Annotated in this window: 51 protein-coding genes and 2 pseudogenes (1 of these 53 running past the window's edge); 29 read left to right on the top strand and 24 right to left on the bottom strand. The window is 64.2% G+C overall.

The window, feature by feature from the left end:
* Positions 1-77: 77 nt before the first annotated feature.
* The 3 genes from AC05QJ_RS26280 to AC05QJ_RS26270 are packed head-to-tail and all read right to left on the bottom strand — an operon-like array spanning position 78 to position 2,632.
* Positions 78-1,127, bottom strand: a complete 1,050-nt coding sequence (locus AC05QJ_RS26280) for an alkene reductase (RefSeq protein WP_476744151.1) — start codon at positions 1,125-1,127, stop codon at positions 78-80.
* Positions 1,128-1,146: 19 nt separating this feature from the next.
* On the bottom strand, positions 1,147-2,316 hold the full coding sequence (locus AC05QJ_RS26275; protein WP_476744150.1) for an MFS transporter: 1,170 nt from the start codon (positions 2,314-2,316) through the stop codon (positions 1,147-1,149).
* A gap of 13 nt (positions 2,317-2,329) precedes the next feature.
* The gene (locus AC05QJ_RS26270; RefSeq protein WP_476744149.1) at positions 2,330-2,632 is read right to left on the bottom strand and encodes an ArsR/SmtB family transcription factor; all 303 of its coding nucleotides are present in this window, start codon (positions 2,630-2,632) and stop codon (positions 2,330-2,332) included.
* Positions 2,633-2,808: 176 nt separating this feature from the next.
* Between AC05QJ_RS26270 and AC05QJ_RS26265 the strand changes: the two genes are divergently transcribed.
* Positions 2,809-3,411: an acyl carrier protein phosphodiesterase gene (locus AC05QJ_RS26265; RefSeq protein ID WP_476744148.1), complete on the top strand. Its 603-nt coding sequence runs from the start codon at positions 2,809-2,811 to the stop codon at positions 3,409-3,411.
* On the opposite strand, the gene AC05QJ_RS26260 is transcribed toward AC05QJ_RS26265, so the two are convergent.
* Both AC05QJ_RS26260 and olsB read right to left on the bottom strand, forming a co-directional pair.
* Positions 3,387-4,172, bottom strand: a complete 786-nt coding sequence (locus AC05QJ_RS26260) for a lysophospholipid acyltransferase family protein (RefSeq protein WP_476744147.1) — start codon at positions 4,170-4,172, stop codon at positions 3,387-3,389. The two genes, AC05QJ_RS26265 and AC05QJ_RS26260, sit on opposite strands and share 25 nt — an antisense overlap.
* A complete protein-coding gene (gene olsB / locus AC05QJ_RS26255) occupies positions 4,172-4,927 on the bottom strand; it encodes an L-ornithine N(alpha)-acyltransferase (RefSeq protein WP_476744146.1) in 756 nt (251 codons plus the stop codon). Before olsB ends, AC05QJ_RS26260 begins: the two co-directional genes overlap by 1 nt.
* A gap of 134 nt (positions 4,928-5,061) precedes the next feature.
* On the opposite strand from olsB, the gene AC05QJ_RS26250 reads away from it, so the two are divergent.
* The 7 genes from AC05QJ_RS26250 (at position 5,062) to AC05QJ_RS26220 (ending at position 10,097) form a co-directional block, all read left to right on the top strand.
* A complete protein-coding gene (locus AC05QJ_RS26250; protein WP_476744145.1) occupies positions 5,062-5,961 on the top strand; it encodes an acyl-CoA dehydrogenase middle domain-containing protein in 900 nt (299 codons plus the stop codon).
* A 42-nt stretch (positions 5,962-6,003) separates the two neighbouring features.
* Positions 6,004-7,038 (top strand): serine hydrolase domain-containing protein, encoded by a 1,035-nt coding sequence (locus AC05QJ_RS26245; RefSeq protein WP_476744144.1) that lies wholly within the window; start codon positions 6,004-6,006, stop codon positions 7,036-7,038.
* Positions 7,035-7,331 (top strand): amidase, encoded by a 297-nt coding sequence (locus tag AC05QJ_RS26240; protein WP_476744143.1) that lies wholly within the window; start codon positions 7,035-7,037, stop codon positions 7,329-7,331. The genes AC05QJ_RS26245 and AC05QJ_RS26240 overlap by 4 nt, the downstream gene beginning before the upstream one ends.
* Before the next feature lie 45 nt (positions 7,332-7,376).
* Complete coding sequence (locus AC05QJ_RS26235) at positions 7,377-7,958, top strand: YceI family protein (protein WP_476744142.1); 582 nt, start codon at positions 7,377-7,379, stop codon at positions 7,956-7,958.
* Between the two features lies 1 nt (position 7,959).
* Positions 7,960-9,117 carry a phospholipase D-like domain-containing protein gene (locus AC05QJ_RS26230; RefSeq protein WP_476744141.1) on the top strand — a complete coding sequence of 386 codons (1,158 nt, stop codon included), beginning with the start codon at positions 7,960-7,962 and terminating at the stop codon, positions 9,115-9,117.
* Positions 9,118-9,204: 87 nt separating this feature from the next.
* On the top strand, positions 9,205-9,786 hold the full coding sequence (locus AC05QJ_RS26225) for a DJ-1/PfpI family protein (protein WP_476744140.1): 582 nt from the start codon (positions 9,205-9,207) through the stop codon (positions 9,784-9,786).
* 11 nt (positions 9,787-9,797) lie between these two features.
* A complete protein-coding gene (locus AC05QJ_RS26220) occupies positions 9,798-10,097 on the top strand; it encodes a ribbon-helix-helix domain-containing protein (RefSeq protein ID WP_476744139.1) in 300 nt (99 codons plus the stop codon).
* Positions 10,098-10,171: 74 nt separating this feature from the next.
* Here AC05QJ_RS26220 and AC05QJ_RS26215 read toward each other — a convergent pair whose 3' ends face one another.
* Complete coding sequence (locus AC05QJ_RS26215; RefSeq protein WP_476744138.1) at positions 10,172-11,695, bottom strand: fumarate hydratase; 1,524 nt, start codon at positions 11,693-11,695, stop codon at positions 10,172-10,174.
* 268 nt (positions 11,696-11,963) lie between these two features.
* Between AC05QJ_RS26215 and AC05QJ_RS26210 the strand changes: the two genes are divergently transcribed.
* Positions 11,964-12,902 carry an iron-sulfur-binding ferredoxin reductase gene (locus AC05QJ_RS26210; protein ID WP_476744137.1) on the top strand — a complete coding sequence of 313 codons (939 nt, stop codon included), beginning with the start codon at positions 11,964-11,966 and terminating at the stop codon, positions 12,900-12,902.
* A gap of 147 nt (positions 12,903-13,049) precedes the next feature.
* Here AC05QJ_RS26210 and pyk read toward each other — a convergent pair whose 3' ends face one another.
* Positions 13,050-14,501, bottom strand: coding sequence for a pyruvate kinase (gene pyk, locus AC05QJ_RS26205; protein ID WP_476744136.1), 1,452 nt, complete (start codon positions 14,499-14,501; stop codon positions 13,050-13,052).
* A gap of 245 nt (positions 14,502-14,746) precedes the next feature.
* On the opposite strand from pyk, the gene AC05QJ_RS26200 reads away from it, so the two are divergent.
* The 3 genes from AC05QJ_RS26200 (at position 14,747) to sbcB (ending at position 17,107) form a co-directional block, all read left to right on the top strand.
* Complete coding sequence (locus AC05QJ_RS26200) at positions 14,747-15,133, top strand: tetratricopeptide repeat protein (RefSeq protein WP_476744135.1); 387 nt, start codon at positions 14,747-14,749, stop codon at positions 15,131-15,133.
* Between the two features lie 146 nt (positions 15,134-15,279).
* Positions 15,280-15,639, top strand: a complete 360-nt coding sequence (locus AC05QJ_RS26195) for a PilZ domain-containing protein (RefSeq protein WP_476744134.1) — start codon at positions 15,280-15,282, stop codon at positions 15,637-15,639.
* Positions 15,640-15,679: 40 nt separating this feature from the next.
* The gene (sbcB, locus tag AC05QJ_RS26190; RefSeq protein ID WP_476744133.1) at positions 15,680-17,107 is read left to right on the top strand and encodes an exodeoxyribonuclease I; all 1,428 of its coding nucleotides are present in this window, start codon (positions 15,680-15,682) and stop codon (positions 17,105-17,107) included.
* 77 nt (positions 17,108-17,184) lie between these two features.
* Here sbcB and mvaT read toward each other — a convergent pair whose 3' ends face one another.
* The gene (gene mvaT / locus AC05QJ_RS26185; protein WP_476744132.1) at positions 17,185-17,565 is read right to left on the bottom strand and encodes a histone-like nucleoid-structuring protein MvaT; all 381 of its coding nucleotides are present in this window, start codon (positions 17,563-17,565) and stop codon (positions 17,185-17,187) included.
* Positions 17,566-17,874: 309 nt separating this feature from the next.
* Here mvaT and purU point away from each other — a divergent pair, with 309 nt between their 5' ends.
* Positions 17,875-18,726: a formyltetrahydrofolate deformylase gene (gene purU / locus AC05QJ_RS26180; RefSeq protein WP_476744131.1), complete on the top strand. Its 852-nt coding sequence runs from the start codon at positions 17,875-17,877 to the stop codon at positions 18,724-18,726.
* Positions 18,727-18,744: 18 nt separating this feature from the next.
* Positions 18,745-19,008 carry a hypothetical protein gene (locus tag AC05QJ_RS26175; RefSeq protein WP_476744130.1) on the top strand — a complete coding sequence of 88 codons (264 nt, stop codon included), beginning with the start codon at positions 18,745-18,747 and terminating at the stop codon, positions 19,006-19,008.
* On the opposite strand, the pseudogene AC05QJ_RS26170 reads toward AC05QJ_RS26175, so the two are convergent.
* From AC05QJ_RS26170 to AC05QJ_RS26150, 5 genes and pseudogenes are all read right to left on the bottom strand, one after another.
* Positions 18,979-19,794: pseudogene (locus AC05QJ_RS26170) on the bottom strand (lysylphosphatidylglycerol synthase transmembrane domain-containing protein); the annotation flags it as partial. The gene AC05QJ_RS26175 and the pseudogene AC05QJ_RS26170 overlap by 30 nt on opposite strands.
* Before the next feature lie 71 nt (positions 19,795-19,865).
* The gene (locus AC05QJ_RS26165; RefSeq protein WP_476744129.1) at positions 19,866-20,639 is read right to left on the bottom strand and encodes a DUF2334 domain-containing protein; all 774 of its coding nucleotides are present in this window, start codon (positions 20,637-20,639) and stop codon (positions 19,866-19,868) included.
* Entirely contained in the window at positions 20,632-21,756 is a 1,125-nt protein-coding gene (locus AC05QJ_RS26160; protein ID WP_476744128.1) for a glycosyltransferase family 4 protein, read from the bottom strand. Before AC05QJ_RS26160 ends, AC05QJ_RS26165 begins: the two co-directional genes overlap by 8 nt.
* A 143-nt stretch (positions 21,757-21,899) precedes the next feature.
* Positions 21,900-22,664: a methyl-accepting chemotaxis protein gene (locus AC05QJ_RS26155; RefSeq protein ID WP_476748010.1), complete on the bottom strand. Its 765-nt coding sequence runs from the start codon at positions 22,662-22,664 to the stop codon at positions 21,900-21,902.
* A 90-nt stretch (positions 22,665-22,754) separates the two neighbouring features.
* Positions 22,755-23,717: pseudogene (locus AC05QJ_RS26150) on the bottom strand (cache domain-containing protein); the annotation flags it as partial.
* A 228-nt stretch (positions 23,718-23,945) separates the two neighbouring features.
* On the opposite strand from AC05QJ_RS26150, the gene AC05QJ_RS26145 reads away from it, so the two are divergent.
* Positions 23,946-25,421 (top strand): helicase HerA-like domain-containing protein, encoded by a 1,476-nt coding sequence (locus AC05QJ_RS26145; RefSeq protein WP_476744127.1) that lies wholly within the window; start codon positions 23,946-23,948, stop codon positions 25,419-25,421.
* A 60-nt stretch (positions 25,422-25,481) separates the two neighbouring features.
* Here AC05QJ_RS26145 and AC05QJ_RS26140 read toward each other — a convergent pair whose 3' ends face one another.
* Both AC05QJ_RS26140 and AC05QJ_RS26135 read right to left on the bottom strand, forming a co-directional pair.
* The gene (locus AC05QJ_RS26140) at positions 25,482-26,954 is read right to left on the bottom strand and encodes an inorganic phosphate transporter (protein WP_476744126.1); all 1,473 of its coding nucleotides are present in this window, start codon (positions 26,952-26,954) and stop codon (positions 25,482-25,484) included.
* 325 nt (positions 26,955-27,279) lie between these two features.
* The gene (locus AC05QJ_RS26135; protein ID WP_476744125.1) at positions 27,280-27,480 is read right to left on the bottom strand and encodes a hypothetical protein; all 201 of its coding nucleotides are present in this window, start codon (positions 27,478-27,480) and stop codon (positions 27,280-27,282) included.
* Positions 27,481-28,030: 550 nt separating this feature from the next.
* On the opposite strand from AC05QJ_RS26135, the gene pcaR reads away from it, so the two are divergent.
* The 9 genes from pcaR (at position 28,031) to pcaC (ending at position 37,705) form a co-directional block, all read left to right on the top strand.
* Positions 28,031-28,906: a pca regulon transcriptional regulator PcaR gene (gene pcaR / locus AC05QJ_RS26130; RefSeq protein ID WP_476744124.1), complete on the top strand. Its 876-nt coding sequence runs from the start codon at positions 28,031-28,033 to the stop codon at positions 28,904-28,906.
* Positions 28,907-29,184: 278 nt separating this feature from the next.
* Positions 29,185-30,531, top strand: coding sequence for a 4-hydroxybenzoate transporter PcaK (gene pcaK / locus AC05QJ_RS26125; protein WP_476744123.1), 1,347 nt, complete (start codon positions 29,185-29,187; stop codon positions 30,529-30,531).
* A 305-nt stretch (positions 30,532-30,836) separates the two neighbouring features.
* Complete coding sequence (locus AC05QJ_RS26120; RefSeq protein ID WP_476744122.1) at positions 30,837-31,697, top strand: CoA transferase subunit A; 861 nt, start codon at positions 30,837-30,839, stop codon at positions 31,695-31,697.
* On the top strand, positions 31,694-32,473 hold the full coding sequence (locus tag AC05QJ_RS26115; RefSeq protein ID WP_476744121.1) for a CoA-transferase subunit beta: 780 nt from the start codon (positions 31,694-31,696) through the stop codon (positions 32,471-32,473). The genes AC05QJ_RS26120 and AC05QJ_RS26115 overlap by 4 nt, the downstream gene beginning before the upstream one ends.
* Positions 32,470-33,675, top strand: a complete 1,206-nt coding sequence (gene pcaF, locus AC05QJ_RS26110; RefSeq protein WP_476744120.1) for a 3-oxoadipyl-CoA thiolase — start codon at positions 32,470-32,472, stop codon at positions 33,673-33,675. Before AC05QJ_RS26115 ends, pcaF begins: the two co-directional genes overlap by 4 nt.
* A 121-nt stretch (positions 33,676-33,796) precedes the next feature.
* A complete protein-coding gene (locus tag AC05QJ_RS26105) occupies positions 33,797-35,086 on the top strand; it encodes an MFS family transporter (RefSeq protein ID WP_476744119.1) in 1,290 nt (429 codons plus the stop codon).
* Between the two features lie 46 nt (positions 35,087-35,132).
* The gene (locus AC05QJ_RS26100; protein ID WP_476744118.1) at positions 35,133-36,497 is read left to right on the top strand and encodes a 3-carboxy-cis,cis-muconate cycloisomerase; all 1,365 of its coding nucleotides are present in this window, start codon (positions 35,133-35,135) and stop codon (positions 36,495-36,497) included.
* 11 nt (positions 36,498-36,508) lie between these two features.
* Entirely contained in the window at positions 36,509-37,300 is a 792-nt protein-coding gene (gene pcaD / locus AC05QJ_RS26095; protein WP_476744117.1) for a 3-oxoadipate enol-lactonase, read from the top strand.
* A 12-nt stretch (positions 37,301-37,312) separates the two neighbouring features.
* Entirely contained in the window at positions 37,313-37,705 is a 393-nt protein-coding gene (pcaC, locus tag AC05QJ_RS26090) for a 4-carboxymuconolactone decarboxylase (RefSeq protein WP_095154770.1), read from the top strand.
* Positions 37,706-37,786: 81 nt separating this feature from the next.
* Here pcaC and AC05QJ_RS26085 read toward each other — a convergent pair whose 3' ends face one another.
* Positions 37,787-38,311 carry an Mpo1 family 2-hydroxy fatty acid dioxygenase gene (locus AC05QJ_RS26085; RefSeq protein ID WP_476744116.1) on the bottom strand — a complete coding sequence of 175 codons (525 nt, stop codon included), beginning with the start codon at positions 38,309-38,311 and terminating at the stop codon, positions 37,787-37,789.
* A 92-nt stretch (positions 38,312-38,403) separates the two neighbouring features.
* On the opposite strand from AC05QJ_RS26085, the gene AC05QJ_RS26080 reads away from it, so the two are divergent.
* Positions 38,404-39,093, top strand: coding sequence for a Crp/Fnr family transcriptional regulator (locus AC05QJ_RS26080; RefSeq protein ID WP_476744115.1), 690 nt, complete (start codon positions 38,404-38,406; stop codon positions 39,091-39,093).
* A gap of 179 nt (positions 39,094-39,272) precedes the next feature.
* Here AC05QJ_RS26080 and AC05QJ_RS26075 read toward each other — a convergent pair whose 3' ends face one another.
* Genes AC05QJ_RS26075 through AC05QJ_RS26065 form a run of 3 tightly spaced genes read right to left on the bottom strand, consistent with a single transcriptional unit; the run spans position 39,273 to position 43,297 of the window.
* Positions 39,273-40,874 (bottom strand): arylsulfatase, encoded by a 1,602-nt coding sequence (locus AC05QJ_RS26075; protein ID WP_476744114.1) that lies wholly within the window; start codon positions 40,872-40,874, stop codon positions 39,273-39,275.
* 9 nt (positions 40,875-40,883) lie between these two features.
* Positions 40,884-41,708, bottom strand: coding sequence for an ABC transporter ATP-binding protein (locus AC05QJ_RS26070; RefSeq protein ID WP_476744113.1), 825 nt, complete (start codon positions 41,706-41,708; stop codon positions 40,884-40,886).
* Entirely contained in the window at positions 41,705-43,297 is a 1,593-nt protein-coding gene (locus tag AC05QJ_RS26065; protein WP_476744112.1) for an ABC transporter permease, read from the bottom strand. Before AC05QJ_RS26065 ends, AC05QJ_RS26070 begins: the two co-directional genes overlap by 4 nt.
* 289 nt (positions 43,298-43,586) lie before the next feature.
* Between AC05QJ_RS26065 and AC05QJ_RS26060 the strand changes: the two genes are divergently transcribed.
* Complete coding sequence (locus AC05QJ_RS26060; RefSeq protein WP_476744111.1) at positions 43,587-44,633, top strand: ABC transporter substrate-binding protein; 1,047 nt, start codon at positions 43,587-43,589, stop codon at positions 44,631-44,633.
* Here the strand turns inward: AC05QJ_RS26060 and AC05QJ_RS26055 are convergent.
* A complete protein-coding gene (locus AC05QJ_RS26055) occupies positions 44,590-45,516 on the bottom strand; it encodes a LysR family transcriptional regulator (RefSeq protein ID WP_476744110.1) in 927 nt (308 codons plus the stop codon). The genes AC05QJ_RS26060 and AC05QJ_RS26055 overlap by 44 nt on opposite strands.
* 184 nt (positions 45,517-45,700) lie before the next feature.
* Between AC05QJ_RS26055 and AC05QJ_RS26050 the strand changes: the two genes are divergently transcribed.
* Positions 45,701-46,606, top strand: coding sequence for a TauD/TfdA dioxygenase family protein (locus AC05QJ_RS26050; RefSeq protein WP_476744109.1), 906 nt, complete (start codon positions 45,701-45,703; stop codon positions 46,604-46,606).
* 74 nt (positions 46,607-46,680) lie between these two features.
* Here AC05QJ_RS26050 and AC05QJ_RS26045 read toward each other — a convergent pair whose 3' ends face one another.
* The 4 genes from AC05QJ_RS26045 to AC05QJ_RS26030 all read right to left on the bottom strand — a co-directional run bounded on the left by AC05QJ_RS26045 (position 46,681) and on the right by AC05QJ_RS26030 (position 54,012).
* Entirely contained in the window at positions 46,681-47,934 is a 1,254-nt protein-coding gene (locus AC05QJ_RS26045) for an OprD family porin (protein ID WP_476744108.1), read from the bottom strand.
* Positions 47,935-48,262: 328 nt separating this feature from the next.
* Positions 48,263-49,708 (bottom strand): AdeC/AdeK/OprM family multidrug efflux complex outer membrane factor, encoded by a 1,446-nt coding sequence (locus AC05QJ_RS26040; protein ID WP_476744107.1) that lies wholly within the window; start codon positions 49,706-49,708, stop codon positions 48,263-48,265.
* On the bottom strand, positions 49,705-52,857 hold the full coding sequence (ttgB, locus tag AC05QJ_RS26035) for a multidrug efflux RND transporter permease subunit TtgB (RefSeq protein ID WP_476744106.1): 3,153 nt from the start codon (positions 52,855-52,857) through the stop codon (positions 49,705-49,707). Before ttgB ends, AC05QJ_RS26040 begins: the two co-directional genes overlap by 4 nt.
* Positions 52,858-52,860: 3 nt before the next feature.
* A complete protein-coding gene (locus tag AC05QJ_RS26030; protein ID WP_476744105.1) occupies positions 52,861-54,012 on the bottom strand; it encodes an efflux RND transporter periplasmic adaptor subunit in 1,152 nt (383 codons plus the stop codon).
* Positions 54,013-54,276: 264 nt separating this feature from the next.
* Between AC05QJ_RS26030 and AC05QJ_RS26025 the strand changes: the two genes are divergently transcribed.
* On the top strand, positions 54,277-54,909 hold the full coding sequence (locus AC05QJ_RS26025; RefSeq protein ID WP_476744104.1) for a TetR family transcriptional regulator: 633 nt from the start codon (positions 54,277-54,279) through the stop codon (positions 54,907-54,909).
* Positions 54,910-55,066: 157 nt separating this feature from the next.
* A protein-coding gene (locus tag AC05QJ_RS26020) for a DMT family transporter (RefSeq protein ID WP_476744103.1) crosses the window boundary here: on the top strand, positions 55,067-55,711 show its 5' portion. It continues 240 nt past the right edge of the window; only the first 645 of its 885 coding nucleotides appear in the window; its start codon is at positions 55,067-55,069; the stop codon falls past the right edge of the window.

Below are 55,711 nucleotides of genomic sequence, written 5' to 3'. Positions count from 1 at the left end.
AACCTGATGGCCTCATCACCCCTGTGGGAGCCGGCCTTGCCGGCGATGAGGCCATCAGCGTCTACACCTGACCCGGATCACATCCGCGGATAATCGATGTAACCCACCGCCCCGCCGCCATGGAAACTCTCCGGACGCGGTTCGTTCAACGGCGCATCCGCCGCCAGCCGCGCCGGCAGGTCCGGGTTGGCGATGAATGGCACGCCGAAGGCCACTGCATCCGCCCAGCCATCAGCCAGTGCAGCATTGGCGCTCTGCTTGTCGAATTTCTCGTTGGCAATGTACGGCCCGCCAAAGGCGTCCTTGATCTGCCGGCCGATGCTGTCGTCGGCTTCCTTCTCCCGCGAGCAGATGAAGGCGATGCCGCGCTTGCCCAGCTCCCGGGCGACATAGGTGAAGGTCTCGACCGGGTTGGCATCGCCCATGTCATGGGCATCCATGCGCGGCGCCAGGTGCACGCCGACGCGCCCCGCGCCCCACACCTCGATCACCGCATCGGTGACTTCCAGCAGCAGCCGGGCACGGTTTTCCAGGGAACCGCCGTAGAGGTCGGTGCGCTGGTTGGTGCTGCTTTGCAGGAACTGATCGATCAGGTAACCGTTCGCCGCGTGCACTTCCACGCCGTCGAAACCGGCAGCCTTGGCGTTCTCCGCCGCGGTGCGGTAGGCGTCGACGATATCTTCCAGCTCCGCGGTTTCCAGGGCACGCGGGGTCGGGAATTCGGTGATCGGGCGCACCAGGCTGACATGGCCCTTGGGCTGGATCGCACTCGGTGCCACTGGCAGTTCGCCGTCCAGGTAGCTGGGGTGGGAGATGCGGCCTACATGCCACAACTGGGCGAAGATGCGTCCGCCGGCGGCGTGCACTGCACGGGTGACGTTGGTCCAGCCACGGACCTGGTCGTTGGACCAGATGCCTGGAGTGTCCGGGTAGCCTACGCCGCTTGGCATCACCGAGGTGGCTTCGCTGAGAATCAGGCCGGCGCTGGCGCGCTGCACGTAGTACTCCGCCATCAGCGCGTTGGGAACCCGGCCGGCGTCCGCCCGGCAGCGGGTCAGCGGGGCCATGATGATGCGGTTCGGCAGTTCGAGATCGCCGAGGGTGACCGGTTCAAACAGAGTCGTCATTGCACAGACCTCGCAGTGATCAATGGGCAGCAGGGGCCAGTTCGGCATTGGCGCCGCCCTGGCGGAAAGTGATGAGGGTGACGATCAGCGCCAGCACCGCCAGGGCGGCTGCGGCCAGTGGCACGCGGGTCAGTCCCAGGCCTTGTTCGATGACCAGGCCGCCGGTCCAGGCGCCCAGGGCGTTACCCAGGTTGAAGGCGCCGATATTCAGGGTCGAGACCAGGTTCGGCGCGGCCTTGCCGAAGGTCACCACGTTGACCTGCAGCGCCGGCACGGCGGCGAAGGCGGCGGTGGCCCAGAGGAACAGGGTGATCTCGGCCGGGATCAGCGCCGTGCTGGTCCAGGTCAGCACGGTGGAGACGATCGCCATGGCGGCGAACACGCCCACCAGGGTGGCGCCGAGACGACGGTCGGCCAGCTTGCCGCCGAGGATATTGCCCAGGGTCAGGCCCAGGCCGATCAGCAGCAGGGTCCAGGTCACGCCACGGGGCGAGACGCCGGTCACGTCACCGAGCAGCGGCGCGATGTAGGTGAACAGGGCGAACATCGAGGCCGAGAACAATACGGTCATCGACAGCGACAGCCAGATGCCGGCGCCCTTGAGCGCGCCCAGTTCGGCGCGCATGTCGAGTTTTTCCTCGTCGTGGCGCAGCGGCAGTACGCGGATCAGGCCGATCAGTGCGATCACGCCGATCACCGTCACCGCCCAGAACGTCGAGCGCCAACCGGCGACCTGACCCAGCGCCGTGCCCAGTGGCACGCCGAGGACGTTGGCCAGGGTCAGGCCGGTGAACATCAGTGCGACCGCCGAAGCACGACGGTTGGCCGGCACCAGGCTGGCGGCGACCACCGAGCCGATGCCGAAGAAGGCCCCGTGGCAGAGGGCGGTGACCACCCGGGCGAACATCAGCAGGTTGTAGTCGCTGGCCACGGCGCAAAGCAGGTTGCCGATGATGAACACGCCCATCAGCGACACCAGCGCCAGCTTGCGTGGCAGGCGCGAGGTGGCCATGGCCATGAACGGTGCGCCGATGGCCACGCCCAGGGCGTAGCCGGTCACCAGCCAGCCGGCGCCGGGGATCGACACGCCGAGGTCCTGGGCCACGTCGGGCAGCAGGCCCATGATGACGAACTCGGTGGTGCCGATGGCGAAGGCGCTGAGCGCCAGGATCATCAGGGAAAGGGGCATGGGGGATTCCTTGTCAGAGCTCGTCGCTCAGTTGCGCGAGGAACGCCTGGATGGTGTCCTCGTTGCGTTTGAAGAAATGCCACTGCCCGACCTTCTGGCTGCTGATCAGGCCCGCCCGTTGCAGCGTCGCCAGGTGTGCCGAGACCGTCGACTGCGACAGGCCGCAGCGTTGGTCGATCTGGCCGGCGCAAACGCCGTTTTCCAGGCTGTGGTGCTGGTCGGGGAAGCAGGTCTGGGGGTCTTTCAGCCATCCGAGGATTTCGCGCCGTACCGGGTGGGCGAGGGCTTTTATTATGTCGTCGAGATCAAGAGGCATGGTCGGGCTCGTGGTGTGTGTAGCGGTATATCGCGATGGGGCGAAATATAAATCGGTATTTCGCGATATACAAATATGAAAAGGTTTGGCGAATAGTGTGAATCGGTATATCGGGTTATATCGATATACGCAGCGGCCAGGCGCCAGCGACGACATTTCGCCTTACACTCCCAGCCATGAATTACCTCGCACACCTGCACCTCGGCGGCGACCAGCCGGACCAATTGCTTGGCAGTCTCTACGGCGATTTCGTCAAGGGACCGCTGGAAGGCCGCTTTTCCCGCACCCTCGAAGCGGCGATCCGCCTGCACCGGCACATCGACAGCTTCACCGACAGCCACCCGCTGGTGCTGGCCTCCCTGGCGCGCTTTCCCGCCGAGCGGCGGCGTTTCGCCGGAATCATCCTCGATGTGTTCTTCGATCACTGCCTGGCGTTGCACTGGCATGACTATGCTGCGCAGCCGCTGCAGCAGTTCACCGCGCGGGTGTATCGGGTGCTGGGGGAGCAGCGCGAGTTGCCCGGCCGGCTGGCGGGGATCGCGCCGCTGATGGCGGCCGATGACTGGCTGGGCTCCTACCGTGAGTTCGCCGTGCTGGAACAGGTGTTCCGCGGTATCGCCCGGCGCCTGTCACGCCCTGAAGGCATGGCCGGGGCGATGGCGGAAGTGGAAGCCCTGTATCCCTTGCTGCTGGAGGACTTCCGCCAGTTCTATCCGCAGTTGCAGGCGTTCGCCCGGCAGGCACTGGAGCGTGATCAGGCAGCCTTGGCGCGGCGTTGAGGCAGGGCGTCGGCCTGGCTGCCGAACAGCGCTTCGCTGATCGCTTGCTGGGCCTTGAAGGCCAGGGCGGCGCGTTCTTCTCCATGGCTGGCGATGGGGGCCAGCAACTGGATCTCCACATCGGCGCAAGGCTGGCCGAACAAGCGCATCAGGTGCGAGAGCAGGTCGTCATCGCCGATGAAGGGGGCGATCGCATCCGGTTGGCCGTCGCGCAGGTAGCGCAGGGCGATGGGCTGCAGGGCGATCTCGCAGTCGATGGCGCTGGCCAGCAGGCGGCCATGGAAGGTACGCAGGCCGCGACCGTCGGTGGTGGTGCCTTCCGGGAAGATCAGCAGCGCGCAGTCCTGCTGCAGGTGCTGGCTGATCTGCCGGCGCAGCAGCTGGCTGTCGCCGCCGCCGCGGCGGATGAACAGGGTCCCGGCCTTGTGCGCCAGCCAGCCGGCGATGGGCCAGGTGCGCACTTCGGCCTTGGACAGGAACGACAGCGGCGCGAGCATGCCCAGCAGCGGAATGTCGGTCCAGGACACATGGTTGCTGACCCACAGCATCGGTTGCTCGGGCAACTGGCCGGTAACCTTGACCCGGAAGGGCAGGGCCGCGGTCAGGCGCTTCATGAAGATCCGCGACCAGCGCTGCCGGCGCTGCGCCGAGGCATTGATGCCCAGGCGTTCGAACAGGCCGAACAGGCTGGCCATGCCCAATCCCAGCATTACCACGGCGAGCAAGCGGGCGATGCGCGCGAACACGCGCAGTCGCTGCATCACACTGCCGCCTTGAAGTGGCGGGCATAGCGCGGGCAGAGCTCATCGCGCTTGAGCAGGATGAACACGTCGGCAACCTGGAAGTCTTCGTCCCAGCACGGCTCGCCGCAGATCTTCGCGCCCAGGCGCATGTAGGCCTTGAGCAATGGCGGCATCTGCGCGATGACGTTGGTGGGCAGCGACAGATTGGGCAGCGGGTTCTTCGGCTCGGCGCGCAGGTGCTCGGTGCACAGGTGCTGTTCGCGCAGGCGCTGCATGATTGCGTGGGCCTGCACGCCGCCGTCCTGCATCGGGATGCTCGCGCAGCCCATCAGGTAGCTGTAGCGGCCTTCGTTGAGAATCTCGGCCAGCTCGCTCCACAGCACGGCGATGGTGCCTCCGTTGCGGTAGGCGGCATCGACGCAGGTGCGGCCCAGTTCGAGGATCGGGCCCTGCAGATGGCCGAGACCATGCAGGCTGAATTCTTCTTCGCTGTAGAAGCGTCCCAGGCTGCTGGCGGCGCGATGGTCGAGCAGGCGGGTGGTGGCCACCAGTCGGCCGCTGTTGAGGTCGCGCACGCCGATGTGCAGGCAGTGCTCGTCATAGTCGTCCATGTCCAGGCCCAGCTCGGCGCCTTTGAGCTTGGCCTTGAATTCACCACTGAAGACACTGAAACGCAGGGCCTGGGCCTCGCGCAAGGCGGCCGGGCCAACCAGGCGTTCGGCTTGCAGACGGCGTTCAGTGCTGTTGTCGCCAGAGCGAGCGATCTGAGTCATTGCGAGTCTCCATAAGCCAGCCATGGGGTTGCGGCCGGTCGACTTTGTTGTGCAAGCTCAGACTAGGTAGACGGGGTGTCACCCCCGTGAATGTTTGGTGATGCTTGTATGACAGCCCCCAAGGAGTGTTTTCGATGGCCTGGCTGCAACGACTCGATCAACCGCTGAAGCAACCGTTGCTGGACGATCTCGGCGATACCTGGGCCGCGCTGCTGGAGCAACTGGGCCCGGTGTCGGCGTTCGAGCTGGCGGTGCTCGGCGGCCAGGCCATGCCGACCCCGGGACTGGCCTTTCTCACCGGTTACCAGGCCGCGCTGCGGGTGCTCTGGCCCAGCGCGCCGCCCAGTCTTGGCGCGCTGTGCGCCAGCGAGAAACGCAGCGTGCGCCCGGCCGACATGCACATGCGCCTGGACATGGAGGCGTTGCGCCTGAGCGGCAGCAAAGACTTCGTCACCGGCGGGATGGATGCCGACTGGCTGCTGGTGGCGGCGCGCAGCGAAACGATTTCCGAACCGCCGCGACTGAGCCTGGCAGTGGTTTATCCCGGCGAGCCGGGCGTGCGCCTGGAGCCGTTGCCGGCCTTGCCGCTGATGCCGGAAGTGGGCCATGCCCGCCTGCACCTGGACCAGGCCCTGTGCGAGCGGCTGGCCGGTGATGGCTGGGATGCCTACGTCAAACCCTTCCGCTCCCTCGAAGACCTCTATGTGCTCAGCGCCCTCTGTGCCTGGCTGTACGGCATTGGCCGGGCCAATGGCTGGTCGCAGGGCTTGATGTTGCGGCTGATGGCGCTGTTGGCCGGCTGCGCCGAAGGCACCCGTCAGAGCGCCGAGGCGCCGGCCAGTCATCTGTTGCTTGGCGGCTTGTTCGCCCAGTTCAGCGGGTTGCGTGACGAGATCAACAAGGCCTTGGCCGACACCGAAGGCGAGTGGGCCGACCTGTGGATGCGCGACCAGGGCATTCTCGACATCGCCAGTGCGGCGCGGGCCAAGCGACTGGAGAAGGCCTGGAGGCTATCGACAGCGTTCCTGTCATGAACCACTGCTAGCCTTGCCCGATCACGCTCTCGGGTCATGGTCATGCGCGCAGTGCTTCTTGCTTTTTCGTTCTGCACGGCTTTTTGCGCTACCGCAAACGAGCCGCCGGCGGTGGCCGCCCTGCAGGCTTACGCCTTCCCTCCACGCAACGACCAGACCCGCGAGGGCGTGCGCACCGACGCCTTGCTGGTGATCCGCGACGGTCAGGTGGTGTTCGAGCAGTACGCCGCCCCGACCACGGCAGACACCCCGCACCTGACCTGGTCGATCAGCAAGAGTGTGCTGGCCACCGTGCTCGGCGTGGCCTTTGCCGAGCAGCGTTTCAGGCTGGACGACCCGGTCGCCCGTTTTTATCCGCCGATGCAGGCCCACCCGAACGTGCGTATTGGCGATCTGTTGCACTGGGCCAGCGGCCTCGACTGGCAGGAAGACTACGAATACGCGCCGCTGAAATCCTCGGTGGTGGCGATGCTCTACACCCGTGGCCGCAGCGATATGGCCGGCTTTACCGCGGCGCACGGTGTCGCTGCGGCGCCGGGCGAGCGCTTTCTCTATTCCAGCGGGGACAGCAACCTGCTGGCGGCAGCGTTGCGGCAAATGGTCGGCGCAGAGCACTACGCCGACTATCCATGGACGGCGCTGTTCGAACCCCTCGGCATCGACCGGGTCGTCTGGGAACGAGACGCCCAGGGCACACTGGTGGGGTCCTCTTATCTCTACATGACTGCCCGGGACCTGGCGCGCATCGGCCAGTTGATGCTTGACGAGGGACGTTGGCAGGGCCGACAACTGCTGCCGGCGCAATGGGTGACCTTCAACCGCAAGCCGTTCGACAAGGCTGTCGCCGAACCGAACGAGCCGTTGCCGGGCGGTCATTGGTGGCTGAACAGCGCAGCGGCCTGGCCGGACGCCCCGGCCGATACCTTCGCCGCCCTCGGCCACTGGGGCCAGGCACTCTATGTGCTGCCAAAAGAGCGGCTGGTGGTGGTGCGCTACGCCGATGACCGCGACGGCAGTTTCCGGCACAACACCTTGCTGCGCCATGTACGCGCCGCCTTCGCCGGAGCGCGACCATGAAGCGCTTGTTGCTGGTGATCCTGCTGGGCCTCGTGGTCTGGGGATGGTCCGAGCGGGAGGCGCTGTCGGCGTTTCCCGGCATCCTGAGTGCCTACTCTTCCAAGGAATATTGTTCCTGCCGCTACGTGATGGGATTCGAGGCCGCTTATTGCAACGGCTATGTGAAGCAGTACCTGCCGCTGAGCGAGCTGCGTGACGACCCGCAAAGTCGCCGTGTCGACGCCCGCGGCCTGGGCCGGCAGAGCAGCGCAATCTGGCTCGGTCCGCAGGAGGGCTGTCGCTTGCTGCCATGAAGGCGGGCGGGTAAGGTTGACGGCCAAAGTGTTTCAGGATTTCGCATGTTCAGCCCGCTCCGTCTCGTGTTCGCCCTGCTGGCGATCATCTCCCTTCCCGCCCAGGCCAATTGGTACCTGGATAACGAGTCATCCCGGCTTTCCTTCATTACCAGCAAGAATGGTGATGTGTCCGAAGTGCACCGCTTCCTGGTCCTGCACGGCAAGGTCGACCGCAAGGGCGTGGCCGAACTCGAGATCGAGATGGACTCTGTCAGCAGCGGCATCCCCCTGCGCGACGAGCGCATGCGCAAGGACCTGTTCGCGGTCGAGACCTTTCCCGACGCGACCGTCCGCGCCCGGCTCGATCTGCGTCCGATCAACGACCTGGCCAACGGCGCCCAGCTGGAACTGCGCCTGCCGCTGGCGGTGACCCTGCATGGCAAGACCCACAGCTACAACGCCCAGTTGCTGGCGACCCGCCTGGACGAGCGGCGTTTCCAGGTCGTGACCCTCGAACCCCTGGTACTGCGGGCCGAGCATTTCGATCTTGCACCGGGCCTGGAAACCCTGCGCAAGGCTGCCGGCCTCAAGTCGATCAACCTGTCGGTGCCGGTGGGTGCGGTGCTGATCTTCACGGCCCGCTGACATGGCCGGGCCGGTCTTTCCCTGGCGTTCCGGCAACCAGTTCGAGTTGTTGATCGACGGGCCGGCCTTTTTTCCGGACATGCTCACCGCCATCGCCCGCGCCGGGTTCCAGGTCGACCTGGAGCTTTACCTGGTGGAGGCGGGTGCCTGCGCCGAGGCGATGGTCCAGGCACTGGTCAGCGCCGCCGAGCGCGGCGTGCAGGTGCGCTGCCTGTTCGACGACTACGGCTCGCTGGCCTTTACCCTCGGTTTGCGCCAGCGTTTGCAGGCGGCGGGCGTCGAGTTGCGCTGGTACAACCGCCTGCGCTGGCGTCGGGGCGTGCGCAACCTGTACCGTGACCATCGCAAGATACTGCTGGTGGACCAGAGCGTTGCCTGGGTAGGTGGCACGGGCGTCACCGACGAGTTCTGGCATCCCGGCGAGGATGTCAGCCAGTGGCATGAAGTGATGGTGCAGATACAGGGCCCGCTGGTTGCGGACTGGCAGATGCTGTTCGACCGCCAGTGGCGCGCCAACCTGCGCCGGGTGGCCTGGCGGCCGCCGACCCACTTCGGCCTGCCGCGCCTGCCACGGGTGCCGGTGAGCGGCGAAGGGCTGGGGCGGGTGGCCTACGCCGACGCCCGCCAGCACCGCGACATCCTGCAGTCGCTGGTGCGTGCGCTGAACAGCGGCCAGCGGCGGATCTGGCTGGCGACACCGTACTTCCTGCCCACCTGGAAAGTCCGCCGTTCCCTGCGCCGGGCAGCGGCCCGTGGCGTGGATGTGCGCTTGCTGCTCACCGGGCCACGCACCGATCACCCTTCTGTGCGTTATGCCGGGCATCGCTATTACCCGCGGCTGTTGCGTGCCGGAGTGAACATCTTCGAATTCCAGCCGTGTTTCCTGCACCTGAAAATGGTGCTGGTGGACGACTGGGTCAGCATCGGCTCATGCAACTTCGATCACTGGAACCTGCGCTTCAACCTGGAGGCCAATGTCGAAGCCATCGACCCGGCATTGACGCTTGCGGTGGCCGAGAGCTTCGTCCGTGACTTCAGCCAGAGCGTGCAGATCGACCTCGACGACTGGCGCGCCCGGCCCCTGTGGCGCCGCGTGCAGCAACGGATCTGGGGCTGGCTGGACCGGGTGGTGGTCAATCTGCTGGATCGTCGGGATTGAGGATGTAGTAGTTGCCTATTACCCGCGCCGGTGAATCTGCGACTACCGTGTCTGAACCTTTCCACAGCACGCGAAGGAGATCGTGAAATGGCGGCCAAGAAGATTCTTATGCTGGTGGGCGATTACGTCGAAGACTACGAAGTGATGGTGCCGTTCCAGGCCCTGCAAATGGTCGGTCATACCGTCCATGCGGTGTGCCCGGGCAAGCAGGCGGGGCAGTCGGTCCGCACCGCGATCCATGATTTCGAAGGCGACCAGACCTACAGCGAAAAGCCGGGGCACAATTTCGGCCTCAATTTCGACTTCGCCAAGGTGAAGGCCGAGGACTACGACGCCCTGGTGATTCCCGGCGGCCGTGCCCCGGAGTACCTGCGGCTCAATGACGAAGTGCTGGCGCTGGTAAAGGCTATCGACCAGGCCGGCAAGCCGATTGCCGCAGTCTGTCATGGTGCGCAACTGCTGGCGGCGGCGGGCGTGCTGGAGGGCCGTGAGTGCAGCGCCTATCCGGCCTGTGCCCCGGAAGTGAAACTGGCGGGCGGGCACTACGTCGATATTGAGGTTAGCCAGGCCCACGTTCAGGGCAACCTCGCCACGGCACCTGCCTGGCCTGCGCATCCAGCCTGGCTGGCGGGCTTTCTCGGATTGTTGGGCACCCGCATCACCCTGTAACGGAGGCGCCCATGTGCGAGCTCTACGTCAAGGCCGACCCGATCCTCTACGAATCGCGCAGCCGCTCGTTGCGCATTCGTGGCGTGGTTACCACCCTGCGCCTGGAAAACCAGTTCTGGGATGTGTTGCGGGAAATCGCCGAGGTCGACGGCATGACCACCAACCAGCTGATCAGCAAGCTGTATGACGAGGTAATGGAGTATCGCGGCGAGGTGGTCAACTTCGCCTCGTTCCTGCGGGTCAGTTGCATCCGCTACCTGAGCCAGCGCCGTGGTGTCGAACCGCTGCCACTCAAGGCCGTGGCTCGCTGACATCCGGGCAAAAAAAAGCGGTGGGGAAACCCCCACCGCTTTTGCTTTCCACTTGCAGCTTATAGCTAGCAGCTTTACTTAACTTCCACCGCCAGACTCTCGGCGATCTTGCTCTGCCAGATCGCAGGGCCGGTGATGTGTACCGATTCACCGTTGCTGTCCACCGCGACGGTGACCGGCATGTCCTTGACCTCGAACTCGTAGATCGCTTCCATGCCCAGTTCGGCGAAGGCCAGGACCTGGGATTTCTTGATCGCCTGAGCCACCAGATAGGCGGCGCCGCCGACGGCCATCAGGTACACGGCCTTGTTGTCCTTGATCGCGTCGATGGCGGTCGGGCCGCGCTCGGACTTGCCGATCATGCCCAGCAGACCGGTCTGTTCGAGGATCTGGCGGGTGAACTTGTCCATGCGGGTCGCGGTGGTCGGACCGGCAGGGCCGACGACTTCTTCACGTACCGGATCGACCGGGCCGACGTAGTAGATGAAGCGACCTTTCAGGTCCACCGGCAGCTCTTCGCCACGGTTGAGCATCTCGACCATGCGCTTGTGCGCAGCGTCGCGACCGGTAAGCATCTTGCCGTTGAGCAGGATGGTCTCGCCCGGTTTCCAGCTCTGTACCTCTTCCGGGGTCAGGGTGTCGAGGTTGACGCGACGAGCCGACGGACCGGCTTCCCAGACGATTTCCGGGTAGGCGTCCAGCGACGGCGCTTCCAGTTCGGCCGGGCCGGAGCCATCCAGCACGAAGTGGGCGTGACGGGTGGCGGCGCAGTTCGGGATCATGCACACCGGCAGCGAAGCGGCGTGGGTCGGGTAGTCCATGATCTTGACGTCGAGCACGGTAGTCAGACCGCCGAGGCCCTGGGCACCGATACCCAGCTGGTTGACCTTGTCGAACAGCTCCAGGCGCAGTTCTTCGATGCGGTTCTGCGGGCCACGGGCTTTCAGCTCGTGGATGTCGATGGACTCCATCAACACTTCCTTGGCCATGACCGCGGCTTTCTCGGCGGTGCCGCCGATGCCGATGCCGAGCATGCCAGGTGGGCACCAGCCGGCACCCATGGTCGGAACGGTCTTCAGAACCCAGTCGACGATGGAGTCGGACGGGTTGAGCATGGCCATCTTCGACTTGTTCTCGGAGCCGCCGCCCTTGGCTGCGACGTCCACTTCCACGGTGTTACCCGGAACGATGGAGTAGTGGATGACGGCCGGGGTGTTGTCCTTGGTGTTCTTGCGGGCACCGGCCGGGTCGGCCAGGATCGAGGCGCGCAGGACGTTGTCCGGCAGGTTGTAGGCGCGGCGCACGCCTTCGTTGATCATGTCGTCGACGCTCATGGTCGCGCCGTCCCAGCTCACGTCCATGCCGACGCGGACGAACACGGTAACGATACCGGTGTCCTGGCAGATCGGGCGGTGGCCGGTGGCGCACATGCGCGAGTTGATCAGGATCTGGGCAATGGAGTCGCGCGCGGCGGGCGACTCTTCACGCAGATAGGCTTCGTGCATCGCCTGGATGAAATCGACGGGGTGGTAGTACGAAATGAATTGCAGGGCATCGGCGACGCTCTGAATCAGGTCGTCTTGCTTGATCACGGTCATGCAGCGCGCTCCTCTTAAACACGGGAACATTCAATAGGTATTCCGACGCGGACAGGCCGAGGTGTCGAAACGACCTTTCAGAAGCGCCGCGACAATATGTCCGACGCAAAAAAGGCGCGGCAGTATAGCGCGCCTCTGCGTTTGGTTCACGCACCAGCGGTCCAACCATGGTCGGTGATCGCAAGGCATCGATTTTGCTGGTCGCTCTGGCTTGTGCCGAGTTACACGCCTAGATTGGCGAGTGAATGTTCCCAGGAGATGAATAGCAATGCCTGAGCTGCATGTGGGCGAGCGCCACTGGTCGGTGGCGAGCGGCAGCAACCTGCTCGACGCCCTCAACGATGCCGGCTGCAACGTGCCCTACAGCTGCCGCGCTGGCAGTTGCCACGCCTGTCTGGTGCGCTGTGTCGAGGGCGAGCCCCTGGATGCCAGTCCTTCGGCGCTCAGCCTGGTGCAGCGGGACGCAGGCTGGCGCTTGTCGTGCCAGTGCCGGGTGGCGACGGACCTGCGGATCGAGCTGTTCGACCCGCGCCGCGACGGCCAGCCGGCCCGGGTGCTGGCGGCGGACTGGTTGGGCGGCGACGTTCTGCGTTTACGCCTGCAACCGTTGAACGGCCTGCGCTATCAGGTGGGGCAGCATGTGCTGCTGTGGAATGCCGAGGGCGTGGCCCGGCCGTACTCGCTGGCGAGCGTGCCGGGCGAGGATCCGTGGCTGGAGTTTCATATCGATTGCCGACAGCCGGGAGCGTTCTGTTCTTCGCTGCGCGGGTTGCTGGTGGGGGACGAATTGCGCCTGGGTGACCTGCGTGCCGGCGCGCTGCACTACGATCCGGACTGGCAGGAGCGGCCGCTCTGGCTGCTGGCGGCCGGCACCGGGCTTGCGCCGTTGTGGGGCATCCTGCGCGAGGCGTTGCGCCAGGAACATCGCGGGCCGATCCGGGTTCTGCATCTGGCACGGGACGGCGAGGGGCATTACCTGGCTGAAGCATTGAGGAAGAAGGCGGCGCTGCATCCGCAGTTGCAGGTGGAACTGCTGACGCCGACCGAGTTGCCGATGGCGTTGTCGGCGCTGCGGGTGCAGTCACGACAGACGGTGGCACTGGTGTGTGGGGCGCCGGGGAGTGTGGAGGAATTCTCGCGCCGGCTGTTCCTGGCGGGGGTGCCGCGCAACCAGGTGTTCTCCGATCTGTTTGTGGGGCACGCCTGACGAATCAGGGTGGGAGCGGCTTCAGCCGCGATCGGCCACAAACCGGTACTCCCACAAAGATCTGAACTGCTCAGGCAGTGACCGATGCCTCAAGGCAAACAAAAACGCCCGGCTCAAAGCCGGGCGTTTTCATTGACAGCAGCAGGGTCAGACCAGTGGATCGCCCACGTGCAGGATCTTCATGCCATTGGTGCCACCGATGGTGTGGTAGCTGTCACCCTTGGTCAGGATCACCCAGTCACCCTGCTCGACGACGCCGCGTTTGAGCAACTCGTCCACCGCAGCCTGGCTGACTTTTTCCGGCGGCAGTGCGGCCGGGTCGAACGGCACGGTGTAGACGCCGCGGAACATGGCCACGCGGGCCTGGGTTTCGCGGTGCGGGGAGAAGGCGAAAATCGGGATCGAGGAACGGATCCGCGACATGATCAGCGGGGTGTAGCCGCTTTCGGTCAGGGCGATGATCGCCTTGACACCCGGGAAGTGGTTGGCGGTGTACATGGCGGCCAGCGCGATGCTTTCGTCGCAGCGGCTGAACTGGGTGCCCATGCGGTGGCTGGAAGTCTTGCTGGTCGGGTGCTTTTCAGCGCCGAGGCAGATCCGCGCCATGGCCTGGACCGCTTCGAGCGGGTAGGCACCAGCGGCACTTTCGGCCGACAGCATGACGGCGTCGGTGTAGTCCAGTACGGCGTTGGACACGTCGGACACTTCCGCGCGGGTCGGCATCGGGTTCTGGATCATCGACTCCATCATCTGGGTCGCAACGATCACCGCCTTGTTGTGACGACGTGCGTGCAGAATGATCTTCTTCTGGATGCCCACCAGCTCGGCATCGCCGATTTCCACGCCAAGGTCGCCACGGGCCACCATCACCGCGTCACTGGCACGGATCAGGCCATCGAGGGTCTCGTCGTCGGCCACGGCTTCGGCGCGTTCGATCTTGGCCACCAGCCAGGCGGTGCCGCCGGCTTCATCGCGCAGGCGACGGGCGTATTCCATGTCGGAAGCGTCGCGAGGGAAGGACACGGCCAGGTAGTCCAGGTCCATCTCCGCAGCCAGCTTGATGTCGGCCTTGTCTTTCTCGGTCAGGGCCGGTGCGGTCAGGCCGCCACCCTTGCGGTTGATGCCCTTGTGGTCGGACAGCGGACCGCCGATCAGTACCACGCAGTGCAGGGAGTCTTCGGTGGCCGTCTCGACGCGCATGACCACGCGGCCGTCATCGAGCAGCAGTTCGTCACCGACACCGCAATCCTTGACCAGGTCCGGGTAGTCGATACCGACGATTTCCTGAGTGCCGGAGGTCAGCGGGTGCGCGGTGGAGAAGGTGAAGCGGTCGCCCACTTTGAGTTCGATACGCTTGTTGGCGAACTTGGCGATACGGATTTTCGGACCTTGCAGGTCGCCCAGCAGCGCCACATGGCGGCCGTGGCGAGCAGCGGTCTCACGGATCAGCCGGGCACGGGCCTTGTGCTCGTCCGGGGTGCCGTGGGAGAAGTTCAGGCGGGCGACATCCAGGCCGGCGAGGATCAGCTGTTCGATTACTTCCGGTGAATTGCTGGCGGGGCCGAGGGTGGCGACGATTTTGGTACGGCGGATGGTCATGCACAGACTCCTGTAGTGAAGCGCAGCGAAAGGCTACTCCGGAAAAACGCTGTAGTCATTGTTCCTTTGCACTACCTTGGGAGGGGGCAGGGAGGCGTTTGAACGGGCTGCGCAGCTGCAAGCTACAAGCGGCAAGTTACAAGAAAGAGCGAAGCGGTTTTTCACATGGCGCTTGAGGCCCGACGCCGAAGACTGAAGAATTGCTTCCAGTGGCCGATACAGTGCCTGTCAAAGGAGATCCCCCCATGCGAGCCCTTATTGTCCTGGCGCTGGCGACCAGTGTCGTCGGCTGCACCCGCTGGTCCATGGACCACCATCTGAACAATGCCTACCGCGCCTACGACCGGGGCAATTGCGAGCGCGTGATGCTCGAGCTGTCCCAGGTCGATCGCACCAGCCGCGCGCGCCCGTTCATCCGGCCGGAAGCCTCGCTGTTGCGCGGGCAATGCCTGGAGCGGCAGAAGCTGTTCGTCGATGCGGCGCAGACCTATCAGTTCATCATCCAGCAGTACCCGGGGAACGAGTACGCCTACCGTGCCAGGGCCCGCCTGCAGACGCTGGAGCAACTGGGGCACTACCGCGCCGGTGATCCTGCGCTGACCAGCCCGGTGGTGGCGGCGCCTCTGCGCTGATCCGGCAACCGGACATTTTGCTGTGGAACCTTTGTACCAGTCTGCGCTACTCTCAATGAAACAGACTGTGTACAAAGAGCGTGCACCTGTACAAGAGCGGCACTAGCGCGACCCTGCTCTAAGGGTTATCCATTGCGATCCTTGCCATGTATACCGAGCGCCGAATAGAGCGTCACCTGCTCCCTTGTTTCCTCAAGGTATTCAACCGTTTCACCGACCAGCCCATCGGTTATCTGGGCAATGCGTCGGAGGACGGCCTGATGCTGATCAGCACCTTGCCCCTGCTGGTCGGGCCTGATTTCGAATTGCAGCTCAGGATTCCCGGTCGTGCCGGTACGTGGCAGCGGGTCAACCTGACAGCCAGTTGCCTGTGGTGTCACGAAGACGAAAGCCCGGGCTTCTACGACTCCGGTTTCATGCTGTTGCAGGCGCCGCGGGAGTACGACCAGCTGGTTGCGGCCTTGCGCGCCTATTTCAGTTTCCGGCCGTTGGGCGCGTCGGCATAAGGTAGACTCCGGCGACTTCCCCGTTCAGGACGACGCCGCTTTGAGCTCCATTTTCTGGCACGACTACGAAACCACCGGCATCAACACACGCTGCGACCGGCCGTTGCAGGTCGCGGGCGTGCGCACGGATCTGGACCTCAACGAGATCGAGGCGCCGGTGAACCTGTTTTGCCAGCCCAGCGACGATATCCTGCCGCATCCGGCCGCCTGCCTGATCACGGGCATCACTCCGGCGCAACTGGCCCGGGACGGCCTGGCAGAGGCTGACTTCATGACCCGGGTGCATGCCGAGCTGTCCCGTCCCGGTACCTGTGGCGCGGGCTACAACACACTGCGTTTCGACGATGAGGTGACCCGCTACAGCCTCTACCGCAATTTCTTCGACCCCTATGCCCGGGAGTGGCAAGGCGGAAACAGCCGCTGGGACCTGATCGATACCGTGCGGACTGCCTATGCGCTGCGGCCCGAGGGGATCCAGTGGCCGGAGGTGGAGGGCAAGGTCAGCCTGCGCCTGGAACTGCTCAGTGCAGCCAACGGCATCGATCATGGCCAGGCTCACGAGGCGCTGTCGGATGTACGCGCGACCATTGCCCTGGCCCGCCTGATCCGGCAGAAACAACCGAAGCTGTATGACTGGCTGTTCGCACTGCGCAGCAAGCATAAAGTGCTGGAGCAGATCCGCCTGTTTCAGCCGCTGGTACATATCTCAGGACGTTTTTCGGCTGCACGCAATTACCTGGGTGTGGTGCTGCCGCTGGGCTGGCATCCGGTCAATCGCAACGCCCTGATTGTTTGCGATCTTCAGCAGGACATTGCGCCATTGTTGACGGAGGATTCCGAAGTATTACGAGCGCGTTTATACACGCGGCGTGAGGAAATGCCTGACGGACAGTTGCCAGTTCCACTCAAGTTGGTCCATATCAACCGTTGCCCGGTTGTCGCGCCAATGTCGGTATTGCGCGAGGAAGATCGGCAGCGACTGGGCCTGGATATGTCACTCCTGCGACAGCGAAGTGAAGCGCTGATTGCGTCGAAAGCCGAGTGGGAAAATAAATTGGCGTCAATTTATTCTTCGGGGGAGTTCGAGCCGAGCGAAGACCCTGAACAACAGCTATATGACGGATTCTTCGGTGAGCGTGATCGTCGTCTGTGCGAGCAGGTACGCACTGTCGACCCGGCTCAATTGGCCAATGGACGCTGGATGTTCGACGATCCGAGGTTGTCCGAGTTGTTGTTCCGATATAGAGCGCGAAACTTTCCTACAACCCTGAGTGAAGAAGAGAAGTCGCAGTGGCGAGCGTTCTGCCAGCAGCGCCTGACTCAGGAATCGATGGGGGCGCCGCATACGCTGGCGGCGTTCGAAGCGGCTCTGGCGGAGGCGCTGGCGCACAGCGATGGTGCACAGAAGGGGCTGTTGCTGGAATGGCGACAGCACGCGCAGGGCGTCAGGCAGCGCCTGGGTCTGTAATCTTTGTAAAGAATTGGTAAATAAAAAAACGCCAGCGAATGCTGGCGTTTTTTATGAAGGCAACCGACTGCGAGGAATTAGTCCAGCAGGGTGGCCCAGCCTTCAACTACATCACCGCCCCACTTGGCTTTCCACTCTTTGAGGGTCTTGTGGTTGCCGCCTTTGGTTTCGATGATTTCACCGTTGTGCGGGTTCTTGTATTGCTTGACCTTGCGGGCACGTTTGGTGCCGGCAGGTTTGGCTGCTGCGCCGCGAACTGGCTTGTTCAGTTTGGCATCCGGGTCCAGCAGGGCAATGATGTCACGCAGGGATTTGCTGTAGGTCCCCATCAGCTCGCGCAGCTTCTTTTCGAACTCCAGCTCTTTCTGCAGCTTTTCGTCATCGGCCAGGTTCTTGAGGCGTGCTTGCAGTTCTTTGATGGCTTCTTCGGTGGCGCGATATTCGTTGATCAGGGACATGCGGCGTTCCTTGGATTAGGTAGTTCGAGATAAACAGTGAGGCAATAATAGTCAGACTATTTGCTCAAGTAAACCGGCAAGTGTGAACGTTGCAAATGTTTAATCGGCGGGCAGATTGTCGAGATAGACATTTACAAAAAGCCACGGGGAATTGCGGAGAACTTATTTAATGCGCAAAGCGATCGCCCGCAGGAGTGTCCGTCAGGCCCTGGCGCCGGCCGGCGTGAGGCCGGGCATCACATCGATACTGTAGTTTTGCCGGGCAATCGTTAGAATGTGCGCCTTTGCGAAGTTCTGGAGTCTCCCTGCATGCGTACCTATCGGTTGGTGATCGCTTGTCCCGACGGTGTCGGCATCGTCGCCAAAGTCAGTAATTTCCTGGCGTCCCATAATGGCTGGATCACCGAAGCGAGCCATCACTCCGATGACTTGAGCGGCTGGTTCTTCATGCGTCACGAAATTCGTGCCGATAGCCTGCCGTTCGATCTGGAAGGATTCCGCGAGGCGTTCGCGCCCATCGCCGAAGAGTTTTCGATGACCTGGCGCATCACCGACACCGATCAGAAAAAGCGTGTGGTCCTGATGGCCAGTCGCGAGTCCCATTGCCTGGCCGACCTGTTGCACCGCTGGCACAGCAATGAACTGGACTGCGACATTCCCTGCGTGATCTCCAACCACGACGACCTGCGCAGCATGGTCGAGTGGCATGGCATTCCGTTCTACCATGTGCCGGTCGATCCGAAAGACAAGCAGCCGGCCTTCACCGAAGTGTCGCGCCTGGTCAGCCAGCACAGCGCCGATGTCGTGGTGCTCGCCCGCTATATGCAGATCCTGCCGCCACAGTTGTGCCAGGAATATGCCCAGCAGGTCATCAACATCCATCACAGCTTCCTGCCATCCTTCGTCGGCGCCAAGCCGTATCACCAGGCCTCCCTGCGTGGGGTGAAGCTGATCGGCGCGACCTGCCACTATGTCACCGAAGAGCTGGATGCCGGTCCGATCATCGAGCAGGACGTGGTGCGCGTCAGCCACAGTGACAGCATCGAAGACATGGTGCGTTTCGGCCGTGACGTCGAGAAGATGGTGCTGGCCCGCGGCCTGCGTTATCACCTCGAAGACCGCGTGCTGGTGCACGGCAACAAGACCGTCGTGTTCAACTGATCCTGCGAGGGCGCAGCGATGACCGATCCCCTGGACAAAGCCGCCGCCCATGCCCCGCCCACGTTGGGTGAGGGCTGCCTGAGCCGTTATGACCCCGAAGCGCTGAGCAGCGAGGACGGCACCGAGTTTCCCGGTGCCGCCGAGCTGTGGCAGGCGCAGTCAGCGGGAGATCTTTTCCAGCAAGGGCCTGCCGAGCAGACACAGGAACACCGGTCCGCCAGCGACCAGGTAGAAGTAGTAGGTGACCACCCGCCATACCAGCACGGCCGCCGCAGCGGTTGATTTGCCCACCATCGGCGTGAGCAGCGTCGCCGACGTCAGTTCCGCCGCGCCGGCGCCGCCTGGCAACAGGCTGAACTGACCCGCACTCAACGAGAGCACCTGCACCAGGAAGCTCGATACCCACTGCAGATTCCCGCCCAGCCCGATCAACACCAGGTACAGTACGCTGTAGCGCAGCGCCCAGTGCAGGCAGGTCAGGCCGAAGACCAGGATGAGCGTGCGCCGCGGCAGGTGCAACGTGGCGCTGAAGGCACGGAAGAAGTTCAGCAGGCGACGTGCCCAGCGCCGTCGCACCTGCGGGCGCACGCGCAGGCGTTTCAGCAGGCGGCCATTGAAACGCATCAATGGACGCCGCCAGCGCACCAGCATCAGGCTCAGTCCGAGCGCGCCCAGCATCAGCGCCGCGCTACCCACCAGCATCCCCTCGACGCTGCTGCCGAGACGGTGGAACAGGGTGTAGACGACGATGCCCAGCACCGCGCAGAGAAAGAACAGCAGGTCATTCAACTGGTCCATGGCGAACACCGCGCCGCTGTGGGCCGGGCGTACACGGTCTCGGGACAGCAGTGCCATCAGCGTCAGCGGGCCGCCGCTGCCGCCTGGTGTGGTGCAGATGGCGAACTCGGTGGCCATGACCACCCCGACACTGCGCAGGCGGCCGATCCGTTCGCCCTGGCTGCCCAGCAGCAAGCGCAGGCGCAGGGCATTGAGGGTCCAGCACAGTACGATCATCGCGAACAGCGCCAGCAACAGGACCGGAGGGAAGCGCTCGAGCCGCGTCAGCATCTCGCTGCCGCCGAGCAGGACCGGCACCAGCGCCGCCATCACCAGCGCCGCCAGCAGCCAGCCGATCCGGCTCACGGGCCGGGCCTGCTGGCCAGCCAGGCCATTTTGGTCATCGGGGCGCGCCCGTCTTCCAGCAGCCGCTGCAGTGTGTCCAGCCAGTAGCGCCGGGAAAACCCGTGGCGCATGTCCACCGGGTGCAAGCCCAGGCGCAGGGTGCTGGCCTGGCGCTGGCGGTGTTCCTGAACCGAACACACCAGTCTCGACAGGCCGCGGCGCCAGCTGCTGCGGGCACTCCAGACCAGCCCGGGGGCGTTGATACGGGTAAAGTCCGGCAGGCGATACAGGTGCTGCGGATCGCTGGTGTAGCGCAACGGCAACTGGCGCAGCGCCTGGCGGGTACCGTCGCTCATCAGCCAGGCGGGGGCAACGAAGCCGGTGACAGGCCAGTTCATCCGCTCGAAGACCTCAAGACCGGCGCTCAGTCGTCGCAGCGCACGCTCCTGGCTCAGGGCGTGGAACTCGCCCTCCCAGGTGTAGATGCGGCGCATGAAGTACTCGCGGGGCGAGCGTGGTGGCGGGCCGTCGTCGGCGTGGAAGTAACCGTGCAGGGCCAGTTCGTCGCCCCGCAGCAGACGCTGTTCCATGTGCTGGCGAAAGCCGGGTGCGTGCTCCACGGCGTTGCGTTTGTGGAAGTCGGGGACCACCAGCAGCGTCATGGGAATCCGGCCCAGGGCGTCCACCGCCTCGACGAAGGGCTGGTAGTCCGGCCAGGTTTCCGGGGCGACGTCGTGCAGTACCAGCAGCACGCTGCGTTCGGTGTCGTGCAGGGTGTGTGGCTCAGGCATGGGCGCGTACCGGCAGGTCGCTGTAGCCCAGCACGGCGCGGTAGTGCTCCAGCAGGCCGCTGACCACGCTGTCCCAACTGTAGTGCTGTTCCACATGACGCCGTGCGGCCAGGCCGAGTGGTGTCACTCCGCGCTCGAAGACCTGGTGCACGGCGCTGGCCATCGCCAGGCCGTCACCCGGCGCACAGAGCTGGCCGCAGGCAGGGTCGACGATCTCGCGGAAGGCTCCGGCGGCAACGGCGACCACCGGCGTGCCGCTGGCCATCGCCTCGAGGATCACCAGACCGAAGGTTTCCTGGTCGCCGGCGTGCACCAGCAGGTCGGCGCTGGCCAGCAGGCGAGCGACTTCGACTGCCGGGCGGAAGCGGTCGAATACCGTGACATTCTCCGGCACGCTGGCCGGCATGTGCGAGCCCACCAGCAGCAGGTGGTACGGCTTGCCCAGGCGTTGCATACAGTCCAGCAGTACCGGCAGGTTCTTTTCCCGCGAGCCGCGTCCGGCGAAGACCAGCAGGCGAGTGTCGTCGGCCAGGCCGAGTTCGGCGCGCAGGCCGGGATCACGATGCTCGGGGTGGAAGGTGACGAGATCGACACCCAGGCGCTGCACATGGACGTTGTCGATACCCAGCCGGCGCAGTTTGTGCGCCATCACCTGACTGGGCGCCAGGACCCGGTCGAAGTTGCCGTACAGCTTGCTGACATAGGCTTCGACATTCGGCGTGAACCAGTTGCCCATGCGGTTGCTCACCAGCAGCGGCAGGTCGGAGTGGTAGAAGCCGATCACCGGCACGTCCAGGCGCCGGCGCGCGCCCAGGGCGGCCCAGGCGGTCAGGTAGGGATCGCCGACCTCGATCAGGTCCGGCTGGAGTTCATGCAGGACGTTGCACCAGGGCGTCAGGCGCAGGGGAAAGCGGTAGCCGTTGCCGAAGGGCAGCGGCGGGGCAGGGACTTCGTGGATACCGTTGGCATGGCGGGCACTGGGGCCGGGGATCAGCAGGCTGTGACGGACATTCGGGATCAGACCCAGGCGGCGGTGTTTGGCATCAAGGTAGGTACGCACTCCGCCGCTGGCGGGGGCGTAGAACATGGTGATGTCGGCGATATGCACGATCAGCATCCCTCCGGGATCGTCTTGTGGACAGTCGCGCGGCGGACGGGCGGCCGCGATGACGCGCCTTAAAGTTGACCTTCTGGAAGAATAGTTTGTTCGATTTGTTACAGAGGTGTCCGGCGGCATTGCGCCGCCGGACGGGGAGGGGGTCAGATGCGGAAGCTGCCGACCAGATGCTTCAGGCGTCCGGCCTGTTCTTCCAGGTCGGCGCAGGCGCGCAGGGTCGACTGCAGGTTCTCGACGCCTTCCTGGTTGAGCATGTTGATTTCATTGATGTCCATGTTGATCGAATCGACCACGGCGGTCTGTTCCTCGGTGGCGGTAGCCACCGACTGGTTCATGCCGTCGATCTCGCCGATACGCTGGGTCACGCTGTTCAGGCGCTCGCCGGCCTGGTTGGCGATGCTTACGCTGTCGTGACTATGGCGCTGGCTCTGGCCCATGGTTTCCACCGATTCGCGGGCTCCGACCTGCAGCTCTTCGATCATGTTCTGCACCTGCTGCGCCGACTCCTGGGTGCGGTGTGCCAGGTTGCGCACCTCGTCGGCCACCACGGCGAAGCCGCGACCGGCCTCGCCGGCACGGGCGGCCTCGATGGCGGCGTTCAGCGCCAGCAGGTTGGTCTGCTGGGAAATGCTGGTGATCACTTCGAGAATCTGACCGATGTTGACGGTCTTGCTGTTGAGCGTCTCGATGTGGGTGCTGGAGGTCGAGATCATGTCCGACAGCCGGTTCATCGCTTGGATGCTGCGGTCCACCACTTGCTGGCCTTCTTCGGCCAGGTGACGGGCTGAACTGGCCTGTTGCGACGCCTGGGCCGCGTTATGGGCGATTTCCTGGGCGGCGGCGCCGAGCTGGTTGATTGCCGCGGCGACGCTGTTGGTGCGGTTGCTCTGCTCATCGGAGTTGACCATCGACGAGTTGGAGGCACTGACCACCCGCAATGCGACTTCGTTGACGTGCTCGGTGGCCGAGGCCACTTCGCGGATCGACTCGTGGATGCGGCCGACGAAGTGGTTGAAGGCTTTGCCGAGCATGCCGAATTCGTCGTGGTTGTGGATGTTCAGCCGGCGGGTCAGGTCGCCTTCGCCCTGGGCGATACCTTCCATGGCCTTGATCATGGTGTGCAGCGGTCGCATCAGTACGCTGATCAGCAGGCCCAGCAGGCCGATGATGAAGCCCACGGCAATAATCGTGGCAACTACCGCCGAAGTGCGGAACTTGCTCAGCATTGCGTAGGCTTTGTCTTTATCAACGGACAGGCCGATGTACCAGTTGGCCGAAGGCAGGCCCTTGACCTGGGTGAAGCTGAGGATGCGGGTCTTGCCGTCCAGTTCGACTTCCACCGGGTCCTTGGTCAGGCGCGGGGTGTTCTGCGGGAACACGTCGGTCATGGATTTCATGGTCAGGTCTTTGTTCGGGTGTACCAGGATCTTGCCCTGGTCGTTGACCAGGAAGGCGTAGCCCATGCCACCGAAGTTCAGCGAGTTGATGATTTCCACCAGGCCGTCCAGCGACAGGTCGCCGCCCACCACACCGACTTCGCTCGATACCGGCGAAACGATGGAGATCACCATCTTGCCGGTGCTCATGTCGATATAGGGTTCGGTCAGGATGGTCTTGCCGGCGGCCAGGCCGTCCTTGTACCAGGGGCGCACGCGTGGATCGTAGCCGTCAGGCATCTTCATCGGCGGACGAATGGTGAAGTCACCGTTGGGGTGACCCAGATAAATAGTGAGGAAACTTGAAGTCAGGGCTTTCTGGCCGAGCAGATTGCCAACGTTCTGCGGGTCGGCGGCAATATTCTGTACAGCGTTTTCCACCAGCAGGATGCGGCCATCGAACAGGTTCTTGATATTGGTCGCGGTGGTGTCGCCCATTTCCTGAAGATAGTTCTCCAGGTTTTCGCGAATCGCATTACGCTGCAAGTAGTCGTTGTATAGCGTGAACAGGCTGAACGCGATCATGACGATCAGCGAGGCGGCCAACAAAATCTTGTGGCTGAAACGGAGGTTTTTATTCATGGCGTGTTGGGTCCGCTAAGGTCTTGATATCCGGGTCGTTCGCACGAAAGAGCAGCGTGAAAGCAGCGTATGTCCCATTTCCTTGTCGGGCTTTTCCTCACTTTCAGGTAATCAATCACACTTCGGTATCGGCTGATTCACACCAAAGCTTTATATGGAGGATGAAAAAACATGGCGGATTCTTCGCAGTTCGTTCTCGGCGGCGACCTTGCCGGCAAACCGGTCTCCCAGGCCCTGCGCCTGGCCAATCGCCATGGTCTGGTGGCGGGTGCGACAGGTACCGGCAAGACCGTGACGCTGCAGCATCTGGCCGAAGCCTTCAGCGATGCCGGAGTGGCGGTTTTCGCCGCCGATGTCAAAGGTGATCTGTGCGGCCTGGGCGCCGCGGGCAACCCTCAGGGCAAGGTCGCCGAACGGATCGCCGGCATGCCCTGGCTGAACCATCGGCCGCAGGCGTATCCGGTCACCTTGTGGGATATCCATGGCCAGTCGGGTCATCCGTTGCGCACCACCTTGAGTGAAATGGGCCCGCTGTTGCTGGGCAACCTGCTGGAACTGAACGACAGCCAGCAGGCCGCGCTGTACGCCGCGTTCAAGGTGGCGGACCGTGAGGGCCTGCTGTTGCTGGATATCAAGGACCTCAAGGCGCTGCTCGGACACCTCAAGGACAACCCCCAGGTGCTCGGCGAAGATGCCGCGTTGATGACCAGCGGTTCGACCCAGGCCCTGTTGCGGCGCCTGGCGACCCTGGAGCAGCAGGGCGCCGAGGCGTTGTTCGGCGAGCCGGCCTTGCAACTGGAGGACTTGCTGCACCCCGCTGCCGATGGCCGTGGGCGTATCCATCTGCTCGATGCCAGCCGTCTGGTCCACGAGGCGCCGAAGGTCTACGCCACCTTCCTGCTGTGGCTGCTGGCCGAACTGTTCGAGCAACTGCCCGAACGCGGTGATGCCGACAAGCCGCTGCTGGCACTGTTCTTCGATGAGGCACACCTGTTGTTCAGCGGCACGCCGAAGGCGCTGCAGGACCGTCTGGAGCAGGTGGTGCGACTGATTCGCTCCAAGGGCGTCGGGGTGTATTTCGTCACCCAGTCGCCGGGCGACCTGCCAGACGACGTGCTGGCGCAACTGGGCCTGCGCATCCAGCATGGCCTGCGTGCGTTCACTGCCAAGGAACAGAAGTCGCTGCGGGCGGTGGCGGACGGTTTTCGTCCGAACCCGGTGTTCGACACCCTGGCGGTGCTGACCGAACTGGGCATTGGCGAAGCGCTGGTGGGCACGCTGGAAGAGAAGGGCACGCCGGCCATGGTCGAACGGGTGCTGATCGCGCCGCCGCAATCGCGGATCGGCCCGCTGAACGAGACGGAGCGGGCCGCGCTGATTGCGGTGTCGCCGTTGGTGGGGCGCTATGACAAACCCATCGATCGCGAGTCGGCCTATGAAATGCTGATGGCCCGCAAAGGCGAGGCCGCTGAACCTCCAGCGGCCGCCCAGAAAGAAGAAGAGAGCCTGGCCGACAAGGCGGGGGAGTTCCTGCAAAGCGCAGCGGGGCAGGCGATCAAGTCGGCGGTGCGGCAGGCGGCCAACCAGTTTGGCCGGCAGTTGGTGCGGGGGCTGATGGGGTCGTTGCTGAGCAGCAAGCGCCGTTGACCTTCCTGCAGACATGAAAAAGGCGCCCCGCAGGGCGCCTTTCTTTTGTGCGTTGATGCGTCAGCTCATGGCTTTGGTCGCGATCCAGAACAGCGCCGCTGCCAGGCCCATCGACGCCGGCAGGGTCAGGACCCAGGCCAGCAGGATGGTCTTGACGGTGCCGCCTTGCAGGCCGCTCTTGTTGGCCACCATGGTACCGGCCACACCCGAGGACAACACATGGGTGGTCGAAACCGGCAGGCTGAAGATGTTGGCCGCGCCAATGGCGCAGGCAGCGGTGATCTGCGCCGACATGCCTTGTGCGTAGGTCATGCCTTGCTTGCCTATCTTCTCGCCGATGGTCAGTACCACGCGCTTCCAGCCGACCATGGTGCCCAGGCCCAGGGCCAGGGCGACAGCCAGAATCACCCAGAACGGGGCGTATTCGGTGGTGGCGGTCAGGTCCTTGCGCAGTTTTTCCAGGTCGGCTTTCTCGCGAGCCTGCAGGCCCGGCAGCTTGCCGACTTTCTTCGCGGTGTCATCCAGGCAGAGCAGGTAGCGGCGGACTTCGACGCGCTGCTCGGCGCCGAGGGCGCGGTAGTCGGTGACGCCCGCCAGCGATTGCTGCAGTGCGGCGATGGTCGGTTCGGTCTGGTGCGGGTTGCAACTGAACTGCTCCGGCAGATCGCCCTTGGCAGCCTTGCCCAGCGCGAGGAACTCGCCGAGGGTGTCGTGGTTGCGCTCGTAGAACTGGCTCAGGTGCAGGGTGGCGTCGCGGGTCCGCTCGATCTGGTAGGTGGTGCTGCTCAGGTCGAGTACGAACTGGGACGGCACGATACCGATCAATACCAGCATGATCAGGCCGATGCCTTTCTGACCGTCGTTGGAGCCGTGGACGAAGCTCACGCCCATGGCCGACATGATCAGTACCAGGCGGTTCCAGAATGGCGGGTGCTTCTTGTCGTCGAGCATGCGGCGCTGTTCCGGCGTCTTGTGCATCTTCGACAGCGGGCGCCACCATTTCAGGCCGAGCAATACCAGCGCGGCCACGGCGAAGCCGGCCATGGGCGAGAGCACCAGCGACATGCCGATGTCGATCGCTTTCTGCCAGTTCACGCCGTCACCCAGCGGAATGTCGTTGAGCAGGGCGTTGGCCAGGCCCACGCCGAGGATCGAGCCGATCAGGGTGTGCGAACTGGACGCCGGAATGCCGAAATACCAGGTGCCCAGGTTCCAGGCGATGGCTGCGGCCAGCAGCGAGAAGACCATGGCCAGGCCGTGTCCGGTGTTGACGTTGATCAGCAGTTCCACCGGCAACAGGTGAACGATTGCGTAGGCGACACCGACGCCGCCCAGCAACACGCCGAGGAAGTTGAAGACACCGGAAGCGAACACCGCCAGTTGGGGCGGCATGGCTTTGGTATAGATGACTGTCGCGACCGCGTTTGCGGTGTCATGAAAGCCATTGATGAACTCGAAGGCGAGTACGAAGGTCAAGGCGAGGATGAGGCTCACCAGTACCCACGCATCAAGTCCGCTGAATAATTCGATCATGAAGGTTTTCTGACCCGGTCATAAGGGGGCGCGATTATGCCAGAAATCCCCGGTAATCAATGCACTGGCTGCCGACCGGTTGAGCGCTTCAGCTAAAGTTCCGTTCCGGCGGGCGGACAGACGGTAGCCGGAAAATCTCGCGAAAAAGCGCTGAAAATGTGGATTTATGATGGCAACGAGATGAATACGGGATGTCAGAAAGGTTTCAAACGAACGTATGAAATTTGTGAGAATCCGTTACGGTTTCATCTTCTGACGCGCAATGATGGACCCGCGGCACCTGTTCAAGGTGCCGGGACGGTCGTGCATCAACTGAGGACTGCCGTCAAGGCTCGTCGGGTTTGCGCTCCTGCTCGATCTTGCGCAGTTCTTCGGCGAACACCTGATCCATGACCGTGGCACGTTTGCGCCAGGGCTTGCGTTCCGGGTCGGGCTGAGCGGCATAAGTGGTGACTTCACCGCCGTAAACTTCCTTGTAACGTTGTTCCTGGCGCTCAAGTTCCGCGCGCAGTTCGTCTTTCGTCACAGTGCTACCTGTTGATCAAAGTTTGACGCTGGCTTTTTCGCGAGGCTGTTAGTGCAGTTTGCATAACGCGCACGCGGCTACGTTGCCAGTGTGTTAACGGCTGTCGCAGCAACAGTCTTTCAGAGGGTGTCAACGCCTGCGGGCGTCTGGCACCGGGATCCGACATATGTAAATGAGGATCCAATCACGATTTGGCCCGGGCGGGCGGCGTCGGTTGCCGGATTATAGCAAGCGAGTTGCGCAATCGTATCGGTCAAACAAGTCCTGCAAGTATAGACATTGCAACAAGGGGCAATGGTTCCAACGATTATGCATGAAGGATATATCCGCCGGTAAGTGCAGAAAAACCATCCGCCGGGGATTGAATGAAAAACGGCCTCGCTGGTGAGCGAGGCCGTGCCTGGGACTTCTACGGTGGGTACCTGACCAGTCTCTCCAAGAAGCCACATGTGGCCGGGGAAAGGTATAAGCAATTGAGGTCAGCGGTCAATTGCGATTATCGGTCGATGGTTCGATAATCGCCCTCGTGAGTGTGTGACCGAGGTGAGTCATGAGCGATGAAGTAACACCCAAGGGACCTGGCCTGAACGACAACGTGCGCAGTTCCTTCGCGTCCCTGGCGCCGCCGATCGTGGCGTCGCCGGCCCGGCGCATCCAGGCGTTTACCGGTGACCCGGATTTCATGACCTCTCTGGCCCGGGGGCTGGCGGTGGTGCAGGCGTTCCAGGAGCGCAAGCGGCACCTGACCATCGCCCAGATCAGCCACCGCACCGAGATCCCGCGGGCGGCGGTGCGCCGCTGCCTGCATACGCTGATCAAGCTGGGTTATGCCACCACCGACGGGCGCACCTATTCGCTGCTGCCCAAAGTGCTGACCCTCGGCCACGCCTACCTGTCTTCCACGCCACTGGCCGTATCGGCGCAGCCGTACCTCGACCGCATGAGCGACCAGCTCCACGAGGCCTGCAACATGGCCACCCTGGAGGGCGACGACATTCTCTATATCGCCCGTTCGGCGACCGTGCAGCGGCTCATCTCGGTGGACCTGTCCGTGGGCGGGCGGTTACCGGCCTATTGCACCTCCATGGGACGCATCCTGCTGGCGGCGCTGGACGATGCGACCCTGCACGAATACCTCGAGCACGCCGACCTGCAGGCCAAGACCAGCCGCACCATCCACGATCCGCAGGCGCTGCTGGAGTGCCTGCAGGTCGTGCGTCAGCAGGGCTGGTGCATCGTCGATCAGGAACTGGAGCAAGGCCTGCGCTCCATTGCCGTGCCGGTCTACGATGCTTCCGGCCAGGTGCTGGCAGCGCTGAACGTCAGCACCCACGCCGGCCGGGTCAGCCGCAGCGAGCTGGAGCAGCGTTTCCTGCCGATCATGCTCGCTGCCAGTCGCGACCTCAGCGCGCAGCTTTTTGCCTGAGCCGCTGAATCCTGTTCGATAAACGCACACTGTTGCGTTTATCGAATTGCGCGGTGTCGGGCGCCTTATTAATGTCCCTCGCAAGGTTGGTCCGCCCCGACTGTCAATAATAATGAGCGAGAGACATCCCTTATGACCCGCACGCCTTCCTCCTGCTGCCCGTCTCCCTGCCGACGATGCGCACGTCCCTGATTCACCCCTGACTACACTGATCCGCTTTCGCTACTCACGCGCACGCCTGCACGGTGCTCGCGCGCGCTTCTCTGGATAAAAAAATAATGAACAGTCCGCACGCCCCAATCGGAACGCCCCTGGATGTCCAGTCGTTCATCAATGCCCAGCCCCTGTCGCGCTACCAATGGCGCGTGGTGATCCTGTGTTTCCTGATCGTTTTCCTTGACGGCCTCGACACGGCTGCCATGGGTTTCATCGCTCCGGCGCTGTCCCAGGACTGGGGCATCGACCGCGCCAGCCTGGGCCCGGTGATGAGCGCCGCACTGATCGGCATGGTCTTCGGTGCCCTGGGTTCCGGCCCGCTGGCTGACCGCTTCGGCCGCAAGGTGGTGCTGGTGGGCGCAGTGGTGCTGTTCGGTGCCTTCAGTCTGGCGTCGGCCTACAGCACCAACGTCGATCAGTTGCTGGTGCTGCGCTTCCTGACCGGCCTGGGTCTCGGCGCCGGCATGCCCAACGCCACCACGCTGCTGTCGGAGTACACCCCCGAGCGTCTGAAGTCGCTGCTGGTGACCAGCATGTTCTGCGGCTTCAACCTGGGCATGGCCGGCGGCGGTTTCATCTCCGCCAAGCTGATCCCGGCCTACGGCTGGCACAGCCTGCTGCTGATCGGCGGCCTGCTGCCGTTGCTGCTGGCGGTGGTGCTGGTGTTCTGGCTGCCGGAGTCGGCGCGTTTCCTGGTGGTGCGCAACCGCGGCATCGAGAAGATCCGCAAGACCCTGGCGCCCATCGAGCCAGCGACCGTGGCCCAGGCCAGTGCCTTCACCGTGCCGGAGCAGAAAATCGTCAAGAGCCGCAATGTGCTGGCGGTGATCTTCTCCGGCACCTACAGCGTCGGCACGCTGCTGCTGTGGCTGACCTACTTCATGGGCCTGGTGATCGTCTACCTGCTGACCAGCTGGCTGCCGACCCTGATGCGTGACAGCGGTGCGAGCATGGAGCAGGCCGCCTTCATCGGCGCGCTGTTCCAGTTCGGCGGCGTGCTCAGCGCCGTCGGTGTGGGTTGGGCCATGGACCGCTTCAATCCGCACAAGGTCATTGGCACCTTCTACCTGCTGGCGGGTGTGTTCGCCTACGCCGTGGGCCAGAGCCTGGGCAACATCACGCTGTTGGCGACCCTGGTGCTGATCGCCGGGATGTGCGTGAACGGCGCGCAATCGGCCATGCCGTCGCTGGCGGCGCGTTTCTACCCGACCCAGGGCCGTGCCACCGGTGTGTCGTGGATGCTCGGTATCGGCCGCTTCGGCGCGATTCTCGGTGCCTGGATGGGCGCGACCCTTCTGGGGTTGGGCTGGAACTTCGAGCAGGTGCTGACGGCGCTGGTGATCCCGGCCGGTCTGGCGACCGTGGCGGTGATCGTGAAGGGCGTGGTGAGCCACGCCGATGCGACCTGATATCTGATCCTTTGACTCTCTGAAGGGCCCATCGCTGGCAAGGCCAGCTCCGACAGGACTCGTGTCCGGCGCAGATTCTGCGAATGCCCGGAGAGCCTTGTGGGAGCTGGCCTTGCCAGTGATAGGGCCCTGAAGAACCCCACAAATATCCCCTTGTTAACGCTTTAACAATCCGTTCGATAATCGAACGTTAAGCCGATTATCGGATTGAACGGCACTCAGCCCCGCCTTAATCTGGATTCATACCGGCGCCGCCCCATGCGCCTTGAAACCGACCCCCGACTCAGCACATCCAGGAGTCTTCCATGGCTGAAATCCTCTCGCTCCACGACGCCGTGAAGCAGTTCGTCCACGACGGTGACAGCGTTGCCCTTGAAGGCTTCACACACCTGATTCCGACCGCCGCCGGGCATGAAATCATTCGTCAGGGCAAGAAGGATCTGACGCTGGTACGCATGACCCCCGACCTGATCTATGACCAGTTGATCGGTGCCGGCTGCGCGAAGAAGCTGATCTTCTCCTGGGGCGGCAACCCGGGTGTCGGTTCCCTGCACCGTCTGCGCGACGCCGTCGAGAAACAATGGCCGCACGCCATCGAGATCGAAGAGCACAGCCACGCCGACCTGGCCAACGCCTACGTCGCCGGTGCCTCCGGCCTGCCGTTCGCCGTGCTGCGTGCCTACGCCGGTTCCGATCTGCCGAAGGTCAACCCGCTGATCAAGAGCGTCACCTGCCCGTTCACCGGTGAAGTGCTGGCCGCGGTGCCGTCGGTTCGTCCGGACGTTACCGTGATCCACGCCCAGAAAGCCGACCGCAAGGGCAACGTGCTGCTGTGGGGCATCCTCGGCGTGCAGAAGGAAGCGGCCCTGGCGGCCAAGCGTTGCATCGTCACTGTCGAAGAGATCGTCGACGACCTGCAGGCACCGATGAACGCCTGCGTCCTGCCGACCTGGGCCCTGTCCGCAGTGTGCCTGGTACCGGGTGGCGCCCACCCGTCCTACGCCCACGGCTACTACGAGCGTGACAACCGCTTCTACCAGGCCTGGGACCCGATCGCGCGCAGTCGCGAGACCTTCACCGCCTGGATCGATCACTACATCCGCGGCACCGCCGACTTCAACGACTTCAAGGCAAAACTGGCCAGCGCTTCGGAGGCTGCACAATGAGCTACTCCACCAATGAAATGATGACCGTCGCCGCCGCTCGTCGCCTGCGCAACGGCGCCGTCTGCTTCGTCGGTATCGGCCTGCCGTCCAAGGCCGCCAACCTGGCCCGCCTGACTTCCTCGCCGGACGTGGTGCTGATCTACGAATCCGGTCCGATCGGCGCCAAGCCGAGCGTGCTGCCGCTGTCCATCGGTGACGGCGAACTGGCCGAAACCGCCGACACCGTGGTGCCGACCGGCGAAATCTTCCGCTACTGGCTGCAAGGCGGCCGTATCGACGTCGGTTTCCTCGGCGCTGCCCAGGTCGACCGCTTCGGCAACATCAACACCACCGTGGTCGGTGACTACTTCGCACCCAAGACCCGCCTGCCGGGTGCCGGTGGCGCGCCAGAGATCGCCGGTTCCGCCAAGCAAGTGCTGATCATCCTCAAGCAGTCGCCGCGTGCCTTCGTCGACAAGCTGGACTTCATCACCTCCGTCGGTCATGGCGAAGGCGGCGATTCGCGCAAGCGCCTCGGTCTGCCGGGCGAAGGGCCGGTGGGCATCATCACCGACCTGTGCATCATGGAGCCGGAAGCCGGCACCAATGAGTTCGTCGTCACCTCGATCCACCCGGGCGTGACCCGCGAGCAGATCGTCGCCGCCACCGGCTGGGCGATCCGTTTTGCCGATGACGTGCAAACCACCGTCGCCCCGACCGAGGTCGAGCTGGGTGCCCTGCGCGACCTCGAAGCCCGCACCGCCAAGGCCCACGGCCAGGCACCAGGAGAAGCGTGATGCGTGACGTATTCATCTGCGACGCGATTCGTACCCCTATCGGCCGCTTCGGCGGTGGCCTGGCCGGCGTGCGCGCCGACGACCTGGCCGCCGTGCCGCTGAAGGCGCTGATCGAGCGCAACCCGACCGTGCAGTGGGACCAGATCGACGAAGTGTTCCTCGGCTGCGCCAACCAGGCCGGTGAAGACAACCGCAACGTGGCGCGCATGGCGCTGCTGCTGGCCGGTCTGCCGGAAAGCGTGCCGGGGGTGACCCTCAACCGTCTGTGCGCTTCGGGCATGGATGCGGTGGGCACGGCCTTCCGCGCCATCGCCAGCGGCGAGATGGAGCTGGCAATTGCTGGCGGCGTCGAGTCGATGTCCCGTGCGCCGTTCGTCATGGGCAAGGCCGACAGCGCCTACTCGCGCAACATGAAACTGGAAGACACCACCATCGGCTGGCGTTTCATCAACCCGCTGATGAAAGCCCAGTACGGCGTCGATGCCATGCCGCAGACCGCCGACAACGTGGCCGATGACTACAACGTCTCCCGCGCCGACCAGGACGCCTTCGCCCTGCGCAGCCAGCAGCGCACCGCCGCGGCCCAGGCTGCCGGTTTCTTCGCCGAAGAGATCGTGCCGGTGCGTATTGCCCACAAGAAGGGCGAGACCGTCGTCGAGCAGGATGAACATCCTCGCGCCGAGACCACCCTGGAGGCCCTGACCAGGCTCAAGCCGGTCAACGGCCCGGACAAGACCGTCACCGCCGGCAACGCCTCGGGCGTCAACGACGGCGCGGCGGCGATGATCCTCGCCTCGGCCGAAGCGGTGAAAAAACACGGCCTGACTCCGCGCGCCCGCGTGCTCGGCATGGCCAGCGCCGGTGTGGCGCCACGGGTGATGGGTATCGGCCCGGTGCCGGCGGTGCTCAAGCTCACCGAGCGCCTGGGTGTGGCGGTTTCCGATTTCGACGTGATCGAACTCAACGAAGCCTTCGCCAGCCAGGGTCTGGCAGTGCTGCGCGGCCTCGGTCTGGCTGACGATGCTCCGCAGGTCAACCCCAACGGAGGCGCCATCGCCCTCGGCCATCCGCTGGGCATGAGCGGTGCGCGACTGATCCTCACCGCCTTGCACCACCTGGAAAAAACCGGTGGCCGCAAGGGGCTGGCGACCATGTGCGTCGGCGTCGGACAGGGCCTGGCCCTGGCTATCGAGCGCGTGTAAAACCAATGACCCCGGACGGGCGGCCTCCACGCAAGGCCGGTTGTCCGGGGTGATTGCCCGCGGAACGAGAGTGTTACCGAGTGTGTCTAGACTCAGTGATACCCTCCAGGAGTAAGCAGTCATGACCTCAAGCTATTACACCGGCGAAGAACGCAGCAAACGCATCTTCGCCATCGTCGGTGCGTCCTCGGGCAACCTGGTCGAGTGGTTCGACTTCTACGTCTACGCCTTCTGTGCCATCTATTTTGCCCCGGCGTTTTTCCCTTCCGACGATCCCACGGTGCAATTGCTCAACACCGCCGGCGTGTTCGCTGCGGGCTTTCTGATGCGCCCGATCGGTGGCTGGCTGTTCGGCCGTATCGCCGACCGTCATGGCCGCAAGAATTCGATGATGATTTCCGTGCTGATGATGTGCGCGGGTTCGCTGGTGATCGCCTGCCTGCCGACCTACGCCAGCATCGGTGCCCTGGCGCCGGCGCTGCTGCTGTTGGCGCGGCTGTTCCAGGGGCTGTCGGTGGGCGGCGAGTACGGCACCACCGCCACCTACATGAGCGAAGTGGCGCTGCGCGGCCAGCGCGGGTTCTTCGCCTCGTTCCAGTATGTGACCCTGATCGGCGGCCAGTTGCTCGCCGTGCTGGTGGTGGTGATCCTGCAGCAGGTTCTGACCGAGGACGAACTGCGTGCCTGGGGCTGGCGCATTCCGTTCGTGGTGGGGGCGATTGCGGCGGTGATCTCGCTGTTCCTGCGCCGCTCGCTGGAAGAAACCAGCAGCGCCGAAACCCGCAACGACAAGGAAGCCGGCAGCATCGCCGGGCTGTTCCGCAACCACACCGCAGCCTTCATCACCGTGCTCGGCTACACCGCCGGCGGCTCGCTGATCTTCTACACCTTCACCACCTACATGCAGAAATACCTGGTGAACACTGCCGGGATGAGCGCCAAGACCGCCAGCTTCATCATGACCGGTGCGCTGTTCCTGTACATGTGCATGCAGCCGCTGTTCGGCATGCTCTCGGACCGTATCGGCCGGCGTAACTCGATGCTGCTGTTCGGTGCCCTGGGCACGATCTTCACCGTGCCGATCCTGCTGGCGTTGAAGACCGTCACCAGCCCGTTCCTGGCCTTCGTGCTGATTACCCTGGCGCTGTGCATTGTCAGTTTCTACACCTCCATCAGCGGCCTGGTGAAGGCCGAGATGTTCCCGCCACAGGTGCGGGCGCTGGGTGTGGGCCTGGCCTACGCGGTGGCCAACGCGGTGTTCGGCGGCTCGGCTGAATACGTGGCCCTGGGCCTGAAATCCATGGGCATGGAAAACACCTTTTACTGGTACGTTACCGCGATGATGGCGATCGCCTTCCTGTTCAGCCTGCGCCTGCCGAAACAGGCGGCCTACCTGCACCACGATCATTGACCTGCCGGCGCGCCCTAGACGGGCGCGCCTTCTTGAAGGACCTGTCATGACTCCACGACCGGGCAACCAGTTGTTCGATGCCTACTTCACTGCGCCCGATATGCGCGAGATCTTTTCCGACCGGGGTCGCATCCAGGGCATGCTCGATTTCGAAGCCGGCCTTGCCCGCGCCGAAGCGGCTGTCGGGGTGATTCCGGCTGTGGTGGTCGCGCCCATCGAACTGGCCTGCCAGGCCGAGCGCTATGATTACGCGGCTCTGGCCGAAGCCATCGGCATCGCCGGCAACTCGGCGATCCCGCTGGTCAAGGCGCTGGGCAAGGTAATCGCCAGCGGCGTCGCCGAGGCCGAACGCTACGTGCACCTGGGCGCCACCAGCCAGGACGCCATGGATACCGGCCTGGTCCTGCAACTGCGCGATGCCCTGGCCCTGATCGACGGCGAGGTCGCACACCTGGCCGACACCCTCGCCAGACAGGCCAGCGCGCACGCCGACACACCGCTGGCCGGCCGCACCTGGCTGCAACACGCGACGCCGGTGACCCTGGGCATGAAGCTCGCCGGCACCCTCGGCGCCTTGACCCGGCACCGCCAGCGCCTGCAGGAGCTCAAGCCGCGCCTGCTGACCCTGCAGTTCGGCGGCGCGTCCGGCACCCTCGCGGCCCTGGGCGACAAGGCCCTCCCGGTGGCCGAAGCGCTCGCCGAGCAACTGAACCTCAGCCTGCCGGAGCAGCCCTGGCACACCCAGCGTGACCGCCTGGTGGAGTTCGCCGCGGTGCTCGGCCTGATCGCCGGCACCCTTGGCAAGCTCGGCCGTGACGTCAGCCTGCTGATGCAGACCGAGGCCGGTGAAGTCTTCGAGCCCTCGGCGCCGGGCAAGGGCGGCTCCTCGACCATGCCGCACAAGCGCAACCCGGTAGGCGCTGCCGTGCTGATCGGCGCGGCGACCCGGGTGCCGGGCCTGCTGGCCACACTGTATTCGGCCATGCCGCAAGAGCACGAGCGCAGCCTCGGCCTGTGGCACGCCGAATGGGAAACCCTGCCGGACATCTGCTGCCTGGTGTCCGGTGCGCTGCGCCAGGCGCGGATCATCGCCGAGGGGCTGGAAGTGGACGCCGCGCGCATGCGCCGCAACCTCGACCTGACCCAGGGCCTGGTGCTGGCCGAGGCGGTCAGCATCGTCCTGGCCCAACGCCTGGGCCGCGATGCCGCCCACCATCTGCTGGAGACCTGCTGCAAGCGCGCGGTCGCCGAGCAACGCCACCTGCGCGCCGTCCTGGGCGACGACCCGCAGGTGACTGCCGAACTGTCGGCGGACGAACTCGACCGTCTGCTGGACCCGGCCCACTACCTCGGTCAGGCCCGTGCCTGGGTCGAGCGTGCGGTGGCTGAACATCAACGATTCAAAGCCTGAAGGAGGCTGCTGTGGGAAGCGTACAACTCGCCGATGGCGTTCTGAATTACCAGCTCGAAGGCCCTGAAGGCGCGCCGGTGCTGGTGCTGTCCAACTCCCTGGGCACCAACCTGCACATGTGGGACACCCAGATCCCGGCCTTCACCGCGCATTTCCGCGTGCTGCGCTATGACACCCGTGGCCACGGCGATTCGCTGGTGACCGAAGGTCCGTACAGCATCGAGCAACTGGGCCGCGACGTGCTGGCACTGCTGGACGCGCTGAAGCTGGACAAGGTGCATTTCTGCGGCCTGTCCATGGGCGGCCTGATCGGTCAGTGGCTGGGCATCAACGCCTCCGAGCGGCTGAACCGCCTGATCGTCTGCAACACGGCGGCCAAGATCGGCTCGCCGGAGGTGTGGAACCCGCGTATCGAAACCGTGCTGCGTGACCGCGAGGCAGCCATGGTCGGCCTGCGCGATGCGTCCATCGCCCGTTGGTTCACCCCGGCGTACTCCGAGGCCAACCCCGAGTCGGCCAAGCGCATCACCGACATGCTTGCCGCCACCTCGCCGGAAGGCTACGCGGCCAACTGCGCCGCCGTGCGCGATGCCGATTTCCGCGACCAACTGGGCGAGATCAAGGTACCGCTGCTGGCCATCGCCGGCAGTGCTGACGCCGTGACCCCACCGTCGGGCAGCCTGTTCATCCAAGAGCATGTCGCCGGTGCCGAATACGCCGAGTTCCAGGCGGCGCACCTGTCCAACGTCGAAGTGGGCGAGCCGTTCAGCCGCCGCGTCATCGACTTTCTGCTGGCCCGTTGAGGAGCTGCTTTCGTGGATGAGAAACAACGTTACGACGCCGGCATGCAAGTGCGTCGCGCGGTACTGGGCGATGCCCACGTGGACCGCAGCCTGACCAACCTGACCGAGTTCAACAGCGAGTTCCAGGAAATGATCACCCGGCATGCCTGGGGTGATATCTGGACCCGTCCGGGCCTGCCGCGGCATACCCGCAGCCTGATCACCATCGCCATGCTGATCGGCATGAACCGCAACGACGAGCTGAAACTGCACCTGCGCGCTGCCGCCAACAACGGCGTGACCCGCGACGAGATCAAGGAAGTGCTGATGCAGAGCGCAATCTACTGCGGCATTCCGGCGGCCAATGCCACCTTCCACCTGGCGGAGTCGGTGTGGGATGAGCTGGGGGTCGAGTCCCGGGCCTGACCTCAAGGGCCCTATCGCCGGCAAGCCGGCTCCCACACACAACCTTGTGGGAGCCGGCTTGCCGGCGATGAGGCCATCAGCTCAGACGACAGCCTTCTTCTCGCGAATCGCCACAGGCCCCGCATTGCGCTCCACCGCCGCCTTCAGCTCAGGCCGCAGCCCCAGCATGAACGCCAGTTCCGCCACCACGAACAACGGCCCGACGATCAGCCCGCTGATATCGTCGACGAACGCCGGTTTGCGCCCCTCGTAGTAATGCCCGACGAACTGGATCACCCAGCCGACGAAAAACAGTCCCAGACCGGCCACCAGCCACACTGACGTGCTCTGCACCGCCAGCGCCTGCCCGGCCCACAGGCAGGCCCCGAGCAGCGCGCTCATCACTACGCCGAAACGCAGGTCCAGGCGCAGGTAGAACCACACCGAGGCCAGCGCCGCAGCGAAGGCCGGCGACAGCCACAGGCCGCCCAGTTCCACGCCCGGTCGCGACAACAGCACGGTCACGGCCACCACGATCATCGGGATGCCGACGAAGTGGGTGGCGATGTTGCGGGGATCACGGTGGTAGCTGGCGTATTGACTCAAATGTTCAACGAGGTTTTTCATTGTTATTCCTCTTGTTGGGGTGACTTGAGCTTGCTCCGTGTAACGGCGCCAGTCTGTCGCCTGCCCGACAGAGTCCTTTATTCGAGGCGGCAATGAACGATCTCTCCACCTGGCGCGAACAACTCCTGCACGGCCACTGGTTCCGCCAGCTCTCGCCTGCCTTGCAGGATAGCCTGCTGGCCGCTGCCCGGCTGCGGACCCTGGCCGCCGGGGAGCGCCTGTTCCAGCGGGGTGATGCGCCCTGCGGGTTGTACGCGGTGCTTGGCGGGGCGATCCGCATCGGTGCGGTGAGTGCCGAGGGCAAGGAGGCGCTGTTGACGTTGATCGAGGCGCCGCACTGGTTTGGCGAGATCTGCCTGTTCGATGGGCAACCGCGGACCCACGATGCGTTTGCCGAAGGGCCGACCACCTTGTTGCGAGTGCCCCACGGGATGTTGCTGGAGCTACTGGAGCGCGAGCCGGGCTACTGGCGCGAGTTCGCCCTGCTGATGAGCCACAAGCTGCGCCTGGCCTTCGTCGCCCTGGAACAGCAGAGCCTCAAGGGCGCGGCGCCGCGCCTGGCGTTCCGTTTGCTGCAGATGGCGGCGGGCTACGGCGATGTGGACGGCGAGCGGCGGGTGCTGCAGTTGTCCCAGGAGCAACTGGCGCTGATGCTGTCGCTGTCGCGGCAGACCACCAACCAGATTCTCAAGGGACTCGAGCAGGACGGCGCGGTGCGCTTGAGTTATGGCGAGATCGAGATTCTCGATCTGGCGCGGCTGGAGCAGTTGGCGGGGAGATAGGGGGCTCAAGCAAACCTTGTAGGAGCGGCTTCAGCCGCGATTGGCCGCGTAGCGGCCATAAAACCTGAGTCCCGGGTATCCCGCATGAATCGCGGATTCAGGTTTTACGACGGCTGCGCCGTCGATCGCGGCTGAAGCCGCTCCCTCAGAGATGGCCAGTGACCTGATAGAACAACCCATCAATCGGGCTGGAACGGAGACTGGCTCAGGATCACGCCCGTCTCTTCCACGTACTTCTGCCATTCCCGCAGCAACGCCTCCAGCCTCGCCGGCTGCGCTTGTGCCAGGTCATTAATCTCCCCCGGATCACGACTCAGGTCATACAGTTGCCAGGTCGCCGGCCCCACGGGCCCGGGAATGTACACCGCCTTCCAGTGCCCCTGGCGAATCGCCCGGCGGCCGAACAGCTCCCAGCCGGTGACGGTGTGTTCGTCATGCACCTGCTCGGTCTCGCCCGACAGATAGCCCAGCCACGATTTGCCCCGCAACGGCGCCACCTCGCGACCGCGCCAGCGCGTGCCGGGATGGCGCACGCCAGCCAGGTCGAGCAGCGTCGGGGTGATATCCATGACGGTGCTGAATTCGTGGCTGATCTGCTTCTGCCGGCTCAGTGCCGGGTAATGCACCAGCGCCGGCACACGGATACCACCTTCGGTGGTGAACGCCTTGAACAGCCGCGACGGCGCGGTGGCCGCCTGGGCCCAGTGCGGGCCATACCAGACGTAGGAGTTGGCCCGGCCGATGTTCTCCAGGCTGTTGTCGTAGTGCTGGTCCAGGTAGCTGGCCAGGTGCGGACCGAATTTGGGGAAGGCTTCCAGCAGCGCACCCTCGGCGCCGTTATCGGACATGAACAGGATCAGGGTGTTGTCCAGTTGCCCCTGGTTGCGCAGGTAATCCAGTACCCGGCCGATGTTCCAGTCCATGCGCTCGACCATCGCCGCGTAGACCTCCATCGACCGTGCCGAACGCTGGCGCTGTTCTTCGCTCAGCGCCTGCCACTGGCCGTCCACCGGATGGGCCTGGGTGTCGGCGGCGATCAGGCCGAGCGCGCGGAGTTTTTCCAGGCGCTCCTGGCGCAGCACTTCGGGGCCGGCGTCGTAGCGGCCCTTGTAGCGTTCGACCACCTCGGCCGGCGCCTGCAAGGGCCAGTGCGGCGCCGAGAACGGCAGATAGGCGAAGAACGGTCGGCTCTGGTCGCGTTCCTTGAGGTACTGCAGCAGTTTGTCGCCAAAGGCGTCGGAGGAATAGAAATCCTCCGGTAGTGCGTCGATGAAGCGGTCGTCTTCGATATACAGCGCCGGCGTGGACTTGAGCAGCCCCGGGGTGCTTTCGTCGTAGGTCGGCTCGAAACCGTAATGGTTGGCGGCGCCAGGGAGCAGGGCGAAGGAACGCTCGAAACCACGGGCATGAGGCGCCAGCTCAGCGGTCAGGCCCAGGTGCCACTTGCCGCTCATCAGCGTCTGGTAGCCGGCGTCGCGCAGCAGTTCCGGCAAGGCCACCACGCGGTCGTTCAGGTAGCCCTCGTAGCCCGGCTTGCCGATCAGTTCCGGGGTCAGCGCTTCGGCCATGGTGCCGATGCCGGCGATATGGTGGTCGGTGCCGGTGAGCAGCATCGAACGGGTCGGCGAGCAGGTCGGTGCAGTGTGGAAGTCGGTCAGGCGCAGGCCGGCAGTGGCCAGGGCGTCAAGGTTGGGCGTGGCGATCTCGCCGCCGAAGGCGCCGATGTCGGAGAAACCCAGGTCGTCGGCAACGATGACCAGGAAGTTGGGGCGTTGGCTCATGGTCGCTCCTCAGCAGGCTAGGTAGGTCAGGGGCAGGTCGTGGATGCGCGGGGCCGGGGTCGGCAGGTAGCGCTCGTCACGGGTGAGTTCGTGCAGCAGGGTTTCGCGCAATTGATGGAAATCGAGGCTGGCCCGCTGGCGCGGGTGCGGCAGGTCGATTTCCACCACGCGCTTGATGCGGCCCGGGCGCGGTTCCAGCACCACCACGCGGTCGGCGAGGAAAATCGCTTCCTCGACGTCGTGGGTCACCAGCAAGGTGGTGATGCGCGCGCGTGCGCGGATGGCCAGCAGTTCGTCCTGCATCTGCTGGCGGGTCAGGGCGTCGAGGGCGCCGAAGGGCTCGTCCAGCAGCAGGATGCGCGGGCTCGCCACCAGGCCGCGGGCGATGGCCACGCGCTGGGCCATGCCACCGGAAAGCTGGTGCGGATAGGCGGCGCTGAAGTCTTCGAGGCCGACCAGGGCGATAAATGCCTTCACCCGTTGCTGTCGGGTCGCGGCGTCCAGCGCCTCGTTGACCAGTCCCAGTTCGATGTTCTGCGCCACGGTCAGCCAGGGAAACAGGCGGTGCTCCTGGAACACGATGCCGCGTTCGCTGCCGATACCTTCTACCTTCTGGCCGTCGATCAGAATCTGGCCCTGATAGTCCTTGTCCAGGCCGATCAGCAGGCGCAGCAGGGTGGATTTGCCGCAGCCGCTGGCGCCGACGATGGCGACGAACTCGCCTTCGCGGATGTCGAGGTTGAAGTCGCGCAGTGCCTCGACCTCGCCCTCGCTGACGGTGAAGCGCTTGCTGACCTGTTGAAAGCTGACCAGAGAAGAAACCTGTGCGTTCATGCGCGTCTCCAGCGCGTGGCTCGCGCTTCGATATGTTGTCCGAGGGCGCCGAGCAGGGCGCCGGTGAGGCCGACCAGGAGCATCCCGGCCATGATCTGGTCCATGCGCAGCAGTTGCTGGGCGCTGATCATCAGGCTGCCGATACCGCCGCCCGAAGGCATGAAGTATTCGGCGCCGATGGTGCCGAGCCAGGCGTAGATCAGGCCGATGCGCAGGCCGGCGAAGATCCCCGGCGCGGCGTTGGGCAAGACCAGCCGGCGCAGGCGCTGGCCGGCGTTCAGGCGCAGTACCCGGGCGGCTTCGTCCAGTTGCGGCGACAGGCTAGCGACGGCGCGCTGGGTGGCGATGAACAGCGGGAAGAACGCGGCGAGGGCGACGAACACCCATTTCGCCAGCTCACCGAGGCCGAACCAGGCGGTGAGCAGCGGTACCCAGGCGAAGATCGCGATCTGGCGCAGGCCGGACAGGCTCGGGCCGAGCAGGGATTCGGCGCGGGGCGACAGGCCCAGCAGCAGGCCGAGGAAGAAGCCCAGGCCGCCGCCCAGCAACAGGCCGCCGAGGGTACGGCCGACGCTGGTGGCCAATGAGCCACTGAGGCTGCCATCGCCAAGGCCGTTGACCAGCGTATCGAGCACCGTCAGCGGCGCGACCAGGATATTGGCATCGACCCAGCCCAGGCTGCTCGCCAGTTGCCACAAAGCCAGCAGCGCCAGCGGCAGGATCAGCGCCTGCAGACGCTGGCTGCCATGCAACCGTTGCACCCGCAGCTCGGCGGTGGCCGGGTGCGGCCAGTGCAGCAGGCGGCGGTCGAGCCAGCCGAGGCTGCGGTCCATCACCAGGCCGAGCACGCCGATCACCGCGATGCACACGAAGACGATATCCAGCATGAACAACTGCCGGGCCCAGACCATGAGGTAGCCGAGGCCTTCGCTGGAGGCCAGCAGTTCCACCGCCAGCAGCGAGGTCCAGCCGGTGGCCAGGGCCAGGCGCAGGCCGGCGAAGAACGAGGGCAGGGCGGCGGGCAGGATCAGTCGGGTAAGCAACAGCCGCGGCGGCAGGCGCAGCACCGCGGCCGCTTCGCGCAGACGGGGCTGGGCATCACGCACGCCAACCAGGGTGTGCAGGGTCACCGGCACCACGATCGCCTTGACCAGCACCACCAGCTTCAGCGCTTCGCCGATGCCGAACAGCACCATGAACAGGGGAATCCAGGCGAGTGTCGGGATTTGCGCGAGCGCGTTGAAGGTCGGCAGCACCAGGCGCTCGCTGCGCCGGCTGAAACCCAGCCAGGCGCCCAGCGCGGCACCGACGGCGACCCCGAGCACCAGACCCAGGGCCAGTCGCCACAGGCTGATGCCCAGGTGCAGCCACAGTTCGCCGTGGGCCAGCTCGACGGCGCTGCTCCACACCAGCGAAGGCGGCGGCAGGATCTGTTCGCTCATCCAGTCGTTGCGGCTGGCCAGCCACCACAAGGCGGCGAGGGCCAGCGGCAGGTACCAGGCGTTCAGGCGTTGCCACGGCAGGCGGTTGATAGCGCGTGGGGCGGGCGTGGCGGCCAGCGGCAAGGCTGAGCGGGAAGCGTGGGCCATGTAGACCTCCGTGGTCGGCTGTACAGGCGGTTCTTTGCTTATTTCTTATGGGTCTAATTCGAATTGATTACATTCGATCGGGTAATAAGAACGTGCATTTAAAGCCCATGGCCAAACACGCGGCCAATGCATTCGAAGCATATTTTCCGTGCGTCTCATGCATGTCCCGGTGAGACGCCGTGTCCAAGGCTTATATGTTTTATGGTTATTAAAATGTAATTTCTTAGTATTTAACTTGCGGTCCGGAATGTCGTTAGCGTGGCGTCACCATTACAAGGAGCCGCGTGCCATGAACCTGTCCCTCAACCGTGTTTTCAGCCTGTTCGCCGTCCCCGCCCTGGCCGCTGTCGTTGGCTGGCTGCCTGCCGAGGCACTGGGGGCCGAGCTCAGGCAGATCCGCATCGCCGTGCCCGACCTGAGCGCCGGCACCCAGCATTCCGGTGGTGGCATCACCGATGTGCTGCAGGAACAGCAACTGCTGGAAAAAGCCTTCGCCGCCGATGGCATCAGCATTCAGTGGAACTACTTCAAGGGCGCGGGGCCGGTGATCAACGAAGCCTTCGCCAACGGCCAGGTGGACTTCGCCTACCTGGGCGATCTGGCGGCGATCATCGGCAAGGCCAACGGCGTCGATACCCGCCTGCTGGCGGCGACCGCACGGGGCGTCAAGCACTACCTGGGCGTGACGCCGGGCAGCGGTATCAAGACCCTGCAGGACCTCAAGGGCAAGCGTGTGGCGGTGTTCCGTGGCACCGCCACGCAACTGTCGTTCGACGCCGCGCTGGCCAGCCAGGGCCTGAGCGAGAAAGACCTGAAAGTCATCAACCTCGATTTCAACGCCGCCATCGCCGCCCTGGCGGCGAAGCAGATCGACGCCACCTGGGGCTCCACCGGCATCACCGCGCTGAAGGAACGCGGCCTTGCCGAACTGCCGCTGAGCACCCGCGACCTTGGCGGCGCCGGCAACGTGCAGGCGGTGCTGGTGGCGTCCGGCGCCTTTGTCGATGCGCATCCCGAGGTGGTGGCCAAGTTCCTCGCCGCGCAGCAGCCGGCGGTGCAGTGGCTGACCACCGACGCCAACAAGGACGCCTACGTGCAACTGGTGTCGTCCCGCGCCAGCTACCCGCCGGCGATCCTCACCCACGACCTGAAGGATGAGCACCTGAGCCAGATCTTCCCGGCCACCCTCGATGAGCCCTTCCTCACGCGTCTGCAGGCTTCGGTGGACCTGGCGGCCAAGGAACGGCTGATCCGCAAGCCGTTCCAGGTCAGCCAATGGCTGGCGCCCCAGGCTATCCGGCCAGTTCCTGTGGCACAGGCTGGCGGTCAAGAGTGACCAGTGTTTCGATCATCGCCCGTGCCGCCGGTGACAGGCGGTAACCGCTGCGGCTGACGATGCCGCAGCGGGCGCTGAGGCTGTCGAGGTGAGTGGGCAGGTTGCGCCAGTGCAACTGCACCAGTTCGCCTCGGCGGATATGCCCGGAAAACGCTTCTTCGGTGCCGATACCGATGGCGTTGCTGTCCAGCACCACCCGCACCAGCGTCGGCAGATGCTCGGTCTGCACCTGGGGCGAGAAGTCGGTCTTGCCGCTCAGGTTGGCCAGCAGCTTGCGCACCCCGGGCGGGATCAGCGAGGTGGCCAGCGGGTAGTCGAACATATCGTTGGTGGAGAGGCTGTCCTTGCCCAGCAGCGGGTGTCCCGGACGGCAGAAGAACAGCCCGCGACGGGGCGTCAGGGGCTGGGTCTGGAAATTCGGATCGGCTTCGAAATGTCGGATATCGGCGACGAAAAACTCCACCTCTTCACGGTTCAGCGCGCGGCTGAGCTTTTCCCAGTTGTCCACCTGCAAGCGGGTGCGCACCTTCGGGTGGGCATTGACGAACTGCGCCAGCGCTCTCGGCACCAGTTCCGCCGCCGGCGCCGGCCCGCAGCCGAAGCGCAGTTCGCCGGCGTCCAGTTTGGTCATCTGCAGCACTTCGCTGCTCAGTTGCGCCGCGCCCTGCACCAGGCGCAGGGCGTGCTGCAGCACCACCTGGCCCTCGGGGGTGGGGCGCAGGTCCTTGTTGCCCCGGTCTACCAGCACGCAACCGAACTCCTGCTCCAGGCCCTGGATACTGCGGCTGAAGGCCGGCTGGGTGATGCCCATGGCCTCGGCGGCGCGGACGAAGCTGCGGTGTTCGTTGAGCGCGATGAAGTAGCGCAATTGACGGAGATCCATATGCATTCCCGGCATTTGAAAAATAGGGCGAAGGTATTTGCCGCCACAGGAGACTGGGGTTTTAAATGCAAGCTCTTATTCCGTCAATGAAGCAGTTATTTATCTGTTAGAGCTTATTTGCATAACGATAGAGCGCCGCTTCAACGACCACTTCCCGTGTCGCCAGCCAATGAGGGTTTGAACCATGAGCAATGCCGCACTCGCCGCAACTCCAGTCATCCAGGCACTGGACATTCACCCGGTCGCCGGTCGTATCGGCGCCGAAGTCCGTGGCGTGCAACTGAGCGCCGACCTCGACTCCGCCGTGATCGAGGCCATCCAGGCTGCACTGGTGGAGCACAAGGTGCTGTTCTTCCGTGCCCAGCATCACCTCGACGACCAGGGCCAGGAAGCCTTTGCCCACCTGCTCGGCGAGCCGATCGCCCACCCCACGGTGCCGGTGCGCGACGGCACACGCTACCTGCTGGAACTGGACGGCGGGGAAGGGCGCCGCGCCAACTCCTGGCACACCGACGTGACCTTCGTCGACGCCTATCCCAAGGCGTCGATCCTGCGCTCGGTGGTAGCACCGGCTTCCGGTGGCGACACTGTCTGGGCCAACACCGCCAGCGCCTACCAGGACCTGTCGCCGGCGCTCAAGGCGCTGGCCGAGGAACTCTGGGCGGTGCACAGCAACGAATACGACTACGCCGGGGCCAAGCCCAACGTCACCCTGGAGCAACTGGAAAGCTACCGGAAGGTATTCACCTCCACGGTGTACGAAACCGAGCATCCGGTGGTCCGTGTGCACCCGGTGAGCGGCGAGAAACACCTGCTGCTGGGACACTTCGTCAAGCGTCTGAAGGGGTATTCGCAGAACGACTCGCAGCACCTGTTCAGCCTGCTGCAAGGCTATGTGACGCGCCTGGAGAACACCGTGCGCTGGCGCTGGCAGGCGGGGGACGTGGCGATCTGGGACAACCGCGCGACGCAGCACTACGCGGTGGATGACTACGGCACCCAGGGGCGCGTGGTGCGCCGGGTGACGTTGCAGGGGGATGTGCCGGTGAGTGTGCGCGGGGAGCGCAGCCGGACGGTAAAAGGGGCCTGACGGTCAGACAGCATCGCTGGCAAGCCAGCTCCTACTGTGGGAGCCGGCTTGCCGGCGATGGCGCATTTGAAGCCTTAGAGAATGCTGATCGGATAGCTGATGATCAGGCGGTTCTCATCGAACGAGTTGGTGCTGTAGTCCCGGCGCATGGTCGAGTTGCGCCATTTCATCGACAGGTTCTTCAGCGCACCGGACTGGATCACGTAGGCCAGTTCCGATTCCCGCGCCCATTCCTTGCCGTCGTCCACGGTCGCGGTGTGCACGTTGTCACCCTTGATGTAGCGGTTCATCAGGGTCAGGCCAGGAACGCCGAGGGCGGCGAAGTTGTAGTCATGACGCACCTGCCAGGAACGTTCCTGGGCATTGTCGAAGCTGGAGTTGTAGCTGTCGTTGGCCAGGGTGCCGCCGCTGGTGCCATTGACCCGCATCCAGGCATCGTCGCCGCTGACTTTCTGCAGACCGACCCAGAAGGTGTTGCCGCCGTAGCGGGCCGAGAGCATGGCCGATGCGGTGCGGTTGTCGAGGTCGCCGGCCCGTGCCGAGCCATCTTCCTTGCCGATGAAGTAGCCGAGGTTGGCGCCCAGGGTCCAGTCACCCAGCGGCTGGCTGTGGACCAGGTTGATGTACTGCTGCTGATAGATGTCTTTCAGCTCGGCGTTCCACAGGCCGATCAGGGTGCGCTTCTCGTTGAAGGTAAATTCACCCCCGGCGAAGTTGAAGCGGTCGGAGGTAATCCCGGCGCGGCCATTCATGAACATGTCTTCCATGCTCGCGTCGTTGCGCGGGCTGTTGCCGCGGAACTGGCCGGCGTACAGGGTCAGGCCGTCGATTTCCTGGGACGTGACCTGGCCACCGCGGAAGGTCTGCGGCAGCGAACGACCGTCGTCGGAGCGCAGGATCGGCAGCACCGGCATCCATTCGCCCACTTTCAGTTCGGTCTTCGAGACCTTGGCCTTGAGCGCCACGCCCAGACGGCCGAAGTCATCGGCCGGGCGGCCATCGTCGTGCACCGGCAGCAGGTGGGTGCCCGCAGTGCCTTTGCCGCCGTCGAGCTTGACCGAATACAGGCCGAGCACGTCGACACCGAAGCCGACGGTGCCTTGGGTGAAGCCCGACTTGGCGTCGAGGATGAAGCTCTGGGTCCATTCCTCGCCCTTGCCCTGGGCGTTGGCCGGATCGACGAAGTTACGGTTGATGTAGAAATTGCGCAGGTTCAGCGTGGCCTTGGCGTCTTCCAGGAAACCGCTTTCGGCGGCGAGGGCGGGGAAGGCGCAAGTCATGGCGAGAACGCCGGGAAGCAGGTGTCGTGCGGAGTGCGGAGTGTTCATCGTCAGTGTGTCTCTTGTTTTTATGTAAGCCGAAACCGTCCGCTGCGACTGAAAAGGGTCACAGGCAGGATTGCGTCTTTGGGGGTGTGCTTTGCAAAAGCGGCAGGAGGATGGTGCTGCGGCGGGCGGGGGTGAATCAATTCGTTACAGCGGGAAATGGGCGATTATCGAACACTAACTGAATGGTTACTTTTGTTTGAGCTGCAAGCGGCAAGAAAAAGCGGATCGGAGTTGTTTGAGGGGACGGTGGGCGGAAAAAGAAAAAGCAGCCCTGATGTGGACTGCTTTTTCTTGCGGCTTATGGCTTACAGCTTGCAGCTCGCTCCGGTCAGTTCGCTGAAGCCTGCTGTCGTTGCGCGTCGCCGGTGCGCTCGTACCAGCCGCCACCGAGGGCCTTGTAGAGGTTGACCTCGCTGACCAGTTGCGACAGCCGGTCGGTGATCAGCGACTGCTGCGCGCTGAACAGGTTGCGCTGGGCGTCGAGGAACACCAGGTTGCTGTCCACGCCGATCCGGTAGCGACGCTCGGCCAGGCGGTAGTAGTCCTGGTTGGCGGCGACCAGGTCGCGCTGGGCCTGCAACTGATCGTTGAAGGTCTGCCGCGCCGCCAGGCCATCGGAGACTTCCTGGAAGGCGGTCTGGATGGTCTTCTCGTACTTGGCGACGTTGATGTCCTTCTGGATCTTCGAGTAGTCCAGGCTGGCCTTGAGGCTGCCGGCGTTGAAGATCGGCAGGTTGATCTGCGGCTGGAACAGCCAGGTGCCGGAACCGCCCTTGAACAGGCCGTCGAGGTCCGGGCTCAGGGTGCCGGCGTTGGCGGTCAGGCTGATGCTCGGGAAGAACGCCGCCCGCGCTGCGCCGATATTGGCGTTGGCCGCCTTGAGCAGGTGCTCGGCTTCCATGATGTCCGGACGCCGGGTCAGCAGGTCCGATGGCAGGCCGGCCGGCATTTCGGCCAGCAGGTCGCCGTCCAGCGGCAGTGCTGCCGGCAGGTTGCCCGGCAGGCCGGCACCGACCAGCAGGGTCAGGCTGTTGAGGTCCTGGGCGACCAGGCGCTGGTACTGCGCCAGTTTGACCCGGGCGCCTTCGACGGCGGTCCGGGCCTGGCTCAGGTCCAGCGCCGAGGCCACGCCAACGTCGCTGCTGCGCTGGGTCAGCTTGAAGCTTTCCTCGTAGGTCTTGAGGGTCTCGCCGGTCAGCTTGAGCAGGGCCTGGTCGGCCTGCCAGGTGTAATAGGCGTTGGCGACGCTGGCCACCAGGGCGATCTGCGTCGAACGGCGCGCCTGCTCGCTGGACAGGTAGGTTTCCAGGGCCTGTTGGGACAGGCTGCGAACCCGGCCGAACAGGTCCAGCTCATAGGCGCTGACGCCGACGGTCGCCGAGTACTGGCTGCTGATGGTCGACTCGCCGGTCTGCGACATGTCCGCTGGCGTGCGCTGGCGCGAGCCGCTGGCCGTGGCAGAGACTGCCGGGAACAGGTCGGCGCGCTGGATACGGTACTGGGCGCGGTAGGCGTCGATGTTCAGTGCCGCGACCCGCAGGTCGCGGTTGTTTTCCAGCGAGCTCTGGATCAGTTGCTGCAGTGCCGGGTCGTGGAAGAACTGGCGCCAGCCTTGCTCGGCCGCAGCCACCTGCGCCGACTCGGTCGGCGAGTACGCAGGGCCCGCCGGCCACTGGGCCGCCACCGGCGACTCAGGGGTCTTGTACTCGGGGATCAGCGAGCATCCGCCCAGGATGAACGCGGTGACCGCCAGGGATATCAGGGACTTGGTCATTGCCCAGCCTCATAGCGTGGAGTTTCAGGTGTGGCGTCCTCTTTCGGCGCTTTGCTGCCGAACCACGACGACACGCTTACGAAGAACAGCGGTACCCAGAAGATGGCCAGGATGGTCGCGGTCAGCATGCCCCCGATCACGCCCGTACCGATAGCGTGCTGGCTGCCCGAACCTGCGCCGCTGGCGATAGCCAAGGGTACTACGCCGAGGATGAAGGCCAGCGAGGTCATGATGATCGGGCGCAGACGCATGCGGCAGGCTTCGATCGCCGCGTCGATCAGGCTGCGGCCCTGCTCGTGCAGTTCCTTGGCGAACTCGACGATGAGGATCGCGTTCTTCGCCGCCAGACCGATGGTGGTCAACAGGCCCACCTGGAAGTACACGTCGTTGGACAACCCGCGCAGGCTGGTGGCCAGCAGCGCACCGATGATCCCCAGTGGCACCACCAGCATGACCGCGATCGGGATCGACCAGCTTTCATACAGTGCGGCCAGGCAGAGGAACACCATCAGCAGCGACAGGGCATACAGTGCCGGCGCCTGGGAGCCCGACAGGCGCTCCTCGTAGGACAGGCCGGTCCAGGAGTAGCCGATACCGTCCGGCAGTTGCGCGATCAGGCGTTCGACTTCGGCCATGGCTTCACCGGTACTGTAGCCGGGCGCCGGTGCACCGAGGATTTCCACCGCTTCGACGCCGTTGTAGCGCGACAGCTTGGGCGAACCGTAGATCCATTCGCCCTTGGCGAAGGACGAGAACGGCACCATCTCGCCGGCTGCGTTGCGTACGTACCACTTCTGCAGGTCTTCCGGGCTCATCCGCGACGAGGCTTCGCCCTGGATGTACACCTTCTTGACCCGGCCGCGGTCGATGAAGTCGTTGACGTAGCTGGCACCGAGAGCGATCGACAGGGTGTTGTTGATATCGGAGATGGTCACGCCCAGGGCACTGGCGCGCTCGTCATCGACGGTCAACTGGTACTGCGGTTCGTCGTTCAGGCCGTTCGGGCGCACTGCCGAGAGGATCTTGCTCTGCGCGGCCAGGCCGAGGAACTGGTTGCGCGCTTCCATCAGCTTGTTGTGGCCGACGCCGGCACGGTCCTGCAGGAACACGTCGAAACCGGTGGCGTTACCCAGCTCCAGTACTGCAGGCGGGGCGAAGGCGAACACCATGGCGTCGCGGAAGCTGAAGAAGTGCTGTTGGGCGCGGGCCGCCAGGTTGAACACGTTGTTCTCGGCGGAGCGCTCGCCCCACGGCTTGAGCATGATGAAGGCCATACCCGAGCTCTGACCACGGCCGGCGAAGTTGAAGCCGGTCACGGTGAACACCGAAGCCACGGTATCGGCTTCCTTGTCCAGCAGGTATTCGCGCATCTGGTCGACCACCACCTGGGTCCGCTCGGCGCTTGAGCCGGCCGGGGTCTGCACCTGGGCGAACAGTACGCCCTGGTCTTCTTCGGGCAGGAACGCGGTCGGGATACGGGTGAACAGCCAGACCATGCCCACCACGATCAGCAGGTAGGCCAGCAGATACGGCGCCTTGCGGCGCAGCATGTTGCCTACGCCACGCTCGTAGCTGCGTACGCTGCGGTCGAAGTTGCGGTTGAACCAGCCGAAGAAGCCGCCCTTGGCGGTGTGGTGCTCGCCCTTTTTCAGCGGTTTGAGCATGGTGGCGCACAGCGCCGGGGTGAAGATCAGCGCCACCAGTACCGACAGGGCCATGGCCGAGACGATGGTGATGGAGAACTGCTTGTAGATCACCCCGGTGGAGCCGCCGAAGAATGCCATTGGCAGCAGTACCGCCGAGAGCACGAGGGCGATACCCACCAGTGCGCCCTGGATCTGGCCCATGGACTTCTTGGTGGCTTCCTTGGGTGACAGTCCCTCTTCGGACATCACCCGCTCGACGTTTTCCACCACGACGATGGCGTCGTCCACCAGCAAGCCGATGGCCAGCACCATGCCGAACATGGTCAGGGTGTTGATGCTGAAACCGGCCGCCGCGAGGATGCCGAAGGTACCCAGCAAGACCACCGGCACCGTCATGGTGGTGATCACCGTGGCGCGGAAGTTCTGCAGGAACAGGTACATCACCAGGAACACCAGCACGATCGCTTCGATCAGGGTGTGGATCACACCGCTGATGGATTCGGTCACCACCGGCGTGGTGTCGTACGGGAACACGGCCTTCATGCCTGGCGGGAAGAAGGGCTCGAGGTCGGAAATGGTCTTGCGCAGCGCCTTGGCGGTATCCAGGGCGTTGGCGCCAGTGGCCAGTTTCACCGCCAGACCGGACGCCGGCTTGCCGTTGAACTGGGCGCTGACCGCGTAGTTTTCACCCCCCAGGCCGACGCGGGCAACGTCGCCCAGGCGCACTTGCGAACCGTCGCGGTTGACCTTGAGCAGGATCTTCTCGAACTGCTCGGCGGTCTGCAGGCGGGTCTTGCCGATGATGGTGGCGTTCAGTTGCTGGCCGGGCAGGGCGGGCAGGCCGCCGAGCTGACCGGAAGACACCTGGACGTTCTGCGCGGCGACCGCGGTTTTCACGTCAACCGGGGTCAGCTGGTACTTGTTCAGCTTGGCCGGATCGAGCCAGATACGCATGGCGTACTGGGCACCGAACACCTGGAAGTCACCGACGCCCGCGGTCCGCGAGATCGGGTCCTGCATGTTGGAGACGATGTAGTTGGCCAGGTCGTCCTTGGTCATGCTGCCGTCTTCGGACACCAGACCGATCACCAGCAGGAAGTTCTTCACAGCCTTGGTCACACGGATACCCTGTTGCTGCACTTCTTGCGGCAGCAGCGGGGTGGCCAGGTTCAGCTTGTTCTGGACCTGGACCTGTGCGGTGTCAGGGTTGGTGCCCTGCTCGAAGGTGGCGGTGATGGTCATGCTGCCGTCGGAGTTACTTTCCGACGAGACATAACGCAGGTTGTCGATACCGTTGAGCTGCTGCTCGATCACCTGGACCACGGTGTCCTGCACGGTCTGCGCGGAGGCGCCCGGGTAGGTCACGGCGATGGCGATCGCAGGTGGCGCGATGCTCGGGTACTGGTTGATCGGCAATTTGAGGATCGACAGCGCGCCGACCAGCATGATCACCAGGGCGATCACCCAGGCGAAGATCGGGCGATCGATAAAGAATCTCGACATGGTTTACTCCCCTTTGGCCCCTGCGGTCGCGGCACTGGCCTGGGTTGGCTGGGCAGGCTTGACGTTGGTCGCTTCGCTGACCTTCACCTCGGCGCCTGGCTTGACGTACTGCAGGCCTTCGGTGATCAGGCGGTCGCCTGGATTCAGGCCTTCCTCGATCAGCCAGTCGTTGCCGACGGTGCGGCTGGCCTTGAGCTGGCGCAGCTCGACCTTGTTCTCCTGGTTGACCACCAGCGCGGTCGGGGTGCCCTTGAGGTCACGGGTCACGCCTTGTTGCGGGGCGAGAATGGCGGTTTCGTTGACGCCGGCAGCGAGGCGGGCGTGGACGAACATGCCCGGCAGCAGGTTGTGCTCGGGGTTGGGGAACACGGCGCGCAGGGTCACGGAACCGGTGGTTTCGTCCACCGACACTTCGGAGAACTCGAGGCGACCTTCCTGGGCGTAGTTGCTGCCGTCTTCCAGCTTCAGGGTGACCTTGGCGGCGTTGTCGCCGACCTTCTGCAGCTTGCCGGTTTCCAGTTCGCGACGCAGTTTCAGCAGCTCGGCCGAGGACTGGGTGACGTCGACGTAGATCGGGTCCAGTTGCTGGATGGTCGCCATGGCGGTGGTCTGGCCGTTGCTGACCAGTGCGCCTTCGGTGACCGCCGAACGGCCGATGCGGCCGCTGATCGGGGCCAGTACCTTGGTGTAGCGCAGGTCGATCTCGGCGCTCTTCAGCGTGGCCTCGGCTTGCAAACGTTTGGCCTGGGCATCGTCGTATTCCTGGCGGCTGACCGCCTGCTCGCTGACCAGTTGCTTGTAGCGATCGGACAGGGACTTGGTCGATTGCAGGTTGGCCTTGGCGCTGGCCAGGGTTGCTTCATACACCGACGGGTCGATCTGATAGAGCTGCTGGCCTTCCTTCACCTCGCTGCCTTCCTTGAACAGGCGCTTGAGGATGATGCCGTTGACCTGCGGACGCACCTCCGCCACCCGGAACGCGATGGTGCGGCCTGGCAGATCGGAGACGAGGGTATAGGGTTGGGCCTGGAGGGTGACGACGCCGACCTGAGGAATCTGCGCCACGGGCGCCGCTTCTTCCTTTTTACAGCCGCTGAGCAGTGTTGCCAGGGCGACGGCGGAAACCAGAGCGGTAACAGCTGGCTTGAATTGCATGAAGATCCTCGGGTCAGAAAGAGCTGAAGACGCTCAAGAGTAATGGAAAACTGGGTGTCGGAAAAAACACTTCCGGCTGGATAAGTAGCATGCTAAGGAATATACTTACATTCATGCTTGTTTGTAAACACCCGTTACCTTGTCCTCCCCATGGTGCAAGGCGCGAAAATAGAACATCCGGAAGGCGGCTCCACCCAGGTCGCACCGGCTCTGAAACCGGCCGCCCAACGCAGGCGCCCGGCCTTTTGATGAGGTTGTACTGCCATGGTCCGTCGAACCAAAGAGGAAGCACAGGAAACCCGTAACCAGATCCTCGAAGCTGCGGAAAAAGCCTTTTACAAACGCGGTATCGCGCGTACCACCCTTGCCGACATCGCTGAACTGGCCGGTGTGACGCGGGGTGCCATCTATTGGCATTTCGACAACAAGGCCGAACTGGTCCAGGCCCTGCTCGACAGCCTGCAAGAGCCGCTGGATGCGCTGTCCCAGGCCAGCGAAAGCGAGGATGAGCCCGACCCGCTCGGCTGCATGCGCCAATTGCTGGTGCAGTTGATGCACCACATGGCGAGCGACCCGAAGACGCGGCGTATCAATGAAATCCTTCATCACAAATGCGAATTCACCGATGAGATGTGCGAGATCCGCGTCCAGCGCCAGAACGCGGTGATCGATTGCCACGAACGCATCACCCGCTCGCTGGGCAACGCCATCAAACGCGGGCAGTTGCCGGCCGATACCAACCCGGAGCACGCGGCGCTGGCCATCTTCGCCTACATCGACGGGCTGATCCGGCGCTGGCTGCTGCTGCCGGACAGTTTCGACCTGTTGAACGATGCCGAGCGCTGGGCCGATGCAGGGCTGGACATGCTGCGCTTGAGCCCTGCACTGCGCAATTGAGGTTTTGTGAGCATTTGTGAATCTTTGTATTTCCAGTTGCGTTGAGTTGTTTCCGACACCGGGCTGAGCAAGAATCAGCCCGGCGTTCTTATTATGTGCGCTGGCGAACGCGTAGATACTTAGCTGGCTAATTAAATATTTTTCATCGAGTCCGGACATGACCGCGCAGACCCCCAGCTTCAAAGGTGCCGATCAACCGCTGCGGGGGATCGCCCTGATCTGTCTGGCGGTACTGCTGTTTGCCAGTCACGATGCGTTGTCCAAGTACTTGTCCGGTTTCTATCCGATCGTGATGGTGGTGTGGGCGCGCTATGTGGTGCACACGCTGCTGATGCTGGTGGTGTTCGTGCCCCGTACCGGGCTGTCGGCGGTGGTGCGTACCCGCCGGCCGCTGCTGCAACTGGCCCGGGCCTTGTGCCTGATCGGCACCAGCCTGCTGTTCACCACGGGCCTGCGCTATATCCCGTTGGCCGAAGCCACGGCGGTCAACTTCCTCGCGCCGCTGATGGTCACCGCGCTGTCGGTGCCGCTGCTGGGCGAGCGGGTCAGTCGCGGCCAGTGGATCGCGGTGCTGGCCGGCTTCGTCGGGGTGCTGATCGTGATCCGTCCGGGCGGTGCGCTGTTCACCCCGGCGATCCTGCTGCCGCTGGGCTCGGCCTTCTGCTTCGGCTGCTATCAGTTGCTCACTCGCAAGCTCAGCACCACCGACAGCCCGACCACCAGCAACTTCCTCACCGGCATCTTCAACAGCCTGATCATGACCGCCCTGGTGCCGTTCTTCTGGACCGTGCCGAGCTTCGGT

It is taken from the genome of Pseudomonas sp. TUM25319 (assembly GCF_056388475.1).
The sequence above is the reverse complement of the archived record's forward strand: the minus strand, read 5'-3'. Positions and strand labels throughout refer to the sequence as shown.

Coding starts and splice junctions, on each gene's coding strand:
- AC05QJ_RS26280 (WP_476744151.1), bottom strand. CDS start 1,127: ATGACGACTCTGTTTGAACCGGTCACCCTCGGCGATCTCGAACTGCCG.
- AC05QJ_RS26275 (WP_476744150.1), bottom strand. CDS start 2,316: ATGCCCCTTTCCCTGATGATCCTGGCGCTCAGCGCCTTCGCCATCGGC.
- AC05QJ_RS26270 (WP_476744149.1), bottom strand. CDS start 2,632: ATGCCTCTTGATCTCGACGACATAATAAAAGCCCTCGCCCACCCGGTA.
- AC05QJ_RS26265 (WP_476744148.1), top strand. CDS start 2,809: ATGAATTACCTCGCACACCTGCACCTCGGCGGCGACCAGCCGGACCAA.
- AC05QJ_RS26260 (WP_476744147.1), bottom strand. CDS start 4,172: ATGCAGCGACTGCGCGTGTTCGCGCGCATCGCCCGCTTGCTCGCCGTG.
- olsB (WP_476744146.1), bottom strand. CDS start 4,927: ATGACTCAGATCGCTCGCTCTGGCGACAACAGCACTGAACGCCGTCTG.
- AC05QJ_RS26250 (WP_476744145.1), top strand. CDS start 5,062: ATGGCCTGGCTGCAACGACTCGATCAACCGCTGAAGCAACCGTTGCTG.
- AC05QJ_RS26245 (WP_476744144.1), top strand. CDS start 6,004: ATGCGCGCAGTGCTTCTTGCTTTTTCGTTCTGCACGGCTTTTTGCGCT.
- AC05QJ_RS26240 (WP_476744143.1), top strand. CDS start 7,035: ATGAAGCGCTTGTTGCTGGTGATCCTGCTGGGCCTCGTGGTCTGGGGA.
- AC05QJ_RS26235 (WP_476744142.1), top strand. CDS start 7,377: ATGTTCAGCCCGCTCCGTCTCGTGTTCGCCCTGCTGGCGATCATCTCC.
- AC05QJ_RS26230 (WP_476744141.1), top strand. CDS start 7,960: ATGGCCGGGCCGGTCTTTCCCTGGCGTTCCGGCAACCAGTTCGAGTTG.
- AC05QJ_RS26225 (WP_476744140.1), top strand. CDS start 9,205: ATGGCGGCCAAGAAGATTCTTATGCTGGTGGGCGATTACGTCGAAGAC.
- AC05QJ_RS26220 (WP_476744139.1), top strand. CDS start 9,798: ATGTGCGAGCTCTACGTCAAGGCCGACCCGATCCTCTACGAATCGCGC.
- AC05QJ_RS26215 (WP_476744138.1), bottom strand. CDS start 11,695: ATGACCGTGATCAAGCAAGACGACCTGATTCAGAGCGTCGCCGATGCC.
- AC05QJ_RS26210 (WP_476744137.1), top strand. CDS start 11,964: ATGCCTGAGCTGCATGTGGGCGAGCGCCACTGGTCGGTGGCGAGCGGC.
- pyk (WP_476744136.1), bottom strand. CDS start 14,501: ATGACCATCCGCCGTACCAAAATCGTCGCCACCCTCGGCCCCGCCAGC.
- AC05QJ_RS26200 (WP_476744135.1), top strand. CDS start 14,747: ATGCGAGCCCTTATTGTCCTGGCGCTGGCGACCAGTGTCGTCGGCTGC.
- AC05QJ_RS26195 (WP_476744134.1), top strand. CDS start 15,280: ATGTATACCGAGCGCCGAATAGAGCGTCACCTGCTCCCTTGTTTCCTC.
- mvaT (WP_476744132.1), bottom strand. CDS start 17,565: ATGTCCCTGATCAACGAATATCGCGCCACCGAAGAAGCCATCAAAGAA.
- purU (WP_476744131.1), top strand. CDS start 17,875: ATGCGTACCTATCGGTTGGTGATCGCTTGTCCCGACGGTGTCGGCATC.
- AC05QJ_RS26175 (WP_476744130.1), top strand. CDS start 18,745: ATGACCGATCCCCTGGACAAAGCCGCCGCCCATGCCCCGCCCACGTTG.
- AC05QJ_RS26165 (WP_476744129.1), bottom strand. CDS start 20,639: ATGCCTGAGCCACACACCCTGCACGACACCGAACGCAGCGTGCTGCTG.
- AC05QJ_RS26160 (WP_476744128.1), bottom strand. CDS start 21,756: ATGCTGATCGTGCATATCGCCGACATCACCATGTTCTACGCCCCCGCC.
- AC05QJ_RS26155 (WP_476748010.1), bottom strand. CDS start 22,664: ATGGTCAACTCCGATGAGCAGAGCAACCGCACCAACAGCGTCGCCGCG.
- AC05QJ_RS26145 (WP_476744127.1), top strand. CDS start 23,946: ATGGCGGATTCTTCGCAGTTCGTTCTCGGCGGCGACCTTGCCGGCAAA.
- AC05QJ_RS26140 (WP_476744126.1), bottom strand. CDS start 26,954: ATGATCGAATTATTCAGCGGACTTGATGCGTGGGTACTGGTGAGCCTC.
- pcaR (WP_476744124.1), top strand. CDS start 28,031: ATGAGCGATGAAGTAACACCCAAGGGACCTGGCCTGAACGACAACGTG.
- pcaK (WP_476744123.1), top strand. CDS start 29,185: ATGAACAGTCCGCACGCCCCAATCGGAACGCCCCTGGATGTCCAGTCG.
- AC05QJ_RS26120 (WP_476744122.1), top strand. CDS start 30,837: ATGGCTGAAATCCTCTCGCTCCACGACGCCGTGAAGCAGTTCGTCCAC.
- AC05QJ_RS26115 (WP_476744121.1), top strand. CDS start 31,694: ATGAGCTACTCCACCAATGAAATGATGACCGTCGCCGCCGCTCGTCGC.
- AC05QJ_RS26105 (WP_476744119.1), top strand. CDS start 33,797: ATGACCTCAAGCTATTACACCGGCGAAGAACGCAGCAAACGCATCTTC.
- AC05QJ_RS26100 (WP_476744118.1), top strand. CDS start 35,133: ATGACTCCACGACCGGGCAACCAGTTGTTCGATGCCTACTTCACTGCG.
- AC05QJ_RS26085 (WP_476744116.1), bottom strand. CDS start 38,311: ATGAAAAACCTCGTTGAACATTTGAGTCAATACGCCAGCTACCACCGT.
- AC05QJ_RS26080 (WP_476744115.1), top strand. CDS start 38,404: ATGAACGATCTCTCCACCTGGCGCGAACAACTCCTGCACGGCCACTGG.
- AC05QJ_RS26075 (WP_476744114.1), bottom strand. CDS start 40,874: ATGAGCCAACGCCCCAACTTCCTGGTCATCGTTGCCGACGACCTGGGT.
- AC05QJ_RS26070 (WP_476744113.1), bottom strand. CDS start 41,708: ATGAACGCACAGGTTTCTTCTCTGGTCAGCTTTCAACAGGTCAGCAAG.
- AC05QJ_RS26065 (WP_476744112.1), bottom strand. CDS start 43,297: ATGGCCCACGCTTCCCGCTCAGCCTTGCCGCTGGCCGCCACGCCCGCC.
- AC05QJ_RS26060 (WP_476744111.1), top strand. CDS start 43,587: ATGAACCTGTCCCTCAACCGTGTTTTCAGCCTGTTCGCCGTCCCCGCC.
- AC05QJ_RS26055 (WP_476744110.1), bottom strand. CDS start 45,516: ATGGATCTCCGTCAATTGCGCTACTTCATCGCGCTCAACGAACACCGC.
- AC05QJ_RS26050 (WP_476744109.1), top strand. CDS start 45,701: ATGAGCAATGCCGCACTCGCCGCAACTCCAGTCATCCAGGCACTGGAC.
- AC05QJ_RS26045 (WP_476744108.1), bottom strand. CDS start 47,934: ATGAACACTCCGCACTCCGCACGACACCTGCTTCCCGGCGTTCTCGCC.
- AC05QJ_RS26040 (WP_476744107.1), bottom strand. CDS start 49,708: ATGACCAAGTCCCTGATATCCCTGGCGGTCACCGCGTTCATCCTGGGC.
- ttgB (WP_476744106.1), bottom strand. CDS start 52,857: ATGTCGAGATTCTTTATCGATCGCCCGATCTTCGCCTGGGTGATCGCC.
- AC05QJ_RS26030 (WP_476744105.1), bottom strand. CDS start 54,012: ATGCAATTCAAGCCAGCTGTTACCGCTCTGGTTTCCGCCGTCGCCCTG.
- AC05QJ_RS26025 (WP_476744104.1), top strand. CDS start 54,277: ATGGTCCGTCGAACCAAAGAGGAAGCACAGGAAACCCGTAACCAGATC.